Origin of the sequence: Kushneria sinocarnis, from assembly GCF_003633775.1 — a bacterium.
Classification (GTDB): domain Bacteria; phylum Pseudomonadota; class Gammaproteobacteria; order Pseudomonadales; family Halomonadaceae; genus Kushneria; species Kushneria sinocarnis.
The window spans coordinates 342,005-398,624 of sequence record NZ_RBIN01000003.1; the positions used below are offsets into that span (position 1 = coordinate 342,005).

General features: G+C 64.0%; 54 protein-coding genes (2 of these 54 cut by a window edge). 11 read left to right on the forward strand and 43 right to left on the reverse strand.

The window, feature by feature from the left end; all coding sequences use genetic code 11:
• The 14 genes from C7446_RS06390 to C7446_RS06455 all read right to left on the reverse strand — a co-directional run.
• On the reverse strand, positions 1-314 hold the 5' portion of the coding sequence (locus C7446_RS06390) for a DUF1285 domain-containing protein (RefSeq protein WP_121172254.1). 283 nt of this gene lie to the left of the window's left edge; only the first 314 of its 597 coding nucleotides appear in the window; its start codon is at positions 312-314; its stop codon lies beyond the left edge, outside the window.
• 16 nt (positions 315-330) lie between these two features.
• Positions 331-1,191 carry a TatD family hydrolase gene (locus C7446_RS06395; protein WP_121172255.1) on the reverse strand — a complete coding sequence of 287 codons (861 nt, stop codon included), beginning with the start codon at positions 1,189-1,191 and terminating at the stop codon, positions 331-333.
• Between the two features lie 10 nt (positions 1,192-1,201).
• Positions 1,202-1,537 (reverse strand): PilZ domain-containing protein, encoded by a 336-nt coding sequence (locus tag C7446_RS06400; protein ID WP_121172256.1) that lies wholly within the window; start codon positions 1,535-1,537, stop codon positions 1,202-1,204.
• A 41-nt stretch (positions 1,538-1,578) separates the two neighbouring features.
• Positions 1,579-2,598, reverse strand: a complete 1,020-nt coding sequence (locus C7446_RS06405; protein ID WP_121172257.1) for a DNA polymerase III subunit delta' — start codon at positions 2,596-2,598, stop codon at positions 1,579-1,581.
• A complete protein-coding gene (gene tmk / locus C7446_RS06410; RefSeq protein WP_121172258.1) occupies positions 2,589-3,233 on the reverse strand; it encodes a dTMP kinase in 645 nt (214 codons plus the stop codon). The genes C7446_RS06405 and tmk overlap by 10 nt, the downstream gene beginning before the upstream one ends.
• 11 nt (positions 3,234-3,244) lie before the next feature.
• The gene (gene mltG / locus C7446_RS06415; RefSeq protein ID WP_121172259.1) at positions 3,245-4,249 is read right to left on the reverse strand and encodes an endolytic transglycosylase MltG; all 1,005 of its coding nucleotides are present in this window, start codon (positions 4,247-4,249) and stop codon (positions 3,245-3,247) included.
• A gap of 42 nt (positions 4,250-4,291) precedes the next feature.
• Positions 4,292-5,146 carry an aminodeoxychorismate lyase gene (pabC, locus tag C7446_RS06420; RefSeq protein ID WP_121172260.1) on the reverse strand — a complete coding sequence of 285 codons (855 nt, stop codon included), beginning with the start codon at positions 5,144-5,146 and terminating at the stop codon, positions 4,292-4,294.
• Between the two features lie 12 nt (positions 5,147-5,158).
• Positions 5,159-6,397 (reverse strand): beta-ketoacyl-ACP synthase II, encoded by a 1,239-nt coding sequence (fabF, locus tag C7446_RS06425; protein WP_121172261.1) that lies wholly within the window; start codon positions 6,395-6,397, stop codon positions 5,159-5,161.
• A 245-nt stretch (positions 6,398-6,642) separates the two neighbouring features.
• Positions 6,643-6,876 (reverse strand): acyl carrier protein, encoded by a 234-nt coding sequence (gene acpP, locus C7446_RS06430; protein WP_019951639.1) that lies wholly within the window; start codon positions 6,874-6,876, stop codon positions 6,643-6,645.
• Between the two features lie 97 nt (positions 6,877-6,973).
• Positions 6,974-7,717: a 3-oxoacyl-ACP reductase FabG gene (fabG, locus tag C7446_RS06435; RefSeq protein ID WP_121172262.1), complete on the reverse strand. Its 744-nt coding sequence runs from the start codon at positions 7,715-7,717 to the stop codon at positions 6,974-6,976.
• A 53-nt stretch (positions 7,718-7,770) separates the two neighbouring features.
• Positions 7,771-8,733 (reverse strand): ACP S-malonyltransferase, encoded by a 963-nt coding sequence (fabD, locus tag C7446_RS06440; protein ID WP_121172263.1) that lies wholly within the window; start codon positions 8,731-8,733, stop codon positions 7,771-7,773.
• 144 nt (positions 8,734-8,877) lie between these two features.
• Positions 8,878-9,918 (reverse strand): phosphate acyltransferase PlsX, encoded by a 1,041-nt coding sequence (plsX, locus tag C7446_RS06445; RefSeq protein WP_121172264.1) that lies wholly within the window; start codon positions 9,916-9,918, stop codon positions 8,878-8,880.
• A 21-nt stretch (positions 9,919-9,939) separates the two neighbouring features.
• The gene (gene rpmF / locus C7446_RS06450; protein WP_121172265.1) at positions 9,940-10,116 is read right to left on the reverse strand and encodes a 50S ribosomal protein L32; all 177 of its coding nucleotides are present in this window, start codon (positions 10,114-10,116) and stop codon (positions 9,940-9,942) included.
• Positions 10,117-10,149: 33 nt separating this feature from the next.
• Positions 10,150-10,857, reverse strand: coding sequence for a YceD family protein (locus tag C7446_RS06455; protein WP_342768349.1), 708 nt, complete (start codon positions 10,855-10,857; stop codon positions 10,150-10,152).
• Between C7446_RS06455 and C7446_RS06460 the strand changes: the two genes are divergently transcribed.
• A complete protein-coding gene (locus C7446_RS06460) occupies positions 10,836-11,426 on the forward strand; it encodes a Maf family protein (protein WP_121172267.1) in 591 nt (196 codons plus the stop codon). The genes C7446_RS06455 and C7446_RS06460 overlap by 22 nt on opposite strands.
• A 10-nt stretch (positions 11,427-11,436) precedes the next feature.
• Here the strand turns inward: C7446_RS06460 and sppA are convergent, their stop codons facing one another.
• From sppA to C7446_RS06475, 3 genes are read right to left on the reverse strand one after another with little or no spacing between them, the layout of a single operon-like run.
• The gene (gene sppA, locus C7446_RS06465; RefSeq protein ID WP_121172268.1) at positions 11,437-12,468 is read right to left on the reverse strand and encodes a signal peptide peptidase SppA; all 1,032 of its coding nucleotides are present in this window, start codon (positions 12,466-12,468) and stop codon (positions 11,437-11,439) included.
• A complete protein-coding gene (locus C7446_RS06470) occupies positions 12,461-13,147 on the reverse strand; it encodes an HAD family hydrolase (RefSeq protein ID WP_121172269.1) in 687 nt (228 codons plus the stop codon). Before C7446_RS06470 ends, sppA begins: the two co-directional genes overlap by 8 nt.
• 16 nt (positions 13,148-13,163) lie before the next feature.
• Positions 13,164-14,108 carry an RluA family pseudouridine synthase gene (locus tag C7446_RS06475; RefSeq protein ID WP_121172270.1) on the reverse strand — a complete coding sequence of 315 codons (945 nt, stop codon included), beginning with the start codon at positions 14,106-14,108 and terminating at the stop codon, positions 13,164-13,166.
• Between the two features lie 578 nt (positions 14,109-14,686).
• Between C7446_RS06475 and rne the strand changes: the two genes are divergently transcribed.
• Positions 14,687-17,734, forward strand: a complete 3,048-nt coding sequence (rne, locus tag C7446_RS06480; protein WP_121172271.1) for a ribonuclease E — start codon at positions 14,687-14,689, stop codon at positions 17,732-17,734.
• A 124-nt stretch (positions 17,735-17,858) separates the two neighbouring features.
• On the opposite strand, the gene murB is transcribed toward rne, so the two are convergent.
• The 7 genes from murB to C7446_RS06515 form a co-directional block, all read right to left on the reverse strand.
• The gene (murB, locus tag C7446_RS06485) at positions 17,859-18,899 is read right to left on the reverse strand and encodes a UDP-N-acetylmuramate dehydrogenase (protein WP_121172272.1); all 1,041 of its coding nucleotides are present in this window, start codon (positions 18,897-18,899) and stop codon (positions 17,859-17,861) included.
• Positions 18,899-19,372 (reverse strand): low molecular weight protein-tyrosine-phosphatase, encoded by a 474-nt coding sequence (locus tag C7446_RS06490; RefSeq protein WP_211327868.1) that lies wholly within the window; start codon positions 19,370-19,372, stop codon positions 18,899-18,901. The genes murB and C7446_RS06490 overlap by 1 nt, the downstream gene beginning before the upstream one ends.
• Positions 19,369-20,136 (reverse strand): 3-deoxy-manno-octulosonate cytidylyltransferase, encoded by a 768-nt coding sequence (gene kdsB / locus C7446_RS06495; RefSeq protein ID WP_121172273.1) that lies wholly within the window; start codon positions 20,134-20,136, stop codon positions 19,369-19,371. Before kdsB ends, C7446_RS06490 begins: the two co-directional genes overlap by 4 nt.
• Complete coding sequence (locus C7446_RS06500) at positions 20,129-20,332, reverse strand: Trm112 family protein (RefSeq protein ID WP_121172274.1); 204 nt, start codon at positions 20,330-20,332, stop codon at positions 20,129-20,131. Before C7446_RS06500 ends, kdsB begins: the two co-directional genes overlap by 8 nt.
• Before the next feature lie 72 nt (positions 20,333-20,404).
• On the reverse strand, positions 20,405-21,388 hold the full coding sequence (gene lpxK / locus C7446_RS06505; protein ID WP_121172275.1) for a tetraacyldisaccharide 4'-kinase: 984 nt from the start codon (positions 21,386-21,388) through the stop codon (positions 20,405-20,407).
• A 33-nt stretch (positions 21,389-21,421) separates the two neighbouring features.
• A complete protein-coding gene (gene msbA, locus C7446_RS06510) occupies positions 21,422-23,182 on the reverse strand; it encodes a lipid A export permease/ATP-binding protein MsbA (RefSeq protein WP_245977728.1) in 1,761 nt (586 codons plus the stop codon).
• Between the two features lie 46 nt (positions 23,183-23,228).
• Complete coding sequence (locus tag C7446_RS06515) at positions 23,229-25,571, reverse strand: DNA internalization-related competence protein ComEC/Rec2 (RefSeq protein ID WP_121172277.1); 2,343 nt, start codon at positions 25,569-25,571, stop codon at positions 23,229-23,231.
• 138 nt (positions 25,572-25,709) lie between these two features.
• On the opposite strand from C7446_RS06515, the gene C7446_RS06520 reads away from it, so the two are divergent.
• Positions 25,710-26,231 carry a DUF2062 domain-containing protein gene (locus C7446_RS06520; RefSeq protein ID WP_121172278.1) on the forward strand — a complete coding sequence of 174 codons (522 nt, stop codon included), beginning with the start codon at positions 25,710-25,712 and terminating at the stop codon, positions 26,229-26,231.
• 104 nt (positions 26,232-26,335) lie between these two features.
• A complete protein-coding gene (locus C7446_RS06525) occupies positions 26,336-27,133 on the forward strand; it encodes an SDR family NAD(P)-dependent oxidoreductase (protein ID WP_121172279.1) in 798 nt (265 codons plus the stop codon).
• A gap of 48 nt (positions 27,134-27,181) precedes the next feature.
• Here C7446_RS06525 and C7446_RS06530 read toward each other — a convergent pair whose 3' ends face one another.
• Positions 27,182-27,865, reverse strand: coding sequence for an ABC transporter ATP-binding protein (locus C7446_RS06530; RefSeq protein ID WP_245977729.1), 684 nt, complete (start codon positions 27,863-27,865; stop codon positions 27,182-27,184).
• On the reverse strand, positions 27,858-29,099 hold the full coding sequence (locus C7446_RS06535; RefSeq protein ID WP_121172280.1) for a lipoprotein-releasing ABC transporter permease subunit: 1,242 nt from the start codon (positions 29,097-29,099) through the stop codon (positions 27,858-27,860). Before C7446_RS06535 ends, C7446_RS06530 begins: the two co-directional genes overlap by 8 nt.
• Before the next feature lie 229 nt (positions 29,100-29,328).
• Here C7446_RS06535 and C7446_RS06540 point away from each other — a divergent pair, with 229 nt between their 5' ends.
• The 4 genes from C7446_RS06540 (at position 29,329) to C7446_RS06555 (ending at position 33,005) form a co-directional block, all read left to right on the forward strand.
• Positions 29,329-30,342 carry an agmatine deiminase family protein gene (locus tag C7446_RS06540; protein ID WP_245977730.1) on the forward strand — a complete coding sequence of 338 codons (1,014 nt, stop codon included), beginning with the start codon at positions 29,329-29,331 and terminating at the stop codon, positions 30,340-30,342.
• The gene (locus C7446_RS06545) at positions 30,339-31,247 is read left to right on the forward strand and encodes a carbon-nitrogen hydrolase (RefSeq protein WP_121172282.1); all 909 of its coding nucleotides are present in this window, start codon (positions 30,339-30,341) and stop codon (positions 31,245-31,247) included. The genes C7446_RS06540 and C7446_RS06545 overlap by 4 nt, the downstream gene beginning before the upstream one ends.
• Before the next feature lie 80 nt (positions 31,248-31,327).
• Positions 31,328-32,197 carry a DNA replication terminus site-binding protein gene (locus C7446_RS06550; protein WP_121172283.1) on the forward strand — a complete coding sequence of 290 codons (870 nt, stop codon included), beginning with the start codon at positions 31,328-31,330 and terminating at the stop codon, positions 32,195-32,197.
• Between the two features lie 34 nt (positions 32,198-32,231).
• Entirely contained in the window at positions 32,232-33,005 is a 774-nt protein-coding gene (locus tag C7446_RS06555) for a YrhK family protein (protein ID WP_170150015.1), read from the forward strand.
• 30 nt (positions 33,006-33,035) lie between these two features.
• Here the strand turns inward: C7446_RS06555 and sthA are convergent, their stop codons facing one another.
• The 9 genes from sthA to C7446_RS06600 all read right to left on the reverse strand — a co-directional run bounded on the left by sthA (position 33,036) and on the right by C7446_RS06600 (position 42,544).
• Positions 33,036-34,427 carry a Si-specific NAD(P)(+) transhydrogenase gene (gene sthA / locus C7446_RS06560; RefSeq protein WP_121172285.1) on the reverse strand — a complete coding sequence of 464 codons (1,392 nt, stop codon included), beginning with the start codon at positions 34,425-34,427 and terminating at the stop codon, positions 33,036-33,038.
• A gap of 29 nt (positions 34,428-34,456) precedes the next feature.
• Entirely contained in the window at positions 34,457-34,693 is a 237-nt protein-coding gene (nqrM, locus tag C7446_RS06565; RefSeq protein WP_121172286.1) for a (Na+)-NQR maturation NqrM, read from the reverse strand.
• A 163-nt stretch (positions 34,694-34,856) separates the two neighbouring features.
• Positions 34,857-36,089, reverse strand: coding sequence for an NADH:ubiquinone reductase (Na(+)-transporting) subunit F (gene nqrF / locus C7446_RS06570; RefSeq protein WP_121172287.1), 1,233 nt, complete (start codon positions 36,087-36,089; stop codon positions 34,857-34,859).
• A gap of 47 nt (positions 36,090-36,136) precedes the next feature.
• Entirely contained in the window at positions 36,137-36,757 is a 621-nt protein-coding gene (gene nqrE, locus C7446_RS06575; RefSeq protein WP_121172288.1) for an NADH:ubiquinone reductase (Na(+)-transporting) subunit E, read from the reverse strand.
• Positions 36,758-37,429, reverse strand: coding sequence for an NADH:ubiquinone reductase (Na(+)-transporting) subunit D (locus tag C7446_RS06580; RefSeq protein ID WP_121172289.1), 672 nt, complete (start codon positions 37,427-37,429; stop codon positions 36,758-36,760).
• A gap of 2 nt (positions 37,430-37,431) precedes the next feature.
• Positions 37,432-38,217 (reverse strand): Na(+)-translocating NADH-quinone reductase subunit C, encoded by a 786-nt coding sequence (locus C7446_RS06585; protein WP_121172290.1) that lies wholly within the window; start codon positions 38,215-38,217, stop codon positions 37,432-37,434.
• A complete protein-coding gene (locus tag C7446_RS06590) occupies positions 38,218-39,447 on the reverse strand; it encodes an NADH:ubiquinone reductase (Na(+)-transporting) subunit B (protein WP_121172291.1) in 1,230 nt (409 codons plus the stop codon).
• Between the two features lie 3 nt (positions 39,448-39,450).
• Positions 39,451-40,806: a Na(+)-translocating NADH-quinone reductase subunit A gene (locus C7446_RS06595; RefSeq protein WP_121172292.1), complete on the reverse strand. Its 1,356-nt coding sequence runs from the start codon at positions 40,804-40,806 to the stop codon at positions 39,451-39,453.
• A gap of 286 nt (positions 40,807-41,092) precedes the next feature.
• Complete coding sequence (locus tag C7446_RS06600) at positions 41,093-42,544, reverse strand: glyceraldehyde-3-phosphate dehydrogenase (RefSeq protein WP_121172293.1); 1,452 nt, start codon at positions 42,542-42,544, stop codon at positions 41,093-41,095.
• Between the two features lie 339 nt (positions 42,545-42,883).
• Here C7446_RS06600 and mfd point away from each other — a divergent pair, with 339 nt between their 5' ends.
• Positions 42,884-46,357, forward strand: a complete 3,474-nt coding sequence (mfd, locus tag C7446_RS06605; RefSeq protein ID WP_121172294.1) for a transcription-repair coupling factor — start codon at positions 42,884-42,886, stop codon at positions 46,355-46,357.
• A 12-nt stretch (positions 46,358-46,369) separates the two neighbouring features.
• Here mfd and C7446_RS06610 read toward each other — a convergent pair whose 3' ends face one another.
• The 5 genes from C7446_RS06610 to C7446_RS06630 are packed head-to-tail and all read right to left on the reverse strand — an operon-like array spanning position 46,370 to position 50,840.
• Positions 46,370-47,104, reverse strand: a complete 735-nt coding sequence (locus C7446_RS06610; protein ID WP_121172295.1) for an S-methyl-5'-thioinosine phosphorylase — start codon at positions 47,102-47,104, stop codon at positions 46,370-46,372.
• Between the two features lie 54 nt (positions 47,105-47,158).
• Positions 47,159-47,755 (reverse strand): hypoxanthine-guanine phosphoribosyltransferase, encoded by a 597-nt coding sequence (locus tag C7446_RS06615; RefSeq protein WP_121172296.1) that lies wholly within the window; start codon positions 47,753-47,755, stop codon positions 47,159-47,161.
• Complete coding sequence (locus C7446_RS06620; protein ID WP_121172297.1) at positions 47,748-49,004, reverse strand: mechanosensitive ion channel family protein; 1,257 nt, start codon at positions 49,002-49,004, stop codon at positions 47,748-47,750. Before C7446_RS06620 ends, C7446_RS06615 begins: the two co-directional genes overlap by 8 nt.
• A 60-nt stretch (positions 49,005-49,064) precedes the next feature.
• Positions 49,065-50,087 carry a beta-N-acetylhexosaminidase gene (gene nagZ, locus C7446_RS06625; protein ID WP_121172298.1) on the reverse strand — a complete coding sequence of 341 codons (1,023 nt, stop codon included), beginning with the start codon at positions 50,085-50,087 and terminating at the stop codon, positions 49,065-49,067.
• A 57-nt stretch (positions 50,088-50,144) separates the two neighbouring features.
• On the reverse strand, positions 50,145-50,840 hold the full coding sequence (locus C7446_RS06630) for a TetR/AcrR family transcriptional regulator (RefSeq protein ID WP_121172299.1): 696 nt from the start codon (positions 50,838-50,840) through the stop codon (positions 50,145-50,147).
• Between the two features lie 119 nt (positions 50,841-50,959).
• On the opposite strand from C7446_RS06630, the gene lexA reads away from it, so the two are divergent.
• Complete coding sequence (lexA, locus tag C7446_RS06635; RefSeq protein WP_121172300.1) at positions 50,960-51,586, forward strand: transcriptional repressor LexA; 627 nt, start codon at positions 50,960-50,962, stop codon at positions 51,584-51,586.
• Between the two features lie 60 nt (positions 51,587-51,646).
• Here lexA and C7446_RS06640 read toward each other — a convergent pair whose 3' ends face one another.
• The 3 genes from C7446_RS06640 to topA all read right to left on the reverse strand — a co-directional run bounded on the left by C7446_RS06640 (position 51,647) and on the right by topA (position 55,129).
• A complete protein-coding gene (locus C7446_RS06640) occupies positions 51,647-51,889 on the reverse strand; it encodes a hypothetical protein (RefSeq protein WP_121172301.1) in 243 nt (80 codons plus the stop codon).
• 119 nt (positions 51,890-52,008) lie between these two features.
• The gene (locus tag C7446_RS06645; protein WP_121172302.1) at positions 52,009-52,467 is read right to left on the reverse strand and encodes a DUF6586 family protein; all 459 of its coding nucleotides are present in this window, start codon (positions 52,465-52,467) and stop codon (positions 52,009-52,011) included.
• A 22-nt stretch (positions 52,468-52,489) separates the two neighbouring features.
• Entirely contained in the window at positions 52,490-55,129 is a 2,640-nt protein-coding gene (gene topA / locus C7446_RS06650) for a type I DNA topoisomerase (RefSeq protein WP_121172303.1), read from the reverse strand.
• 453 nt (positions 55,130-55,582) lie between these two features.
• Here topA and pyk point away from each other — a divergent pair, with 453 nt between their 5' ends.
• Positions 55,583-56,620, forward strand: partial view of a pyruvate kinase gene (gene pyk, locus C7446_RS06655; protein WP_121172304.1) — the 5' portion only. The gene runs 432 nt beyond the window's last position; 1,038 of the gene's 1,470 nt are visible here — the first part of the coding sequence; the start codon lies at positions 55,583-55,585; its stop codon lies beyond the right edge, outside the window.

Here is a 56,620-nt window from a genome sequence, read left to right on the forward strand (position 1 = left end):
ACGCCATGCTCATTGACCTCTCGCCGGGCATCGACGATCAGCAGGGGATGATCCTCGACCCGGATACGCCACTTCTCCACCGGCGTGAGCAGATAGTAGTCACCGTCCGACTCCCGGCGCAGTAATCTGGAAAGCTGGCGCATCACGCGCGGATGCGACACGTGACGCCCCTCGTGCCACCACTCGCCACGCCGATCGATACGCATGTCGATATCGCCGCAGAAGGGAGGCTGCCACTCCATGAGGGGCGGCAACTGCTCCTCGTCATCGGCCAGCGCTTCGATCCAGGCCCCGAAGGGAAAGGATGTGGACATGCAGCCTCCCGCTTGCTCAACCGTCGACGGACTCCGGCACAGCCTGCCGGAACAGGCGATAGAAATTGGATGTGGTCTGCATGGCGACCTCATCCAGGCTGATACCGCGTACCCGAGCGATGGTGCGCGCCACCTCGATGACATGCCCGGGCTCATTGGACTGCCCCCGATAGGGTACCGGCGCCAGCCATGGACTATCGGTTTCGATCAGCAGCCGATCGAGCGGAATGACGCGAGCCAGCTCACGGACCGACTCGGCACGGGCGAAGGTCACGATACCGGAGAGCGAAATGTAAAAGCCCATTCCGATCGCTTCCCGGGCCATGTCGAGATCCTCGGTAAAGCAGTGCAGTACCCCGCCGATGGCGGGGTCACTGTAGCGCGCGATCATTTCCAGAGTGGCATCGCGTGCACCCCGGGTATGAATGCTGACCGGCAACTCGGCACGCGTGGCAGCCTGCAGGTGGGTGGCAAAGCGGGCGAGCTGACGTTCACGGTCGATACGCGGCTGCGCCGAGCCCTCGGCCGGCAGGAAATCGAGGCCGATCTCGCCGATCGCCACCGGATCAAAGCGTTCGATGGCCGCCTCGACCTCCTCGAGAGTCATCTCCCGTTCGGGATCGGCCAGCGGATGCACCCCGCCGGCATGGACGATCTCGTCATGACGCCGTGCCATGGCCACCAGAGCGGGAACGCCCGACCAGTCGGTAGCCACGGCCAGACAGCAGCGTACGCCATGGGAGCGGGCTCTGGTCAGCGTCTCATCAAGATGACCTGATCCGTCATCGTGCCCGGCCACGCCAAGCCGATCCAGATGACAGTGGGAATCGACCAGGCCGACTCCGTGAGAGAGTGTTTCGGATGTTTCTGCGGGCATGATCGGTCACTCAGAATGTATAACCGGAACGCGAAGGCGTTCCAAGGCCGTCAAGCAGGCGTTCGATCCGCAGCCGCAGCGCATGTTCGGCAGCATCGAAGTGCACCCCAATGCCGGCGGCCCGGCGGCCCGAGACCCCGGGTGGCGATACCCAAGCCACCACCCCCGATACCGGGATGCGCTCGCCTTCATCGGGCAGACGCAGCAGCAGATAGACGCGTTCGCCCAGTGCGTATCGCTCATCGGTCGGCACGAAGATACCGCCCTGCTCGAGCTGCGGCATCCAGGCCGCCTGCAGGGTCTCCAGCTCATCGAAAGCCAGCGATAGTGCCTTGTGGGACGCCATGGTTTCTCCTTGCAGGTCAGTAGGCCGGCTACACGTCACGGTCAGGAGCGCAGCAGCGCCGACCAGCGGATCAGCCAGGCTTCCAGTACCAGACGATCATTGGGGTTGCCGCCCGAGACCAGCAGGCGACGCTGTTCACGCGCATAATCGAGCAGCTTGAACCAATCCCTGACCCGCCCGTTCTTGACAGCCTGACGATAGAGCGGCATCAGATCCTCATTGCGAACATGACCGATTTCACCGGAAAGTCCCAGCCGAATCAGATCCTCCAGCCACTCGATACCGTACCACAGGATGGTTGCCAGCGGCTGGCGCTCCAGGCGGGCCGCCTCGCTGACCGGGTCGCCACCGCGCACCAGCGTCTCGAAGATATCCCGCAGCGTCTGACGCAGCTCGCGAGTCTCGCCTTCGGCCAGCGAGCGGGCCAGCAGCGGCTGCCCCCCTGCCACCTTCAGCCAGAACCCGGCCTCTTCCTGCTCGCCGAGCACCTCCCCGAGCCAGGCCAGGCACTGCGCCTGGTCGGGCAGCGGAAACTGCCACTGCTGACAGCGGCTGCGAATGGTCGGCAGCGCCCGGGAGGGCGTATCACACAGCAGCAGGAAGAGGGTGCGCGCCCCGGGCTCTTCCAGACTCTTGAGCAGCGCATTGGAAGCCGACACCGTCATGTTTTCCGCCGGCGCAATGCGAATGACACGATAACCGCCCTGCTGCGCCGTCTGGGAAACGAAATGATTGATGTCGCGGATACTGTCGATGCGGATCAGCTTGCCACTCTCGGCAGGCGAGATATCAAGCAGATCGGGGTGATGGCCTGCCTGCAGCATGCGACAGGCATGACACTCACCGCAGGCCAGCTCACCCGGCGCATGGCAGAGCTGTCGCGCCAGCAGTGCCTCGGCAAAACGCTCCTTGCCCACGCCGGCAGGGCCCGACAGCATCAGCGCATGCGGCATGCGCTGAGCATCCGCCAGGCGCAGGTAGTGTTGCCAGAGTTCATCCTGCCAGGGCCAGGGCGACAGTGACAGGGCCTGATGTTCCCCGCCCGCTGAAGCTACTGCCATTGTGCGAGCCGCTCCTCCAGCACCTGCCTGATGCCGGACTGCACCTCTGCCAGGGGCCTTGCTGCATCAATCACGGCAAAACGCTCGGGAGCACGGGTGGCCCGCTGTCGATAGCCGTCACGCACCCGTTCGAAAAAGCGGGCGCCCTCCTGCTCGAAACGATCCGGAGCAGCACCACGGGCACGAAGGCGCTCACGCGCCGCTGTCACGGGCATATCCAGCAGCAGGGTCAGATCGGGCTGCAGCCCCTGCTGCACCAGACCTTCCAGCTGCTCGATACGGGCGGAATTGCCTCCCCGCGCCGTCCCCTGATAAGCGAAGGTGGCATCAGTGAAACGATCACATACTACCCAGTCTCCCCGTGCCAGCGCGGGCCGGATCACTTCCGCCAGGTGCTGGGCACGGGCGGCGAAGACCAGCAGCAGCTCACCGAGGTCATCCAGCGGTTCGGTCTCATCCGGATCGAGGAGCAGACCGCGTATCGCCTCGGCGCGTGGCGTTCCTCCCGGCTCCCGGGTGACCACGACCCGGATACCCTGCTCCTGCAGCAGGTCACGCACAAAGGCCACGTTGGTGCTCTTGCCGACGCCTTCACTGCCCTCGAGGGTGATGAAGCGCCCGTTTGCGGTGGTCATGCCGATACCCTCTACTGCCTGTCCAGAATATAGCGCCGCACGGCAGCATTGTGTTCCTTGAGCGTGGCCGAGAAATGATGTTCGCCATTCCCCCTGGCCACGAAATAGAGGCTGTTGCCATCGGCCGGATTCACCGCTGCCCGGAGCGAATCGCGACCCGGCATGGCGATCGGCGTGGGTGGCAGGCCATGGATTACGTAGGTATTGTAAGCCGTCGCCTTCTGCAGATCGGCGCGCGACAGGGAGCCATCGTAGGCTTCCCCCAGTCCGTAGATCACGGTGGGATCCGTCTGCAGTCGCATGCCGCGCTCCAGCCGGCGCACGAAGACACCGGCAATCCGGGCCCGCTCTTCCGGCACCCCGGTTTCACGCTCGATCAGGGAAGCCAGGATCAGGGCCTGATAGGGCGTATCGATTGGCAGATCTTCATGGCGCGTGCTCCAGGCCTGCTGGACTTCCTGCTGCATGCGGGCATAGGCACGCCGATAGATATCAAGATCCGAAGTTCCCTTGTGATAGCGATAGGTGGAAGGAAAGAATCGCCCCTCCCCCTGCTGATCGCCATGGCCCAGCGCTTCCATCAGGGCCTGATCACTCATGCCGCGGGTGTCATGCGCAAGCCTGGACGTCTGATCAATGCGCTGTCGCATGCGATCCAGGGTCCAGCCCTCCGGAATGGTCAGCTCGTAGGTCACGATATCGTTGCTGGAGAGCTTTGCCAGCAGCTGGTGGGCATTCATCCCCGGCTGCAACCGAAACTCGCCGGCACGCAGATGACGCAGCTGTTGCGGCTCCAGCACCCCGACTACCCGGTAGGGCCAACGATGATCGATGATTCCCTGCTCGGCAAGCCGATCGATGACCTGGCGAGCGCCGCTGCCCGGCATCACTTCAAAGACCCGGGACTGCTCCAGCGCGATCGGCGCCTGCATGCGATAACGCCAGTAGCCGTAACTGCCCGCGACGATCAGCGCCATGAGCAGCACGGCCATCAGTGCAACCTTCCACCAGCGCATTCAGCAGCTTCCTCGACAGTGTTCGGGGGTGTCTTCATGACATTACATTCGGGGATAGCCCAGCCGGGCGTGTGCCGCTGCCTGCAGGTCCCGCAGTGGCTTCTGGACTGCGGGATCCCGAAGCCGCCAGTGGCAACGCAGCACAGCCGTATCAGACCGGACCCCCTCCAGCCAGCGCTCGAGCGGCCAGACCCCCTGCACACTATTGAACACACAGGCGGCTTCGGCCTGCTCGAGTGCTGCCGGGCCGGCTTCGACTTCGGTCAGCTGTCCTTCTTCCAGCAGTACCTCGCGCAGCGTGCCTGCCACGCCACACTGCTCCAGCCGGGGCGTCAGCCAGCGTCGGGCATCACGATCGAACCAGGCCAGATTCATGGCGGTGGCTTCGATCAGTACCCCCTCGCCATCACGGAGCAGCCCTTCGGCAATGGCCGGATCCGTCCACTCCCGGCGCGCCAGCACATTATCGAGCCGGTTGAGATGCTTGAGTCCTGCCAGGGCAGGCTGCCGGGCCAGGCGCCAGGCGCAGCTGCGTACGGCAATGCCGTCCTGCCAGCGTTCGGAACGAGGAGCAAAGGGCATGATGCGCCACCGCAGGCGCGGCTGTACATCCTCGGGCACCTGATAACCGCGCCCCCCGCTCCCGCGGGTGATCATCAGCTTGAGGATCGCCAGACCGTGACCGGCCTGCGCCGGCAGAACCGTCAGCGCATCAGGTTCGGGAGCCGGAATGCCCAGACGCTGCAGGCCGGCATGCAGACGCGCCAGATGTGACTCCCACAGGAGAGGCTGGCCGTCACGCACCAGAATGGTTTCGAACACGCCGTCGCCAAAGGCCAGGCCACGATCATCAACCGGGACCGGTGCGTCACCGCTTGAATGCACCTCGGCATTCATGGCAGCACTCCGCTACAGCTTCGAGAAGACCAGCGAACCATTGGTACCGCCGAAACCGAAGGAGTTCGACAGCACATAGTCGATCTTCATGTCGCGGGCCGTATGCGGGACATAGTCAAGCTGACAGCGTTCATCGGGGTTGTCGAGATTGATGGTGGGCGGTGCCACCTGATCCCGCAGCGCCAGAATGGAGAAGATCGCCTCCACCGAACCGGCAGCTCCCAGCAGATGCCCGATCATCGACTTGGTCGAGCTGACCGCAACACTTCTGGCGGCTTCTCCCATGATCTGCTCAACGGCACGGCTTTCGGCAACATCGCCGGCCGAGGTCGAAGTGCCATGGGCATTGATGTAGTCGATCCTGTCGGGATCGATGCCGGCATCACGGATGGCATTGCGCATTGCCAGTGCCGCTCCGGTACCGCTTTCCGGCGGCGCCGTCATGTGGTGGGCATCATCACTCATGCCGAAACCACAGAATTCGGCATGGATGGTCGCCCCCCGGGCCCTGGCATGCTCATACTCCTCGAGCACGAGAATCCCGGCCCCATCGGAGAGCACGAAACCGTCACGGTCGCGGTCCCACGGCCGACTGGCCGCTGCCGGATCATCATTGCGTGTGGAGAGCGCCCGTGCGGCGGAGAAGCCGCCGACACCCAGCGGTGTGGTCGCCATTTCGGCACCGCCGCAGATCATGACATCGGCATCACCGTAGGCGATGGTACGCGCGCTGTAGCCGATGTTATGGGTACCCGAGGTGCAGGCCGTGGTAATGGCAATATTGGGGCCACGAAACCCGTACTGAATCGCCAGATTGCCCGAGATCATGTTGATGATCGAGCCGGGTACAAAGAAAGGAGAGACGCGTCGCGGCCCGCCCTTGAGCAGGGCATTGTGATTGGTTTCGATCATCGGCAGGCCACCGATGCCGGAACCGATCGCCAGGCCGATGCGTTCGGCGTTCTCCTCGGTGCATTCGATCCCGGCTTCACTGATCGCCTGAGCCGCTGCGGCCATCCCGTACTGAATGAAGAGGTCCATCTTGCGGGCCTCCTTGGGATTGAAGTACAGCCCCGGATCGAAATCCTTGATGGATCCGCTGAAGCGGGTATTGAAGGCACTGGCATCGAAATTCTCGATCGGCCCGATACCGCTGCGACCTGCGGTAATGGCACTCCAGCTATCCTCGACGGTATTACCCACCGGGGTAATCAGGCCCATGCCGGTTACCACAACCCTTCTGCGAGGCATTGGTCTTCCTCCAAACAGCCAAATGGATGCCACAGCGCCCTCTGATGGGGCACGCTGCAGGCATCACTCCATTATACCGATTGTCGAACCTTCCGGGACGGTCTGATGCCGTAAAAACGGTAGCCGACAACAGCGCATTATCCGGCCATGAACACCGAATGAACGCTTCAAAACGACAGGGCCGCCTTGCCTGACGACAAGGCGGCCCTGCAATGCACGAGTGGTGCGGGAACCGTCAACCAGGATTACTGGTGAGCAACAATATAATCGATCGCTTCCTGCACGGTCGTGATCTTTTCGGCTTCCTCATCGGGAATTTCGGTATCGAATTCCTCTTCAAGTGCCATCACCAGTTCAACGGTGTCGAGCGAGTCGGCGCCGAGATCTTCAGTGAAGGAAGAGCTGTTCTGAATCTCTTCTTCCTTGACGTTCAACCGCTCGGCTACAACCTTCTTCACACGCTCTTCGATGGTACTCATTGGCTTACTACTCCTGGTTGTGCAAATCCGCCAGCTCGAAACTGCCGGGTAGTTTATAGACCGCTATAGATCGACGCAACCGCGCGTCAGGCGGACCTCAGCGCATGTTCATGCCACCGTTGACATGCAGGGTTTCACCGGTGACATATGAGGCAGCGTCACTGGTCAGAAAGCCGACCGCTGCCGCAATCTCCTCGGGTTCACCGAGACGGGCCAGCGGGATCTGTCCCAGCAGGGCGTCACGATGTTCCTCGGGCAACTCCCGGGTCATGTCCGTTGCAATGAAGCCGGGCGCCACGGAATTGACGGTGATGTTACGCGAGGCCAGCTCTCGAGCCAACGAGCGCGTAAAGCCTTCCATGCCAGCCTTGGCTGCAGCGTAGTTGGTCTGACCGAGATTGCCGAGGGTGGCCACCACCGAACTGACATTGACGATGCGGCCGAAACGGGCCCGGGTCATGCCGCGCAGGCACGCCCTGGAAACCCGATAGACGGATTTGAGATTGGTGTCGAGCACCTCGTCCCACTCGCTGTCCTTCATCCGCATCAGCAGATTATCGCGGGTAATGCCGGCATTGTTGACCAGAATGGTCGGTGCCGCAAAACGCTCCCCCACCCGGGCAAGCAGTTCGGCCACGGCATCGCCATCGGTCACGTCAAGCATCATGCCCGCGCCTTCAATACCGTGCGCTGCCAGGTCGGCATCGATGCGTTCGGCACCACTCTCACTGGTGGCAGTGCCCACCACGATCCGGCCCTGACGCCCCAGCTCGCGTGCAATCGCCTGACCTATCCCGCGGGTGGCACCGGTGACCAGTGCCACACGTGCTTCATCTGTCATACCTGCACTCTCTTGTTGCCAACAACACTCTCCCTCGGAAGGTGGCATGCACCTTACCGCGAGGACTCCGAGGTCCCACGGGCCAGTTCCAGCGCTGCCGCCAGACTTTCGGGATCATTGGCAGCCAGCCCGCGACTGCCACTGACAATGCGCTTGCCAAGCCCGGTCAGCACCTTGCCGGGACCGCACTCGATGAAAATCCGGGCACCGCGATCCGCCAGGGTCTGCATGCAGGAGGTCCAGCGCACCGGCTGATGCAGCTGGGCGACCAGCCGTTCGGTAATCTCACTCGTCTCGGCATGCGCCCGGCCATCGACATTCTGTACCACCTCGTAGCGAGGCACGCGCAGCTCGATGCGACTCAGCGCTTCCTGCAGACGCTCTGCCGCCGGCTCCATCAGGGCGCAGTGGGAAGGCACCGATACCGGCAGCGGCATGGCCCGGCGGGCCCCGGCCTGCTGGCACAGCTCAATGGCCCGCTCCACGCCACTACGATGGCCGGCAATGACCACCTGCCCGGGGGCATTGTAATTGACTGCAGCCACCACCTCACCACCTTCGGCGGCGTCCCGGCAGGCCTGCTCCACGATACTGTCTTCCAGCCCCAGAATGGCGGCCATGGCGCCCTGCCCTTCCGGCACGGCTGCCTGCATCGCCTCACCGCGCAGTCGAACCAGTCGGATGCCCTCGGCAAAGCTCATCGCTCCGGCACAGACCAGCGCACTGTATTCGCCCAGACTGTGGCCGGCCATCGCCTGCGGACGCGGCCCTTCCAGCTCCTGCCAGATTCGCCATATCGCAACGCTGGCCGCCAGTAGCGCCGGCTGGGTACAGCTTGTCGCATTGAGCACCTCGGCCGGGCCTTCCTGGGTCACATGCCAGAGATCGTACCCCAGCGCTTCGGAAGCCTCTTCAAAGGTGGTACCCACCACACTGTAACGCTCGGCCAGCTCTCGCAACATGCCTACCTGCTGTGAGCCCTGACCGGGAAATACCAGGGCCGGGGAATCGGTCATCGGTTCACCTATGCGTTCATTGGTCGAAGGACTCGGACCCGATCCGCACATGATCGGAAGCTCGTCACAAGGCCTTTCGCCGCGTGCGTTTTCGTCTGTACCGTCGATCACGATACAGGCGGAAACGATCGCCCGGGGCCCACCTCAGCCCGCGGCCCCGGTAGCCAGTGCCGCTGCCAGTCCGGCACTCAGCTGACCGGCGATCTCATGGTGCGCCCGCCGTATGGCCCAGCCGAACCCGTGGGCATCGGCGCTGCCGTGACTCTTGACCACCGTTCGCTGCAGTCCCAGCAGACTGGCGCCATTGTAGCGAACCGGATCGAACTCCCGACGAAAACGGGACAGCGCAGGCCGCGCCAGCAGGCTGGCCAGCCTTGAGCGCCAGCTGTGCTGAAAACACGCGCTCAGACGCTCTACCAGCAGTTCGATCAGTGCCTCACCGCTCTTGAGCGCGATGTTACCTACCATGCCATCGCAGACAGCCACATCGATAGCGCCACCGAAAAGGCCATCGCCTTCCACGAACCCACGATAATCGAAGGCAGCATGGTGCTGACGACGCAGCAGCTCATCCGCTTCACGAATTCTTCTCTCGCCCCGCCCCGGCTCGACTGCCACGTTGAGCAGCGCCACACGCGGGCAGGCGACCCCGTCGACGGCGCGCGCCATTTCGGCACCGATGCGGGCAAATTGCAAGAGATGCGTTGGTCGAGTGTCCACGTTCGCCCCCAGATCCAGCAGATAGCAGCGACCCGGACCGCGCGCCGGAATGGCCGTACTGATGGCAGGACGTGACAGACCGGCAATCATGCCGAGCTGCTGGCGGGCCAGTGCCATCAGCACCCCGGTGGCACCGGCACTGACACAGCCGTCCGCCCGCCCGTCAACTACCGCCTGCAGGGCTGCATGCAGGCTGCTGCCGGAGGATAGCGAGGGAAGACGAAGTGCACGGGAAGGCGAGAGAGTATCCGGCAGGCGCAGTGGCGCATCCACGATCGTCACGCGCTCCGGGATATCGGCATTTCTGCAGGAACGGGGGAGCGAGCCGAGCTGCGCCTCGAGCTGATCCCTGGCGCCGTAGAGCAGCACCTCAAGCTCAGGCAGGGCTGCAAGCGCTTCAATGCTCCCCCTGACAGTAGCGCGGGGACCGAAGTCCCCGCCCATGGCGTCAACGGCAAGACGCACGAGTGCCGCGTCGCGGCTCGATCAGTCGTCGACTTCGACGATCTGGCGGCCACGATAGTAGCCGTCCGGAGCGACATGATGGCGACGGTGGGTCGTACCGGTTTCCCGATCCTGCGCCAGGGTCGGCTTGCGCAGGGCATCATGGGCGCGACGCATGCTACGCTTGGCACGAGACTTACGATTCTGTTGGACAGCCATGAGGTGTCTCCAGTCAGGGCATCAAATGGGTGATCACTGATTCTTCAGCGAGCGCAGCACACTGAAGGGATTGTCATCAGCAACCGTTTCTTCGGAATCTTCACCGCTTTGCAGTGCATCACGCGAGACGGGACATTCCGACTCGTCGTGATAAACCACCTGCGGCAGCATGAGGAGCACTTCATCCTCGACCACCGGCAGGAGTTCCAGCTGATCGTCTTCCACGATCACCGGCTCGTAGCGGGACGGCAGCGCTGAAGCCAGAGCATCGCTGGTAATCATGCCCAGCAGAAAGGAATTCTCCAGTGCCACCGGCATCGGCTGCAGGCAGCGCTGACACGGCATCGCCAGATCCAGCGCCAGCCACCCTTCGATATGGCGCTGGCCCTGCTGATCGATGTCGAATGCAAGCGTAACCTGGCAGCTGCCTGCCTGGCTGCCGACAGCCTCGACAAGCCGAGGCATGTCCTCAAGCGGCACACTGCCCTCAAGCCGCTCGGCATTGGCTGCCAGCCGCCAGGGCTCGACACTTTTCGGCAATCGCGTGGTTGACATAGGCGCGCAATAATAGGGATTGTCGGGAGTAGTGTCAAAACTGCAGCGTGATCGCGCGGTGCTGCACCAATGACCAGATTTCCACACCGTGGTCGAAAACGCTACTGTCGCCCGCTCGATGACGGCATCAGTGGCTTCGATATCGTCTTCATCAGGAAACCTCCATGCCCTCTCTTGTTCTGGCATCCGGCTCGCGCTGGCGCCATCAGCTGCTGACCGATCTCGGTCTGCCCTTCGAGCATGCCAGCCCCGACATTGATGAAACGCCCCATGCCGGCGAACTGCCCCAAGGGCTTGCCGAGCGCCTGGCGCGGCGCAAGGCGGAGGCGCTCGGCACCCGCTTTGCCGAGCATCTCATCATCGGTTCCGATCAGGTCGCCTGGTTCGATGGCGAGCTGCTGGGCAAGCCGCACACCGAAGCCCGGGCCCGCGAGCGGCTGGCCCGTTTCTCCGGCCGGCGTGTGCAGTTCTTCACGGGGCTTGCGCTGCTGGATAGCCGTACCGGCCGCTGCCGCACTCACGTCGAGCCCTTCGATGTGGTCTTTCGCTCTCTGAGCGAACAGGAGATCAACCACTACGTGCGTCGCGATCAGCCGCTCGACAGCGCCGGCGGCTTTCGCATGGAAGGGCTGGGCATTGCCCTGTTCGAGCGACTGGACGGTCGCGATCCCAACGCCCTGATCGGCCTGCCGATGATTGCCCTGTGCGACATGCTGCGCGACGCCGGTCTCGACCCGCTGACCGGCGCCGGCTGAAACGGCCATTTCAGGGTGTCTGATAACGTACCGGCGAACCGCCCAGCTCGCCCAGCCCCAGCCAGTGAGCAGCCACCTGCCCGAACCGGCGCGAGAGCTGCTCGAACGGAGCGACGCTGGGGGTAAAATCGACGGTGCATCGACTGCCGGTCAGGCGCTCGGCTACATCGTCGACACTGGCCAGACCGTCGATCAGACCGAGCTCCCGGGCGCGCTCACCGGTCCAGACCAGCCCGGAAAAGAGCTCCGGGGTGTCCGTCTTCAGACGGTCGCCCCGCCCGGCCCTGACGGCCTCGATGAACTGCTGGTGCGTACGGTCCAGCACCGACTGCCAGAACTGCCGCTGATGTTCACTGATCGGCTGGAACGGATCGAGAAAGTCCTTGTTGTTGCCGGCGGTGAATATCCGCCGCTCCACACCCAGCCGCTCGATCGCATCCTGCAGTCCGAAACCGGAGTAGATCACACCGATCGAGCCGACCAGGCTGGCGGGCGCCGCATAGATCTCATCGGCAGCCGAAGCCGCATAATAGGCCCCACTGGCACCGATATCCTCGATCACCGCCACGATCGGCTTGTCACCCTGCTGCTGGAGACGCCTGATTTCACTGTAGATGCGCTGGGACTGTACCGGGGAACCGCCCGGACTGTTGATGCGCACGATGACCGCACCGGCCGGGCTCTGCCACGCCTTGCGAATGCCTTCGATCATGCGATCCGCACTGGCCCGGGAGTCACTGTCGATCACCCCCTTGAGCTCTACCACGGCAGCCTGTCCGGCACGGCCACCGGCGCTTTCCGTTTCGAGCACACCCCGTACGCCCCCTCCGATGATCGCCAGCAACAGCATCAGCCAGATCAGCCGGAAAAAGATCTTCCAGCGGCGGCTGCGGCGCTGCTCCTTCAGGGTTTCTCCCAGCCAGCGATCCATCATCTCGATCTGGGCCAGGCGCTGACGCTCCCGAAGCGCTTCGCTGCCTTCACCCGCGGTCTCGGAAGACGATGCCGGAGCCGACTCATCCCATTGCAACCTGTCACTCATGACTCACTCCTGTCATTTCACCGGCTGCGACCAGCCAATCGAACATCGCCGCCGGTTCATCGGCCAGCCACAGCGGCTCATGCGCCTGCAGCCGGGCCCGGTCGTGAACGCCCCAGCCGACTCCGAGCTGGTCCATACCCAGCTGCCGCGCCATGCCGAGATCATATTCGCTGTCACCGATCATGATGGCCTCCTCCACCGGCACCTGCAGCTGCGCAAGCAGCTCCGTGAGCATCAGCGGGTCGGGCTTGGAACGGGTCAGATCCGCCGTACGTGTCGCATCGAACCAGTGGCCGCTGCCGGAGCTCGCCAGGATGCGATCCAGCCCGCGGCGACTCTTGCCGGTTGCGACCGCCAGACGCTGATCGCGATTTTGTCGCAGTCGGGCGATACCCGCTTCGACCCCGTCGAAGAATGGCATCGGCGCCTCCCGGGTTTCGGCCGCCACGAAGTGTTCGGAGTAACACTGGCGCAGCCGCTCGGCCTGCTCGGTGGTCATGCCCGGACAGAGCCGGGCGATGGCCTCCGGCAGTCCCAGTCCGATGATGTCACGCACTGCCTCTGCGGAAAGCGGCGCCCAGCCGACATCGCGGGCCGCCCGCTGCATGCACTCAACGATGCGTGGCGCCGAGTCCATCAGGGTGCCATCCCAGTCGAAAATGATCAGTCGGTAACGCATCTCTCGGGTATCCAGGTTATTGTCGTCGCAGGTGTTCAAGCACGGTGCTCAGCTCTTCATCCAGCGGGGCCTTGAGCGTCACTGCCCGCCCACTGCGCGGATCGGGAAAGGTCAGCGCCTGGGCGTGCAGGAAAAGCCGCTGCAGCCCGAGCGACCGTGCCAGATGCTCCCCCCGACGGCTGCCATACTTGGCATCGCCCAGCAGCGCGTGCCCCAGGTGGGCCGCATGCACCCGAATCTGATGGGTGCGACCGGTGATCGGCTCGGCCTCCATCAGGGCGGTCTCGGCGAACTGCTCCTGCAGGGCAAAGCGGGTGCGGGAGCGCTTGCCATCGCTGGCGACCCTGACCCGCCGCTCGCCGTTACCGGCCTCGAAACGCTCCAGTGGCGCACTGACGAAATCCCGGCGCGGCGGCCACTTGCCCTGTACCAGGGCGAGATAACGCTTATCCATGCGCTTGCCTTTCATCGCCTCGTTCAGTGACAAGAGCGCCTCGCGCGACTTGGCCAGCAGCAGCACGCCGGAAGTATCGCGATCCAGTCGGTGGACCAGTTCGAGAAAATCGAGATCCTCGCGCACCTGACGCAGCGCCTCGATCAGACCGATCTTGACACCGCTGCCGCCGTGCACGGCCAGCCCCGAAGGCTTGTTGATTACCAGCCAGTCCCGGGATTCGGAGAGCACGCTGCCGGCCAGCAGGTTCTTGAGGTTGTCACTGACCTCCTGAACGGCCTCCGCCGGCGACAGACGCAGGGGCGGTACCCGCACCCGGTCACCGCTGACGAGTCGCTGATCGGCGCGGGCCCGACCGCCATTGACCCGCACCTCCCCACGCCGCACGATCCGGTAGATCAGCGAGCGCGGCGCCCCCTTGAGCCGGGCCAGCAGAAAATTGTCCAGACGCTGTCCGGCCTGGTGCTCACCAATATCGAGCCACTGTACTTCACGACCTTCGGCCATTTGCGCTTCCCACCGTCTCGCTGGCTTGCACTTGTAAATAACGCTGCATTCTATCCGATATGAACGCCCACGCCCTCAATTGCCGGCTCAATGCTTTATTGTTATATTCCGGTAGCGTTCGAAGGGAGCATGGATCACCCTGCAACGCCTGCCCGATCGACACGCAGGCCCTTGCGTTCATTACGAATTCGAACGACGAATTACAGTTTTTCAGCGCCCGGATGCCCGAACGCGGGACGGGATAAGCCAATACCGTACCGGAAGCCGGCGGCGCCGAATCGATAAATGCCAGGTGTCTGGTGGCTGGCTACAGGACCGGTGAGCGTCGATTGCTGCCGCGACATGTCCTGCCGCCGCCTTGTACTCAACATGATCAAGACAGTATGGATCCCCGCAACTCATGACAGGGGTTGCCATGCAGACGCATTCCCGACATGCGCTGAGCACAACACGAAGCAGTAGCGGTTCGCCCGTCGCCGACGCTCGTGTCACCGTTTCACTCCGTCGACGCTGCAACCGTGCGCGCCGGAGCCCGGACACGACGGCCACCTTTCGGTGCGCACAGTCAGCGAGAGAACATGAAACGCATGCTCATCAATGCGACCCAGCCCGAAGAGCTCAGGGTCGCTCTGGTCGACGGACAACGCCTGTATGACCTGGACATCGAATCCGGTGCCAGGGAACAGAAAAAGGCCAATATCTATCGCGGGCGCATTACCCGGGTAGAGCCCAGCCTGGAAGCCGCCTTCGTCGACTTCGGTGCCGAACGACACGGCTTTCTGCCCCTCAAGGAAATTTCCCGCGAATACTTCGTCCGTGACTCCAGCCAGGGGGGACGCCCCAACATCCGCGAAGTCATTCGCGATGGTCAGGAAGTCATTGTCCAGGTCGACAAGGAAGAACGCGGCAACAAGGGTGCGGCACTGACCACCTTCATCAGTCTGGCCGGTCGCTTTCTGGTACTGATGCCCAACAATCCGCGTGCCGGCGGGATTTCACGGCGGATCGAGGGCGAGGAACGGGCCGAACTCAAGGAAGCCATGAGTGGGCTGGAAATGCCGGAAGGCATGGGCGTCATCGTGCGCACCGCCGGTATCGGCCGTTCCAGCGAAGAGCTGCAGTGGGATCTGAACTACCTGGTACAGATCTGGGAGACGATCACCGAGGAATCCGGCAAGCGCTCGGCGCCCTTCCTGATCTATCGCGAGTCCAATGTCATCATCCGCGCCATGCGGGATTACCTGCGCCAGGATATCGGCGAGGTCCTGATCGACGACCCCACCGTCTATAACGAGGCACTGGGCTTCGTCCAGCAGGTGATGCCCACCTATCAGCAGAAGATCAAGCCCTACCGGGATGATGTCCCGCTGTTCTCGCGCTTCCAGATCGAGTCCCAGATCGAAACCGCCTACGAGCGTGAGGTCAAGCTGCCCTCCGGCGGCTCCGTGGTGATCGATCATACCGAGGCACTGGTCTCGATCGACATCAACTCCTCACGCGCCACCAAGGGCGGCGATATCGAGGAGACCGCGCTGCAGACCAACCTGGAAGCCGCCGACGAGATTGCACGCCAGCTGCGCCTGCGCGACATCGGTGGCCTGGTGGTCATCGACTTCATCGACATGGGCCCCTCGCGCAATCAGCGGGAAGTGGAAAACCGGGTACGCGATGCCCTGAAGATCGACCGCGCCCGGGTCCAGATCGGCCGCATTTCGCGCTTCGGCCTGATGGAAATGTCCCGCCAGCGGCTGCGCCCCTCGCTGGGAGAAACCAGTGGCGTGGTCTGCCCGCGCTGCAACGGTCAGGGCACCATCCGCGACGTGCGCTCGCTGTCGCTGTCGGTGATGCGGCTGATCGAGGAAGAGGCGATGAAGGACCGCAGCGCCCAGATTCGCGCCATCCTGCCGGTGCCCGTGGCCACCTATCTGCTCAACGAAAAGCGCAGCGTGCTCAGCGATATCGAGCGTCGTCAGGGCGTACGCGTGATGCTGCTGCCGCAGCCCGACCTGGAAACTCCGCACTACGAGGTCCATCGGCTGCGCGATGACCAGGTCGACCCCGAGGATGCCGGCAAATCGAGCTATGAACTCTCGGTGGAGTTCGATACCCACGAAGCCGATGAGTCCACCTTCAGCAAGCCCACCCCTCGCGCCGAAGCCGCCGTCAGCTCGGTCGCCTACACCGCACCTGCCCCCGACAGCAGCCGCCAGACGCAGGCGGCCGAAACGCCCGATCCCGGTGAAGGCGGCTTCATCGGCCGGCTGTTGCGGGGCGTTGGTCGACTGCTGGGCAACGAGGAGCAGAGCACCCGTCGTGGCGAGGCCCGACAGGGAAGCGACAAACGCTCGGGCGATGGCAATGGCAGTGGTCAGCATGCGCAGGGCGGCGCTCGCCATCAGCATGAGACCCGCGAAACCGGCAGCCAGTCTCAACGCAGCGAGCGAGAGCAGGACCAGAACCGCTCCAGCGAACGCGGTGACAACCGCTCGCGGCGCAGCGGTGAGCGTCAGCAGCGCAGTAGCAACGGTCAGGGTGAGCAGCGCCAGGACAATCGTGGCAAGCGTGACAATCGTCAGAAGGAACATAACGGCCGCCAGAAGGACGAACGCCAGAAGGATCAGGACAGCCGGCAAAAGGACGACAACCGCCAGAAGGATCAGGACAGCCGACAGCAGGACGACAATCGGCAGAAATCCGGCGAGCGTCGCCACGACGAGAACGGCAAGGGCAAGGGTCGATCCGACAATCGCAGCGGTAACGGTAACAAGCGCGGCAAACGGGACAATCACTCCGGTCATCCGCAGCGCGATCAGGTCGCAGGGAGCGGCAGCGGCGAAGAGCAGCCCTCGTCCGGGTCATCCGGTGACGGGAAAGGCAGTGACAAGGGTACCGGGAAGCAGGATGCCGCAACCCCCGAGAGTACTCCGACCAATGACCGCACTCGCAACAACCCGCGTCAGCGCTCACGGCAGTATGCGCTGAAACCGGCTGCCGTGGCCGAACAGGAACGCCTGCAGGCCGAAACCGACGAGAGTGAGGGTACCGTCACGTCGAGCGCCACCGGAACGCCGGCAACGGCTGAAACGACCGGGAGTGCCAGAGGATCTGCCTCGGCGACCTCCGACACGGCGCCCCGGCAACAGAGCACCTCGGCCGAGACCGGCAGCCAGCAGCGCAGCACGTCGTCATCACGACGCAGGGACACACAGGGCAAGGCCACCGGCTCTTCCGATGATCGGACCACCGATGACAGTACACCGGCCTCCACCCCGTCCCGGGACCATAATGGCAAGGCCCACGCCAGCGCCTCCGAGCCCGAAGGCAAGCCGGCTTCCAATGCGGCTACCGACCACACGGTCACCGAGTCGGCCGAGCAAGCCAAGCCGCGTGCTCATCCGCACTCAACCGACGGCGGTCACAAGAGCGCCGACGACTCACAGGCGGCCGCCACGCGTGACACAGCCGATCCGGCCGACAGCGATGCGACAGCCGGTTCCGGTTCGCGGAAGCCGACAGCGGCCGAAGACGAAGCGGCAGCACAGCCTGCACAGCGCCGCGGCCGGGCCCACAATGACCCGCGCGAGAAGCGCAGGCGCGAGCAGTCCTCCAGCGACTCCTCGAACTGATCGGGGCGGCAGGTAAAGGGCGCCGCCCTTGCCTGCCGGGCGACAACAGACAACAGGGCCCGACCGATAGACCGGTCGGGCCCTGTTTGTCAGGAGCACCCCGCTGCCGAGCGTGCCATGACCACTACCCTGTCACGCCATACAGCCGGGGTTCGGGGTCGAGATTGACTTCGAACGTCTGGCGAACGGCATCGCGAATGCGCTCAGCCAGCGTCATCAGCTCAAGGGCGCTGCCACCGCCATGATGTACCAGCACCAGCGCCTGGCGGTCGTGCACCCCGACATGGCCGCTGCGATGGCCACGAAAGCCGCACTGTTCGATCAGCCAGCCGGCCGCCAGCTTGACCCTGCCTTCGCCGGCAGGATAGTGCGGCATCTCGGGATGGCACGCCTGCAGTCTTTCAAAGTGAGCGCGGCTGATGACCGGATTCTTGAAGAAGCTGCCGGCATTGCCCAGTTGTTCCGGATCGGGCAGGCGTTCGCGCCGCAGCGCACTCACGGCTTCAGCGACCCGGGCGGGTGTCGGCTGCTGCACACCGCACAGCGCTTCCACCCTGCCGCGCAGCTGGCCGTAACCCAGCCGGGGGGCGGCATGACGGGAAAGCCTCAGCTCCAGCCGGACGATCAGCATTCTGCCCGCCAGTTCCCCCTTGAAGACGCTGTCACGATACCCGAAGGCACATTCGGCCCGGCTCAGGATCCGGTAGCGGCCACTGTCGATTTCAAGACAGTGCACCCGCTCGACAAGATCGGCCAGTTCCACACCATAGGCCCCGATATTCTGGATCGGCGCGGCACCGGCACTGCCCGGGATCAGCGCCAGATTCTCCAGTCCCCACCAGCCATCAGCCGTGATCTCGCGTACCAGCGCCGGCCAGTCTACGCCGGCCTCAACATGCAGCAGGGCCTCATCACTGCCCGATGCCCCGGGCTCCAGCCAGTAGTGCCGGGCACTGGAGCGCAGCACGGCGCCCTCCAGCCACTGCCCGAGCACGACATTGCTGCCGCCACCCAGCACGGTCAGGGGCCAGCCACGGCGTCGAATCAGGGCCAGCGCCTGGCGATGATCCTCCAGGGTGCAGGCCTCGAACAGGCAATCGGTACCGCTCGGCAGCCGCAGGCTGTTGGCCCGTGCCAGCGATGCCCGGTGATGAATGCGCAGCATTACAGCCCGTGCCGGCGACGCAACTGTGCAATCAGGCCGGTACAGGCCTGGTCGATCAGCTCATAGACCCGACTGAAGCCCTCTTCGCTGTCGAAATAGGGATCCGGAATTTCCCGCTGATCGCTGTCGGCAAAGTCCATCAGCAAGGCAACATGCCCCCGGCTGCCGGCGGGCCGACGCTCCTCGAGGACGGCCAGATTGGATTCGTCCATTGCCAGCAGGTAATCGAACTTCTCGAAGTCTCTTGCCTGCAGCTGTCGCGCGACCAGCGTGTCGATATCGATATCACGGCTACGGGCTTCGCGAATGGCTCGCGCATCGGGGCTCTCACCGATGTGATAATCCCCTACCCCACAGGAATCCACCGTAACGCGACCCGCCAGCCCCTCTCGAGCAAGACGCGCACGCAGCACGCCTTCCGCGGTCGGCGAGCGGCAGATATTGCCCAGACAGACAAAGAGCACCTGGATCATCGAGCGGCCTCCATGATGGCACGGATACGCACCACATCCTCGGGTGTATCAACGCCCGGCGCCCAGTGTTCGCTGCTATCGGCGACGCTGATGGCGTAGCCATGATAGAGCGCCCGCAACTGCTCGAGCTGCTCAAGGCGTTCCATGGGCGCTTCGGACAGGGCGGCGTAGCGTCCGAGGAAACCGGCACGGTAGGCATAGAGCCCGACATGGCGCCGCCAGGGCCCGGCCGCCAGACTCACCGCCGCCCCCCCGTCGAAGCGATCGCGATCCCAGGGAATGGGCGCCCTCGAGAAATAGAGCGCCCGCCCGCGCGCGTCGCAGACCACCTTGACGACGCCCGGCCGCATCAGGGCGTCATGATCCTCGAGCGGTTCGGCCAGGGTCGCCATCGCAGCCCCTTCATCCTCGAGCAGGCGCGAGCGAACCCGTTCGATCATGGTGGGAGGCAGCAGCGGTTCGTCACCCTGCACATTGACCACACAGGTATCGTCGGCCAGCCCCAGCTGCCCGGCCACCTCGGCCAGCCTGGCAGTGCCGTTGACATGATCGCCCCGGGTCATGCTGACTTCACCGCCGAAGGCGCGCACCGCCTCGGCAATCCGCTCATCATCGGTGGCCACCAGCACCCGGTCGAGCCCGGCCTCGTGCGCCCGCCGCCAGACATGTTCGATCATGGGTCGTCCGGCCAGCTCGATCAGCGGCTTGCCGGGTAGCCGACTGGAAGCGTAGCGAGCCGGAATGACGGCCAGTGATTCACTCATCCCCGGCCGGCGCCTTGCCCAGCTTTTCCTCGACGCCGAGGACACGGGCCTGCTCTTCGAGCATGACCGGAATGCCATCGCGGATCGGATAGGCCAGCCCGCTTTCGCGACAGACCAGTTCACCGGCCTGACGATCGTAGATCAGTTTGCCCTGGCTGCGTGGGCAGACCAGCAGGGCGAGCAATTCCTTGTCCATGGCACTCTCCGCCGGGATCACGCGGATCCCGCAATGATTGAACGGTACGCGGCCTTGCGCGCTTCTGTCATGTTACAGCGTCTCGAGGCGCTGACGCAGCCACTCGATCAGCTCCGCCTCGGGACGGGCCTCGATATCCAGTGCCCAGCAGCGCTCATTGGCAAAGCGGCGGCATTTGACCGCATCCTTGGCGGTCATGACCACCGGCCGGTTGTCGGCAAAACGCAGATCCTGGGCCGTGAAGCGGTAGTGATCGGGAAAGGGATGACGCTGAAAATCCACCCCGAGCCGCTCCAGCGTACCGAAAAAGCGTGCCGGGTTGCCGATCCCGGCCAGGGCATGCACCCGCCCCGAGAAGGGACGATCGGCAATGCTGTAGCAGACATTGTCATTGAGATGGCGCCAGGCATGCGGTACCAGCGTCATGGAGTACTGACTGGCCGGCACGCGCACGCCCAGATCACCATTGGTAATCACGGCATCCACATCGGCCAGCCGATCAAGCGGCTCGCGCAGCGGCCCGACCGGCAGGCAGCGATGATTGCCGAACCCCTTCTGGCCGTCCACCACCACCAGCTCGATGTCGCGCCCCAGCGGGAAGTGCTGCAGGCCGTCATCGGAGAGCAGGATATCGCAGCCCGCTGCAATCAGCTTGCGTGCTGCCCGGGGGCGATCGGGGTCCACCGCTACCGGCAGCTGGGTCTGCTGCGCCAGCATCACCGGCTCGTCACCGGCATAGGCCGTGTCGGTGGTTTCATCGACGTACAGCGGATAGCGTGACGCGTGTCCGCCGTAGCCGCGCGCAATGATCCCCGGGTGCCACCCCTGATCGCGCAGCCAGCGCCCCAGCCAGGCCACCAGCGGCGACTTGCCGGTGCCGCCGAGGGTGATGTTGCCCACCACGATCACCGGTACCGAGGCATGCCATACCTCGCGATCGCCGTTCTGGAAGGCCTGACGCCGCCGGCGCACCACCGTACGATAGAGCCGCTCCAGCGGGGTCAGCAGCTTTACCCAGCGGGCATCACTGTACCAGGCCTGTTCAAGTCGACGCATGCACTCTCCGGTGTATTTGCTGACGTACCGACCTCAGGTCAGCTCATCGGTACGTGAAGGTTCTTCCTGGAACTGCACCCGGTAGAGCGCGGCATAGGCCCCGTCCTGATCCAGCAGCTGCTGATGGGACCCCTGCTCGATGATTCGCCCCTGATCCATGACCAGAATGCGGTCGGCCCGCTCGATGGTGGACAGCCGATGTGCGATGACAAAGGTCGTGCGCCCCTGACAGACCCGCTCGAGTGCCTGCTGGATATAACGCTCGGACTCCGTATCCAGCGCCGAGGTCGCCTCATCCAGAATCAGCAGCGGCGCATCACGGAAGATGGCGCGCGCGATGGCGATACGCTGACGCTGCCCGCCCGAAAGCATGACCCCGTTATCTCCGACCACGGTGTCATAGCCGTGCGGCAGTCGCTCGATGAACTCCTCGGCATAGGCTGCCTCGGCAGCGGCCCGAACCGCTTCCGGATCGGGACTGTCGATACCATAGGCGATATTCTCGGCCACGGTGGCATTGAACAGCGTCACCTGCTGGTTGACCAGCGCAATCTGACGACGCAGCGCCTTGAGATCGAAGGACTCCAGCGGGATCTCATCCAGCGTGATGGCCCCCTGCGTGATGTCATAGAAACGCGGCAGCAAATTGACCAGCGTCGTCTTGCCGCTGCCCGAGCGCCCGACCAGCGCCACCATCTCGCCGGGCTCGACCTCGAGGTTGATGTCCTGCAACACTTCCGGCAGCTCGGCCCCGTAACGAAAGCCGACGCCGCTCATGCGTACCCGCCCTTCCACTCGGCCGGGATCGGTATCGCCATGATCAGGCTCGGGTTCGCGATCGAGCAGGCCGAACAGCTCCTGTGAAGCCGCCAGCCCCTTCTGGATCAGGCCGTTGATGTCGGTCAGCGACTTGATCGGCTTGATCATCATCGAGGCGGCGGTCAGAAAGCCGACGAACTCACCGGCATTCATGTCGCCCAGCAGATCCGGTGCCAGCGCCAGCCATACCAGCACTGCCAGCGAAACGGCCACCAGGGTCTGGATGACCGGCGCACTGATCGCCTTGGTCAGTGCTTCCTTGAGACTCTGCCTGCGGTTGTAGTCACTCGCCCGGTGAAAGCGCTGATACTCGTACGCCTGGGCACCGTGCATGCGCACCACCCGATAGCCCGAGATGGCCTCGGAAGCCACATGCGTCACATCGCCCACCGAGCGCTGAATGCGTCTCGACAGACGCCGAAACCGGCGACTGGCGTAACTGACCACGCCCCCGATCAGGGGCGTAACGGCCATGAAGACCAGCATCAGCTTCCAGTTGGTCCAGAACAGGTAGATCGTCAGGCCGACCACCAGCATGCCCTCCTGCAGGATCACATTGAGGGCCTTGGTAGCAGCGCCGGTAACCTGCTCGACATGATAGGTCACACGCGAGATCAGATGACCGCTGGAGTGCTGATCGAAGAATCTCCCCGGCAGGTGCAGCAGGCGGTCGAACACCTCGACCCTGAGCCGATGCACCACATTGCGCGCCACGTACTCCATGCCATAGGACCCCAGAAAGGTACCAATTCCGCGGGCAATGAAGATCCCGATCAGCAGCAGGGGCATCACCATCCGGAAATCGGCATCGGGATTCTGGATGCCATTGGTCAGATATTCCATGATACGCGCCATCAGCGTACTGGAACCGGCATAAATGGCGTTGCCGATCAGGGCTACCACGAATGCCTTCCAGAACGGACGCACATACTTGAGCAGGCGCTTGTAGAGCGCCCAGCTGGTATTGTCTTTCACGTACGCTCCCCGCGGTATTCGTCGCTGCGCCATTGGCGGCGAGCTGTTACGACGTCTCGGATGTTCGCCGCTGGCCGACATGCAAGGCACCGGACAGCGGCGCTGATTCTACCCCAGCACAGCCACCTTCGACACCGCCGACAGCCATCCGATCACTGGCATGATGGCGTACCCCCCGAATGCTGCCGCCGCCTCCGCGAACGAGATCGAGCGTGACAGCCCCATCCACGGCCGTGCTCCACAGACAGCTGCGGGCATGATGAAAGCGCCGGACCACGGCATCAGCGGGGTGGTGGTAGCGATTGAGATAACCGGCACTGAAAATGACATGGCGTGGCTTCAGATGATTGATCAGGGCGCTGCCCGAACTACTGCTGCTGCCGTGATGGCCCGCCACCAGCAGCGTGATCGGCCCCGCCGCCAGATGTGCCAGAAGCTGTCGTTCGACAGCGGTATCGGCATCCCCGGTCAGCAGCACCCGGTGCCGACCATCGGTAATGGCCAGTATACAGGAGCGTTCATTGTCCTCGGCCGGCAGGGTGACATCCGCCATCGGCCAGAGAAACCGAAAGGTGATGCCATCGACCCGCCACGCCGCTCCGGCACGGCAGGGGGTGATACCGGAAACCGCCATGGTGTGCCGGGTCGGCGCCCACCAGTGGCCGACATCATGCCGTTCGGCCAGCACCCGAACGCCGCCGGCGTGATCGAGATCGCCATGACTGACGATCACACCGTCGAAGTGCCCGGGGGTCTGCCAGAGGGTCATGATCGGCGCAAAGCCGCTCGGAAAACGGGGCCCGGTGTCATACAGCCAGCGCGAATGCGCGGTCCGAATCTCGACCAGCTCCCCCTGACCGATATCGTGTACCACCACCGACCAGTGCCGGCTGTCCGACGCCAGTGGCGCCAGCCCGGGCAGTACCAGCAGCAGGCTCAGCGAGGCCGGAATGCGCCAGCGCAGATCAAGTCCGGGCAGCAGCCAGCAGAGAGCCAGCAGGCCCAACACCATCATCAGCGGCAGCTTCAGCCAGTGCGCCGGCTGCCAGGCTGGAAAATGGCTCGCCAGCGCCGTAATGGCCTGCGCAAAGCCGTCGGCGCACAGACCGAACAGCTGCCAGAGCCAATCGGTCAGCATTGGCAAGGGGGTCAGCAGCCAGCCGAGCAGGCCCAGCGGCACCATGATCATCGTTACCCAGGGGATGGCGAGCAGATTGACCGGCAGTGCGATCAGCGACAGCCGATCGAATGCCCAGAGCGAGGCCACCGCAGTTACCAGCGCCATCAGGCACTGTGTGCGCAGCAGCACCATGCCCCCACGCCCGCGTGGCCGACGGCACCAGGCCATGATCAGGGTGGCCACGGCACCGAACGACAGCCACAGACCGGGCGACATGATCTCCAGCGGCTGACAGAGCACCACCACCACCAGCGCCAGCCACCACCCCTGCCATACGCCCGGCGCATGACGACCACTGGCCACCCACAGCCCGATGATTGTCATGATGGCCGCCCGCAGTACCGGGGCGCCAAAACCGGCCAGTGCGGCATAACCGAAGGTTGTCAGCGCCGCCATCAGCCAGGGCCAGTCCAGCATCCGCCAGCGCGTCGGCTGCAGCAGACGGCTCAGGCCACGACACAGCAACAGCGCCCAGACCGCCACCAGCGACACATGCAGTCCGGAAACGACCATCAGATGCGAGGTCCCGGTATCCGCCAGCGCCTGCCACTGCGCCCCTGACAGGGCTTCGCTGCGCCCCAGGGTCAGCGCTGCCAGCCACGCCCGGGCAGCCCCCGAAGGAGCATGCGCCTTCAGCTGTTGATCCAGCCAGGCCCCCACCGGCCGATGCGCCGCCTGCTGCAATACTGCCCGGGGAGCATCCCGGACATAGCCTGTGGCACCAAATCCCTGTCGGATCAGCCAGTAGCGATAATCGAAGCTATCGGGATTGGCATAACCGTGCGGGGGTTTCAGCCGGGCAGTCAACTGCCAGTGCTGACCAATGGCGAGCGGCTCGGGCCGATACCAGTTCAGCCGTACCCGACCCAACCCCTCACACTTCGGCAGCCCGTGGTGCAGGGGATGACAGCTCGTCACCACCAGTGCCAGCCGGTCCCGGCCCTGCAGCGTCTCGAGCTCGACAATCCTGCCGGTCAGGCGCACCTCCTGACCGGCCAGACCGTCCGCCAGCAGGCGGGGCTTCGCCATGATGGCATGCCCCCCGGCCAGCAGTGCCACCAGTAGACACCCCACGAGCAGCCACCGGCGCAGGGCCAGCGCCAGCATCAGCAACAGCATCCAGAGCGGCGCCACGGCCGGATACCCCTTGAGCGCCAGCCAGCCGCCGGCCACGGCACTCATCGCCAGCAGCGGCAGGTGCCATTTCATGGTGCCATCTCACCGGATCGGCGAAGGGTCGACGGGCTTCCCTCAGGCGGATTCAGACTGCAAAAACCCAATTCGAAGGTTCCCATGTCATGGTGGTCACATGGATAATGCCGTTTCCTCCTGTCAGTGTCGGACTTCATGCGTCGCCAACTGCTTCAACGCTACCTGCCCGATCCGGAACGCCTGCGTCGTTACAGGTCGCTGCGCTTCGTGCATCCGTTGATCGACAAGCGCGCCCTGTGGCAGGTGTCCCGACATACCATTGCCAATGCCGTCTCGGTGGGACTTTTCTGTGCCCTGCTGCCGATTCCCTGCCAGATGCTGGTGGCTGCCCTCGGCGCCTGGATCATGCGGGCCAATCTGCCGCTGTCGATCGCGCTGGTCTGGCTGACCAATCCGCTGACCATGCCGGTGGTGTTCTATACCACCTATCGGGTAGGCGCCTGGGTGCTGCAGCGGCCGATCATGCAGCTGCCCGATCAGCTCAGCGTGCAGTGGTTTGCCACCCAGCTGACGGATGCCATGCCCTCCCTGATTCTGGGCTCGCTGATCTGCGCCATGGTTATCGGCGCGCTGGCCAATATCTTGACCCGGCTGATCTGGCGCTGGCAGATCACCCGCCTCTGGCGCCGTCGCCGCCACCGCTCCTCCCGCCACTGAACTCCCGCTTTGACCGGCGTACCGCTACCAACCAGGTTAAGGGGGGATTCGGCGTCCGCCCCGGGCGGCGTCGCAAGGTTCAACAGTCAGGAGGACGACCCATCATGGATCTGGGAATCAGCAACCGCGTCGCGATCATAACCGGCGCAGCCGGCGGGCTGGGCTTTGAAACGGCGCGTGTACTGGCCGAGGAAGGGGTGCGGGTCGTACTCAGCGACACTGATGATTCCGCCGTGAAACAGCGGGCCGAAGAGCTCGGCGCCGACTGCTGTACTCACGTCGGTGATCTCACCCGTCAGGCAGACGCCGATGAACTGGCCCGCTGCGCCCTGGAACGCTTCGGTACCATCGATATCGTGGTACACACGGCCGGTATCACCGGCGCCAAGGGCGAGCCGCTGGAGATGAGTGACAGCGACTTCGAAGCGACCTGGCAGGCCAACCTGATGTCATCGGTCCGCATTGCCCGCGCCACCTTCCCTGCCATGCGCGAACGGGGCTGGGGTCGGTTCGTCTGCGTCAGTTCGGAAAATGCCGTGCAGCCCTACTGGGACGAGGTCGTCTACAACGTCTCGAAGGCGGGCCTTTCCGCATTCGTCAAGAACCTTTCCTACGGCGAGGCGAAACACGGCATCCTCTGCAATACGGTCGCCCCGGCCTTCATCGAATCCCCCATGACCGATGGCATGATGCATCAGCGCAGTGACAACCTGGGGGTCTCGTTCCAGCAGGCCGTGGAGTCGTTTCTGGACGAGGAACGGCCCGGCATTGCCCTCGAACGCCGCGGTCAGGCCCATGAGGTGGCCGGTCTGATCGCCCTGCTGGTGTCCGAACGGGGCTCGTTCATCAACGGTGCCAACCTGCGCGTCGATGGCGGCGCCGTGATGTCCGTCCAGAACTGAAGGGCTGCGCCGCTCCGGCGGATGCGGAGCGGCGCATGGCGTGGCCGGTCACGCCTCCTGAGTCAGGCGCCCGTGATCGAGCGTCAGGATTCGATCCTGATGTGCGGCAATCCGGCGATCATGGGTCACTACCACAAAGGCACTGCGCGAGCGCGCCGCCACGTCATCCATCAGCTCCAGAATATTGCCGGCCGTGGTCTGATCGAGATTACCGGTCGGTTCATCCATCAGCACCAGACTGGGATCGGTCACCAGCGCCCGGGCGATGGCCACCCGCTGCCGCTCTCCACCGGAAAGCTCACCCGGCTTGTGGTGGCCCCTGGCCCCCACGCCGACGCGCTCCAGCAGCGCCGTCGCCTTTTCCGCCGCCTCATGGCGGCGATGCCCGCGTATGATCAGCGGCATCGAGACGTTCTCGATGGCGGTAAACTCCGCCAGCAGATGGTGAAACTGGTAGACGAACCCGATATGGCGGTTGCGAAAGCGGCCGATGGCGCTTTCCGACAGCCCCTGCAGGGTCTGCCCGGCAATCCGGATCTCGCCACCGGAGGGCTGATCCAGCCCGCCCAGCAGATTGAGCAGGGTCGTCTTGCCGGACCCCGAACTGCCGACAACGGCCACCCGCTCACCGGCATGCACCGTCATCTCGAGCTGATCGAGCACGGTCACTTCCTGGGGCCCCTCGCGATAGACGCGCACCAGCTGACGACACTCCAGCATGACATCACTCATAGCGCAGCACCTCCGCCGGCTGAACGCGCGCGGCCCGCCAGGCCGGATAGAGCGTGGAAAGGAAACTCAGGGCGAAGGCCACACCGACAATCACGCCGATATCACTCCACTGCAGCCGCGAGGGCAGATAGCTGATGAAATAGACGTTGGGATTGAGGAACTGCACATTGAAGACGGCCTCGATCCACTCGAAGATGTCCGAAATCGACAGCGCCAGGGCGATGCCGATGCCCAGGCCCAGCAGGATGCCGATGATGCCGATGGTCAGCCCCTGGACGATGAAGATGCCCATGATGGTCCGCGGCGTGGCGCCCAGGGTCCGCAGGATGGCGATGTCGGCATGCTTGTCGGTCACGACCATGACCAGGGTCGAGACGATGTTGAACGCCGCCACGGCCACGATCACCATCAGCAGCAGTCCGATCAGATGCTTCTCCATCTGGATGGCCTGAAAGAGATTGCCCTGGGTATAGGTCCAGTCGACGCCGCGATAACCCGGTGGCAGGCTGTTGATGATATCCCTCGTGATGGCATGCGCCTTGAACAGGTCATCGAACTCGAGCCGGATGCCCTGCGCCTCGCCGGACTGACGCGCCAGGGCCTTCATGTCGCCGAGACTGGTATAGGCCAGATTGCCATCGACCTGGGCGCCGACACTGAAGATCCCCGAGACGGTGAAACGCTTGAGCCGGGGAAATACACCACCCGGGGTAACCGAGGCCTCCGGTACCAGCAGCGTTATCTGATCCCCGACCCCGACGCCCAGATTGCGGGCCAGCAGGCTGCCCATGACCACATTCCAGCTGCCGGATTCGAGTGAATCGAGACTCCCGGCGGTCATGTGGTCTTCCACGATCGACACCCGTTTTTCCGCCTCGGGCTCAATGCCCTCGACCATGGCGCCGGATGTGTTGCCGCTGGCCGAGAACATGCCCTGCTGCTGAATGTAGGGCGCCGCCCCCGTCACATGCTGATGCTGCTTCAGTCGATCAGCCAGGGCATGCCAGTCCCGGACGCCCTCGCTGGCCTCGATGCGACTGTGCGGCACCATCCCCAGCACGCGTGAACGCAGCTCATGATCGAAGCCGTTCATGACCGAGAGCACCAGAATCAGCACGGCCACGCCGAGCGTCAGCCCCAACATCGAGGTCAGCGAAATGAAGGAAATGAAATGATTGCGTCGCTTCGCTCGGGTATAGCGAAGACCGATCAGAAATGGGAGGCGATCCAGCATCGATATTCCAGCCGCAGACAGAAGCGGCCATGTTACGGATTTTGCCACGGCTGTGCACCATACCTGTCACGTGACCTTTGCCGTCGGGCTGCTAGAATGCAGCCCGGAAGTCATGGGCCGTGGCACGGCTCGTCATCCGCTTCTTCACCCACGCCCCCCTTTCCGCTGCTGCTCCGGGACAATCAAGATGCTGCGCATGCTGCCCGAATGGTCTCCCCAGGATGCCATCATGCTGACCTGGCCCCACGCCAATGGTGACTGGGCCGACCTCCTGTCGATCATCGAAGCCACACTGGAGACGATCGCCACGGTCATCAGCCGCTATCAGCCGGTGTTGATCGTGGTGCCCGATCAGACCGCCCGGGAACAGCTACAGCAGCGCCTGGTCCGCCTGGGGGCCGAGCCCGCGCAGCTCCGGTTTCTTGTTGCCCCCAGCAATGACACCTGGGCACGCGATCATGGTCCGATCGGCATCATGCGCCATGACGCGCCTGAACTGCTGGATTATCGCTTCACCGGCTGGGGCGGCAGGTTTCCGGCCGAGGACGACGATGCGCTGAACCGCCGGCTCGGCACGGCCGGCGCCTGGCAGGCCCCGCTGCACTCGCATGACGATCTGGTACTGGAAGGGGGCGCGCTGGAAACCGATGGTCAGGGTACCCTGCTGACCACCGAGGCCTGCCTGCTCAACCCCAACCGCAACCCGCAGCTGGATCGGGCCGGGCTTGAACAGCGGCTGGCCCGGGATCTCGGCATCGACCGGGTGCTCTGGCTGCGCAGCGGTTACCTGGCAGGCGATGATACCGACAGCCACATTGATACCCTGGCCCGCTTCTGCGATGCCGGCACCCTGGCCTACGTGCGCTGCGACGATCCGGAGGACCCCCACTTCGAAGCACTGGCGGCCATGGAGCGGGAGCTGCAGCAGCTCCGCCAGCGTGACGGCTCACCCTATCGACTGATCGCCCTGCCATGGCCGAAGCCCTGCTTCGATCCGGAAGACGGCCATCGCCTGCCGGCCACCTATGCCAACTTCCTGATCATCAACGGTGCGGTACTGGTCCCCGTCTACGCCGATGCCGCGGATACCCGGGCCCTGCAGGCCATGGCCACGGCCTTCCCGGAGCGGGATATCATTCCCATCGACTGTCGCAGCGTCATCCGCCAGCATGGCAGCCTGCACTGTCTGACCATGCAGCTGCCGCAGGGCACGCTGAATCACTCTGCAGCGGAGGTATCATGAGCCCGGATCTCAACGTCGGCATCGTCCAGCAGCGCGCCTGGAACGACAAGCATCGCAGCCTCGACGAGAGCGAACGCGGCCTGCGCGCACTGGCTGCGCGGGGCGCCCGGCTGGTGCTGCTGCAGGAGCTGCACGCCACCACCTACTTCTGTCAGACCGAGGACACCAGCGTCTTCGACATGGCCGAGTCCCTTGAGGGCCCGACCGTCACCCGGCTGGCCGGACTGGCGCGTGAGCTCGATCTGGTCATTGTCGGCTCGATCTTCGAGCGTCGCGCTGCCGGTCTCTATCACAACACGGCCGTGGTGCTCGATCGGGATCGCGGGCTGGTGGGCACCTACCGCAAGATGCACATTCCCGATGATCCCGGCTTCTACGAGAAGTTCTATTTCACTCCTGGTGACAGCGGGCATGGCCGGGGCCGGGGCTTCACACCGATCGATACCTCGCTCGGTCGACTGGGGGTGCTGGTGTGCTGGGATCAGTGGTATCCCGAAGCGGCCCGGCTGATGGCGCTGGCCGGCGCCGATCTGCTGCTCTACCCGACCGCAATCGGCTGGGATCCCAATGATGATGCTGCCGAACAGCAGCGTCAGCTGGAGGCCTGGCAGCTGATCCAGCGTTCCCACGCCGTGGCCAACGGGTTGCCGGTGGTGGTGGCCAACCGTATCGGCCACGAGGCCGACCCTTCCGGTCACGGTGACGGCATCGATTTCTGGGGCAACAGCTTCATCGCCGGTCCCCAGGGGGAACTGCTGGTACAGGCCGACAGGGAAACGGAGCACCCGATGGCCACCCTCCCGCTCGGTCGCAGTGAAACGGTACGCCGGATCTGGCCCTACCTGCGGGACCGCCGGATCGACGCCTATCAGGATCTCACCGAGCGCTATCTCGATCATCGCTGAGCCCCGGGCGACACCGCTCTCTGTACCCGCTCGACGGAAGCCGTTATGCTTCGCAAGATAACGGTATAAGGAGGTCCGCCATGACCCTGCAGTACCAACTGCTTGCCGAACTGGAGCACGCCTTCGATGCACTCGTCGACAGTACCGAGGCCCTGCTGGCGCACTGTGATCGCCAGTGGCCGGCGGCCTGGGCCCTTGGCACGCAGCCGGCGGACAGCCAGTGGCTGCGTCGGGCCCTGACGGATTTCTGGTATCAGGATGGTCAGGATGGCCGCACCACCCGCAACTACATCGGGCTGGTGGTCGCCGATGCGGTCATGCTGGAAGAGGTGGCCAGGATCAATCGGTGCAAGGATCACTTCGCCGCCCTGCTGGAACAGATCCGTCGCGATCATCCCGCCATGGTGCCCGAGATCAAGGCGACCCTGCCCTTTCGTCATCCGGTGCTGCACGATCACCTGCGGGGCGAAGGCCTGGCCCGGCTGCATCTCAAGCAGTGCTGGCGCCACATTCCCGTGGCGGAAGCGCCGGTAGCCCGGGTCCGCATGGCCTGGTACTCGAGCGGTCGTTCGATCAAGCGCCTGACCGTCAGCGAGGTGGAAGAGAAGCTGTCGCGGCTCAACAATGAAGCGGCCCATGTGCGCATTCAGTGGCAGAAGCTGGCGGGACTGCCCAGCGGCGAGATACTGGCGCAGGTACAGCAGCAGGCGCCGCTGATGCGCGCCAATCTCTTCTACCGGGAGCCGCTCGAGGATGGGCGTACGCGACGCGCGCTCAACGTGCCGCTGCCGGTCTTCCTGCCCGCCGAGGACAACCGGCTGCCGCAGGTCAATCAGCCGCCCGAACACCCCCCCGAGAAGCGCACCCGGGCCCTGCGGGGTGATGCCAAGCTGGAAAGCGAGCCTTTCATCCCCAGTCTCAGGGTCTATCGTTACCGTCAGCGCAACTGAACCGCGCGATGCATGCATCCACGAGGAGTGCCCGATGCCGCACCTGGTGACCAGCCGACAGCGTCTTTTCAGTCCATCGCACCGGGACACCGGGCACAGCTCCCATCTGCGCTGGGAGAACGTCAACGCCTTTACCTACAAGCTGGGCGGCCTGCTGTTCGTGCTGGGCAGTATCCTGTTCTTTCCCATGCTGGCCGACTATCAGCGTATCGGTGCCTGGCTGTTCTTTCTGGGCTCGCTCTGCTATCTGCTGGTTACCGCCCATGACCTGTTCGAGGCGCTGCGCTACTGGCACAGGCACCGGACAGCCACGAGTGCCGATCACATAGAGCTGACAGCGGCCCTCAACTATGTCAGCGGCAGCCTCCTGTTTGCCATTGGCAGCCTGCTGTTCCTGCCCGGGCTGGCGCTGGAGCATGCCGGCGCCTGGAGCTTCATCGTGGGGTCGGTCTTCTTCGTGGTGGGGGCCTGCGCCAATCTGCTGCAGCTGGTCGATGCCCCCTCGAAGCTCTACATGCAGCTTTTCAACTTCACCCTTGCGACCTTCATCGTGGGTTCGGTGCTGTTCGTGGTGGCTTCCGTCCCCTATCTGATCCATTTCGACAGCTCGGGCGATGAAACCGCCATCCATCGGCTGGCCGCCGGCCAGTTCACCTTCGCCAGTCTCCTGTTTCTGCTGGGCGGCCTGTTCATCTACTGGCGAATGTTTGCCCAGCGCATGCTGGAACACGAGCACGGTGCCGACCGCTTCGGCAAGAACTTCATCATGGCGATACGTCGTGAAAACCGACGGGAGCGCAGCGGCTGATACGCCCCCGCGGGCAGGCATCAACCGGCTTCAGCAGAGCCGGTTGAGCCCGTTGTAGGCCGCGATCCGGTAGGCTTCCGCCATGGTCGGGTAGTTGAAGGTGGTATTGACGAAATAGTTCAGCGTATTGGCATCACCCGGCTGATTCATGATCGCCTGACCGATATGCACGATCTCGGAGGCCTGATCGCCGAAGCAGTGGATGCCGAATATTTCCAGCGTATCCGGGTGGAACAGGATCTTCAGCATGCCCACGGTATCGCCGGTAATCTGCGCGCGGGCGGTATCCTTGAAGAAGGCCTGGCCCACTTCATAGGGAATCCGGGCCTCGGTCAGCTCCCGCTCGTTGCGGCCCAGCGAGCTGATCTCGGGGATGGTGTAGATACCGGTGGGGATGTCATTGACATAGCGGAAGGCGCCGTTCAGTGCATCGCCGGAGGCCGAGCGCCCCTGGTCATAGGCGGCACTGGCCAGGCTCGGCCAGCCGATCACGTCGCCGGCGGCATGGACATGCGCCAGCGTTGTCCGGTAATGCTCATCGACCTGCAGCTGACCGCGCGAATTGGCTTCCAGTCCCAGCTTGTCCAGGCCCAGCTGATCGGTGTTGCCGGTCCGCCCGTTGGCCCACATGAAGGTATCGGCGCGCAGTCGCTTGCCCGATCGGAGATGAAGGGTGACCCCGGTATCGTCACCTTCGACCCGCTCGTACTCCTCGTTGTGGCGGATCTGCACCCCGTTGTTGCGCAGATGGTAGGAGAGCGCATCGCTGATCTCGTCATCCAGGAACGACAGCAGCCGATCCCGGGTATCGATCAGGTCCACCTTGACGCCCAGCCCCGAGAAGATCGAGGCGTACTCCGAACCGATCACCCCGGCCCCATAGATGATCATCCGGCGCGGCGTGTGCGACAGCCCCAGAATGGTATCGGAACAGAAGATGCGGGGGTGTCGAAAGTTGATGTCCTTCGGCCGGTAGGGCCGCGACCCGGTAGCGATCACGAAATTGTCGGCACGGACTTCCACATGGCCTTCGTGCGCATCACGCACCACCAGGCTGTGCGGATCGCTGAAGCTGGCCATGCCGTGGTGAACATCGATGCGATTGCGGCTGTAGAAGGCCGTGCGCATTTCCACCTGCTGCTCGATCACCCGGCGTGACCGCTCCAGCATGCGGGGAAACGAGACCCCGCGCGGTTCGGCGATCTCGCGAAACAGCGGATTGTCACGAAACTGCATCAGCTGTTTGACGGCATGCCGCAGGGCCTTGGAAGGAATGGTACCGCGATGGGTACAGTTGCCGCCGACCGTGGTCTGCGCGTCCACGATGGCCACGCGCCTGTCATGCTTGGCGGCATTGATGGCGGCACTTTCACCGGCCGGTCCCGAACCGATGACAACAACATCATAATGATAAACGGTCATATCCCGGCATCTGCTCCTCTGCCAGCTGCTCAGCGTTGCCGGGTAGCATCAACGGCAAGATCCGTGCGCAACTGTTGACCGGCCTCGCGCGAACGTTTCTCGCACACTTCATCATTTCCGCCGCAGATGTCACACCCCTCCTTCAGACCCAGCTGATTGAGTCCGCCGCAGGAGCCGGCGATCGGCTTGCGGCCGAGCAGCACGCCAACCGACATGGCGGTTACCAGCATCAGCATGGCAACCAGCACCAGAAGCCAGGTGGTCATCATCGGATCCTCACCCTGTTATCCGCTTCGATGCGGCCAATCCGGCCGCATCGCACTGTATCAATGGTACACATCAAGGGTAGACCGCCGCCCTGCACGGGTCATGGCCGTAACACGGCAGCGGGCGCCGAAGGCTTTCGGCCTTCGGCGCCCGCACGCGCGATCAGCCGCCGAAATCGTCCAGCAGGATGTTTTCCGGTTCGACCCCCATGTCGGTCAGCATCCTGATCACGGAGGCGTTCATCATCGGTGGACCACACATGTAGTATTCGCAGTCCTCGGGTGCCGGATGATCCTTCAGATAGCGCTCGTAGAGCACGTTGTGGATGAAGCCGGTCGGACCTTCCCAGTTGTCCTCGGGCTGCGGATCGGAAAGCGCCAGATGCCATTCGAAATTGGCGTTTTCCTGCGCCAGTCGGTCATATTCGTCATTGTAGAAGGACTCGCGCATCGAGCGCGCGCCATACCAGAACGAGATCTTGCGCTCCGAACCCAGCCGCTTGAGCTGATCGAAGATGTGACTGCGCATCGGCGCCATTCCGGCGCCCCCACCGATAAAGATCATCTCGGCATCGGTATTGCGTGCGAAGAATTCGCCGAAGGGTCCGTATACGGTGACCTTGTCGCCTTCCTTGAGATTGAACACCCAGGTCGACATCAGCCCCGGAGGGTGATCGCTGTTCGGTGGTGGCGTGGCGATGCGGATATTGAACTTGAGAATACCGCGCTCTTCGGGATAGTTGGCCATCGAATAGGCACGGATCACCGGCTCGGTGGTCCTGCCGCGCACATTGAACAAACCGAACCTTTCCCAGTCGCCACGATACTCCTCGGGGATCTCGAAATTGCTGAAGGCGATGTCATAGGGGGGCGCTTCGAGCTGCATGTAGCCCCCGGCCCGAAAGGCCACATCCTCGCCCTCCGGCAGCTTCAGGGTCAGTTCCTTGATGAAGGTGGCCACGTTGTCGTTGGAAACGACGGTGCACTCCCACTTCTTGACCCCGAACACCTCTTCGGGCACCTGGATCTTCATGTTCTGCTTGACCGGTACCTGACAGGAGAGCCGCCAGCCCTCCTTCTTTTCACCCATGGTGAAATGACTCTCCTCGGTCGGCAGGATCGAGCCGCCCCCATCCAGCACCCGGCACTTGCACTGGGCGCAGGAGCCGCCGCCACCGCAGGCGGATGAGAGAAAGATGCCGTTGCCGGCCAGCGTCTGCAGCAGCTTGCCGCCCGCCTGAGTCGTCAGGGTATTGTTCGGGTCATCGTTGATCTCGATGGTGACGTCGCCGCTGCTCACCAGCCGGCTGCGTGCTGCCAGAATCACGACCACCAGCCCGAGGACGATCACCGTGAACATGACGACACCGAGCAGGATTACGGATGTATCGACCATGCCTGTTTCCTGTTATTCATCATTGCGTTGGGGGACACGGCCGCGGCTTACAGCTGCACGCCGGAAAAGGACATGAAGCCCAGCGACATCAGGCCCACCGTCAGGAAGGTAATGCCCAGGCCCTGCAGCCCGGCAGGTACATCACTGTACTTGAGCTTCTCGCGGATACCGGCCAGTGCCGTGATCGCCAGTGCCCAGCCCACGCCGGCACCGAGACCATAAACCACCGATTCGCCGAAGGCGTAGTCGCGCTGCACCATGAACAGCGAAGCCCCGAGAATGGCGCAGTTCACCGTGATCAGCGGCAGATAGACCCCGAGTGTGTTGTAAAGCGAGGGCACGAACTTGTCGAGGAACATCTCCAGAATCTGTACCAGCGCCGCGATGACCCCGATATAGCTGAGCAGCCCGAGAAAGGTCAGATCGATGCTGTCCGCGCCCGCCAGCCCGGTCCAGCCGAGCGCACCCGGGCCCAGCAGGTAATTGAGGATCAGATTGTTGACCGGCACCGTGATCGTCAGTACCACGATCACGGCCACGCCCAGGCCGATCGCCGAGGAAACCTTCTTGGACACCGCCAGGAAGGTACACATGCCGAGAAAGAAGGCCAGCGCCATGTTTTCGACGAACACGGCCTTGATGAACAGGCTCAGATAGTGCTCGAACATTCAGGTGGCCTCCAGGGGGCTGGTGTTGGGACGAATCCGGTACTCCGTGGTCTCGACCTGCTCGGGACTGAGACTGCGCAGCCCCCAGATCAGCAGGCCGATCACGAAGAAGGCCGAAGGCGGCAGCAGCATCAGGCCATTGGGGATGTACCAGCCGCCGTTGCTGACCGTGGGCAGTACGGTTATCCCGAAGATCGACCCCGACCCCAGCAGTTCCCGGAAGAAACCGACGATGAGCAGGATCACGGTGTAACCCAGTCCGTTGCCGATGCCATCCAGAAAGCTCATGACCGGCCCGTTCTGCATCGCGTAGGCCTCGGCACGCCCCATGACGATACAGTTGGTAATGATCAGTCCCACGAATACCGACAGCTGCTTGGAGATGTCATAGGCGTAGGCGCGCAATACCTGATCGACCACGATGACCAGCGAGGCAATGATGGTCATCTGTACGATGATCCGGATCGAGGACGGCATCTGATGGCGGATCAGCGAGACAAAGAAGCTCGAAAAGGCCGTCACCAGACAGACGGCAATCCCCATGACCAGAGCGGTCTGCATGGCGTTGGTGACTGCCAGCGCCGAACAGATGCCGAGAATCTGCAGGGTAATCGGATTGTTGCGAAAGATCGGCGTCGTCAGGACACCCGTGGGCGTATCGGTATTCGCCATGGTCAGACTCCTTGGGACACGTCACGAAAGCGCGCGAGATATTTGGCAAAGCCCTCGTCGCCCAGCCAGAACTGCATGAGCTCGGTGACGCCGCGACTGGTCAGGGTGGCCCCGGACAGGGCATCCACCTTGTGCTCGGCGTCCGGGGTATTGCCGTCCACGCCCCCCTTCACCAGCCGGATGGCGGGCTCCGTGCTGCCGGCGGGATAGATCTCCTTGCCCGGCCACAGTGCTTTCCACTGGGCACTGTCGACCTTGCCTCCCAGCCCGGGCGTCTCACCCTGCTGATAGAAGGAGAGCCCCGTCACGGTATTGCCATCTCCCTTGAGGGCGAGATAGCCCAGCATCAGTGACCACAGCCCCTGCCCCCGAACCGGCAGAATGATCTCATCGGGATTGTCGGGATCACCGACCAGATAGACCGTGGCGTAGTCTTCCCGCCGGCCGATCCCGGCGCGATCTTCCGGGCCGCTCAGTGTCCGCGACTGCGATGGATCTGCTGCCGCGGCCAGCTGATCGTACTGCTGCGGATCGATGCTGTCGGCGTATTCGCCGGTATTCAGATCGACCACCCGGGGGGTGATCTGCGCAAACTGTGCCTGGATGCTGCGCCCTGCGTCATACAGCCCGGCCACCCGAAGGATGTTGCTCTTGCGATCGAGTTCCTCGTTCTGCTGCTGTTTCGGCCGCAGGGCCACGGCCGCGGTCGAGACCACGACCGAGCAGACCACACAGAGCACCAGGGCCACGATCAGGGTGCGGGCAACGGAATTCCTGCTGGCAGCCATTTATGCCACCTCCCGGCCGGTGTCGATCAGTGTCAGCCGTTTCTGACGGCGCTTGATGTTGGCCTGGATCACGAAGTGATCGATCAGCGGCGCAAACAGGTTGGCGAACAGGATCGCCAGCATGACCCCTTCCGGAAAGGCCGGGTTGGCCACCCGGATCAGCACCGTCATCACCCCAATCAGCGCACCGAAGCAGAGCTTGCCGGGATTGGTCATTGAGGCGGACACCGGATCGGTGGCCATGAACACCATGCCGAAGGCGAAGCTGCCGATCACCAGGTGCCAGTACCAGGGCACGGCGAACATCGGATTGGTGGTCGAACCGATCCAGTTGAACAGCGAGGCGGTCGCGATCATGCCGAGCAGCGTACCGAGCATGATTCGCCACGACGCGATCCGGGTCCACAGCAGTACCGCGGCGCCCAGCAGGATCATCAGCGTCGAGGTCTCCCCGAGCGAGCCCTGCATGAAACCGAAGAAGGCATCACTCCAGCCGGTCTGCGCCATCAGTTGCTGCAGGCCGTCCTGGGCGGCGGTCGAAAGCGCGGTCGCACCGCTGTAGCCATCGGCCGGTACCCAGACCGAATCCCCCGACATCTGGGCGGGATAGGCGAAATAGAGGAAGGCCCGACCGGTCAGGGCCGGATTGAGGAAGTTCTTGCCCGTCCCCCCGAAGACTTCCTTGCCGATGACCACCCCGAAGGTGATCCCCAGCGCCACCTGCCACAGCGGGGTGGTGGCCGGCAGGGTCAGGGCGAACAGCACCGACGTCACGAAGAAGCCCTCGTTGACCTCATGGCCGCGCCTGATCGCGAACAGCACTTCCCAGAACCCGCCGACAATGAAGGTCACGGCATAGATGGGCACGAACCAGGTCGCACCCAGGACGAAATTGGCCCAGAGGCTGCCGGGATCATGGCTGCCTGCCAGCAGCATGGTGATCGCTTCGCGCCAGCCGGCAAGCGATCCGGCACCATCGGCCATGGCCAGATTGGCCTGCAGCCCGGTGTTGTACATGCCGAAGAACATGGCCGGGAAGGTACACAGCCATACCGTGATCATGATCCGCTTGAGATCGATGCCATCACGGACATGAGCCGTGCTGCCGGTCACCGTCGGCGGCGAATAGAAGATGGTATCGACCGCCTCATAGAGGGCGTAATAGCGTTCGAGCCGGCCACCCTTGTGAAAGTGCGGCGCAATGTTATCCAGATAGCGACGAATCCCCATGCGTCACACCTCTTTTTCTATCGTTGTCAGGTTGTCGCGCAGGATCGGTCCGTACTCGTACTTGCCCGGACAGACATAGGTACACAGCGCCAGATCCTCTTCATCAAGCTCCAGGCAGCCCAGCGCCATGGCCGACTCGATGTCACCGACAATCAGCGAGCGCAGAAGCTGGGTAGGCAGGATATCCAGCGGCATCACCGTTTCGTAGCTGCCCACCGGCACCATGGCCCGTTCCGACCCGTTGGTATTGGTGTTCGGCTGGTACTCGGCCGGCTTGATGAAACGCGACAGATAGATGCCCAGCACGGAGTGGCGCTTGCGACCGGGTGACAGCCAGCCCATGAAGGTGTGGCGATCCCCCTCCTCGATCAGGCTGACCTGATTGTGAAAGCGTCCCAGGAATGCCTGGGCGCCCCGGGCGGTGGTGCCGCCGAACACGGAACCGGAAATGACCCGGGTATCCGCAGGCTGCTCGATTTCATCACGCAGCAGCTCATCAAGGCTGGCACCGAGCCGGGTCCGCAGCAGCCGGGGATGACGCGCCCGCGGGCCGCCCACGGCAATCACCCGTTCGCTGTCGAGCCGCCCCTCGGCGAACAGCACGCCCATGGCGATGACATCCTGATAGCCCAGATGCCAGATCTGTCGCGCCAGCCCGACCGGCGAAAGATGATGCACATGAGTGCCGGGCAAACCGGCGGGATGCGGGCCACTGAAGGTTTCGTGCCGGATGCGCTCGAGTTCGCCACCCGGAATATCGGCACCCGGCGCCTGGCAGACGAAAACACTTCCCCGGGTCAGCCGCCGCAGTACCGCCAGACCATTGACGAACGCCTCGCGTCGCTCCCCGATCACCAGCGCGGGATCACCTGCCAGCGGATGCGTATCCATGGCAGTCACGAAGATATCCGCCGGCTCGGCATCCAGCGCCGGCACACGCGAAAACGGCCGGGAGCGCAGGGCCACCCACAGCCCGGCCCGGTTGAGTCGTTCGACAATCCGCTCGCGCGCCATCTCATCGAGCTCATGACGCTCGATCGGCTCGAACTCCGCCGCCTGCGAGGACGCCGTTTCATCGATGCGAATGACGACCGACAGCAGGCGACGCCGCTCCCCCCGGTTGATGGCCACCACTTCCCCGGCGGCCGGGGCACAGTAGCGCACGCCTTCGGTCTTCTTGTCGGTGAACAGTGTCTGACCGAGTGCTACCCGATCGCCTTCGCTGACCGCCATGGTCGGCTTCATGCCGATATGGTCGATACCCAGTACGGCTACATGCTCGACGCGCTGTCCCGGGTCAATCTGCCGGGCCGGTGCTCCCGCGATGGGAAGGTCCAGGCCTCGTTTGACTTCTATCATGGACTTGCCCAGTTGCCGGTTTCAGAACCTGTTTGCTGGTCAGGGGGAGCGCCCGAGCACGAATCAGGAAGGTCGATGGTGTTCGAGCCGGTACCTCGCGGGCGGGATGCGTCCGATCGGCGACGATCGGGAACAGTCGCAACAGGAAGTTCCCACTGAAAATCGGCCGCATTATATGGTCAGGAGTTCATAAAAACCACTGTTCGAACGGCGCAAATGAGCCCTGCAAACAGCGTTGATCGGGCTTTTGGATCCGCCCGGAAGGGTGACTTCCGGGCGGCAGGCATCACTGTCCGGGCAGGGAGGGCAGTCGCACACCGGCCATCTGCTGCACCAGCCGGATGACCTGGCAGCTGTAGCCGAACTCGTTGTCATACCAGACGTAGAGCACTATTCGGTTGCCATCTGCGATGGTCGCCCTGCCATCGACGATGCCGGCATGCCGATTGCCGATGAAGTCCGACGACACCACCTCGGGAGAGTCGACATAGTCGATCTGACGACGCAGCCCCGAAGAGAGCGACAGCTCGCGCAGATGGGCGTTGAGCGCATCGCGCTCGACCTCGTCTGCCAGGTTCAGATGCAGGATGGCCATCGAGACATCGGGGATCGGAACACGAATGGCACTGGCGGTCAGCCGGCCCTCGAGCTCCGGCAGCGCCCGGGCCGCCGCCCGGGCCGCACCGGTTTCGGTCAGCACCATGTTGAGCGCAGCACTGCGCCCGCGCCGCTCGCCCTTGTGGTAATTGTCGATCAGGTTCTGATCATTGGTATAGGCGTGCACCGTCTCCACATGACCATGCAGGATGCCGTAGCGCTCGTGGATCGCCCCCAGAATCGGCACGATGGCATTGGTGGTACACGAGGCTGCCGAAACGATGCGTTCATCGCTCGGCAGCGAGGCGTGGTTGATACCGAAGACCACGTTGCGAATATCGCCCTTGCCCGGCGCCGTCAGCAGCACCCTGGCCACTCCGCGGGCCTCCAGATGCTTCGACAGCCCCTCGCGATCACGCCAGCGCCCGGTATTGTCGATGACCAGCGCGTCCTCGATGCCGTAGGCGGTATAGTCGATCGCTTCCGGTGACTCGGCATGCAGAAAGCGGATGTAATTGCCATTGGCGATGATCGCGCCATTTTCCTCGTCGAGCGTCAGGGTACCGGCGAAGGCACCATGCACCGAATCCCGCCGCAGCAGGCTGGCGCGCTTCTCCAGATCCTCGGCGCCACCCCGCACGACGACCGCCCGCAGGCGCAGCGCCGAGCCGCTGCCGGTCCGCTCGATCAGCAGCCGTGCCAGCAGTCGCCCGATCCGCCCGAAGCCGTAAAGCACCACATCCCGCGGGCGTTCGGCCGCCCGTTCATCCTCTCCGTGCCGACCCACGATGGAGGCGAGTGTCTCGCGCAGATAACGCATCGGATCCTCGCGCAGCGGGCTTTCCGACAACCCCTGGGCCAGCTGCCCGAGATCGATGTGGGCCGCCCCCGGCGAGAGCTCCAGCAGCCGCTTGAGCAGTGGAAAGGTCTCCCGTACCGTCAGCTCGACCCCCGTCACGCGCCGGGCATAGCGGTGATGCTTGAGAATGCCGATGACCGACTGGTTGACCAGCGACCGGCCGTACAGCAGCGGCACCACGTTGTACTGACGATAGAGCTGTCCCAGTAGCGGAATCATCTCCTCGGCCAGCGCCTCCTGGGCCTGCCACTGCTCCAGACATGCCTCACGCCGATCCCCCATTGCCTGCTCTCCTCGTTGCCACGCTGCGACTGGACATGGGCCACCGACGGGCCCGCTCGGGCCGGAATTATCCGAGGGCGCATCCGGGCAGGCAACGCAGGCGTGGTCGCAGCCACTTCAGCCCCGCTACATGATGGCCGCGGCAATCCGGGGGCAGCCCCTGCGGCCGGGCGGCGGCGCTCATCCACCCGGGGCATCCCCGCCGGCCCGAAACGCACACTCGGGCACAATCGGAAGCTTCCCCCCTGTCCGGTGCCACGCGATGCTTTAAACGACCTCGCCGGGGCCCCATCAAACGGCTACTTTCTGTTATTGTTCCGTCACACCGACAACCGATCGATGCCCGTGTCCAGTACCGTACTCAGCCCGCTGGCGCCACAGGCGCCCACCTCGAATCGCGAACTCCGCTACTGGCAGGCGCCACACGGTAGTGCCGATGCCCTGGCCCTCGCCCGTCTGGCCGATGAGAGCAGCGTGCCGCTGCTGATCATGACGCCGGATACCGCCAGTGCCCAGCGCCTGGAGGGTGCCCTGCGCTTCTATGGCAGCGACCCCGACGGCATCCTGGTCTTTCCCGACTGGGAGACCCTGCCGTACGACAGCTTCTCGCCCCATCAGGACATCGTTTCCTCGCGCCTGCGCACCCTGCGCCAGCTGCAGCAGGGGAAGGCCCGCATCATCCTGGTGCCGGTCAACACCCTGATGCAGCGGCTGCCACCGAGCGATTTCGTGGCCATTCAGGCCCTTCGCCTCGAAGTGGGCATGCGCATTGACCGGGAGCACTTTCGTCATCAGCTCCACCGCAGCGGCTATCGCGCCGTGGAAACGGTCCAGGAGCCGGGCGAGTACACCTTTCGCGGCGCCCTGATCGATCTCTACCCGGTCGGCAGCGAAGCACCCCTGCGCATCGATCTGTTCGATGACGAGATCGATACGCTGCGCACCTTCGATCCCGAGACCCAGCGCTCCCGCGATCGCATCGAGCAGATCGAATTGCTGCCGGCACACGAGTATCCACTGACGCCGGAAGCCATTGCCCGGTTCAGGGAAGGCTTCGAAACGCTCTTTGATGTCGATCCGCGCCACTGCCCGCTCTATCTCGATGCGCTGCAGGGGATTCCGGCACCGGGTCTGGAGCAGTATCTGCCGCTGTTCTTCGAACAGACGGCCACCCTGTTCGATCACATCGGGGATCGGCTGCAGATCGCCATGCTGCCGGGCACCTTCGAAGCCGCGGAGAGCCACTGGGATTCGATCCAGACCCGCTTTGACAATCTCGGGGTCGATCCGACCCGGCCACTGCTGGCCCCCCACCGGGTCTTCACGCCGGTCAGCGAACTGTTCGAGCGCATCAAGCGCTACCCGCGCCTTCAGATCACCCGCGAGGATCATCGCCACGCCGTGGCGCTGGCCACGGCCGCACTGCCCGAGGTAGCCGTCGACGGCCGCTCGACCACACCCCTGCGCTCGCTCGAGCAGTTTCTGGCCGAGCATGACGAGCAGCGTGTGCTGTTCGTGGCCGAATCGCGGGGTCGTCGGGAGGCGCTGGAAGAGACCCTGACGCCGCTCGGACTGACCCTGTCCGAGGTCACCGACTGGTCGAGCTTCGTGACCTCCGACAGCTACCGCTACGCCCTGGCCGAAGGTGAGCTCGACGAGGGCGTCTGGCTGCATGACGAGGGACTGATCGTACTGACCGAAACCGAACTGTTCGGCGAGGTCGTGCGCCAGAGCCGCCGCCAGCAGAAGGCGACCGATGACAGCGAACTGGCCGTGCGTCACCTGTCCGAACTGCGCCCCGGCTCACCGGTCGTCCACCAGCACCACGGCGTGGGCCGCTATCTGGGGATGGAAACCATCGAGGCCGGCGGGACCCCGGCGGAATTCCTCTCGCTCGAATATGCCGAGGGTGCCCGGCTCTACGTCCCGGTGGACAGCCTGCACCTGATCTCGCGCTACAATGGCGCCAGCGACGAATCCGCGCCGCTGCATCGCCTCGGCAGCGACCAGTGGGACAAGGCGCGGCGCAAGGCCGCCGAAAAGGTACGCGACACGGCAGCCGAACTGCTGGATGTCTATGCCCGCCGCGAGGCACGCGAGGGCTTTGCCTGTGATGCCCCCGACGATGCCTACGCCCGCTTTGCCGCGTCCTTCCCGTTCGAGGAGACGCCCGATCAGCGGATCGCGATTGATGCCGTGATCCACGACATGACCGCTACCCGGCCGATGGATCGGGTGATCTGCGGTGACGTCGGCTTCGGCAAGACCGAAGTCGCGATGCGGGCCGCCTTCCTGGCGGTCCAGTCGGGGCGACAGGTGGCGTTGCTGGTGCCCACCACCCTGCTGGCCCAGCAGCACTATGACAACTTCCGCGATCGCTTCGCCGATACCGCGGTCAACATCGAGATCCTCTCCCGCTTTCAGGGCGGCAAGCTGCAGTCCCGCGCCTTCGAGCGCATCGGCGACGGTCGCGCCGACATTGTCATCGGCACTCACAAGCTGCTCGGCCGCGAACTCGAATTTGCCAACCTCGGACTGATCGTCGTCGATGAGGAGCACCGCTTCGGGGTGTCGCAGAAGGAGCGGCTCAAACAGCTGCGTGCCGAGGTCGATATCCTGACCCTGACCGCCACCCCCATTCCGCGAACCCTGTCGATGGCGATGAGCGGGATGCGGGATCTGTCGATCATCGCCACGCCGCCGGCACGCCGGCTGTCGGTCAAGACCTTTGTCCAGCAGCGCAACGAGGCCACCCTCAAGGAGGCCATCCTGCGAGAACTGCTGCGCGGCGGTCAGGTCTACTACCTGCACAACGAGGTGCGCACCATCGAAACCACCGCCGAAAAGGTGCGGGAGCTGGTGCCGGATGCCCGGGTGGGCATTGCCCATGGCCAGATGCCGGAACGGGCGCTGGAACGGGCCATGTCCGACTTCTATCACAAGCGTTTCAACGTGCTGGTCTGCTCGACCATCATCGAGACCGGGATCGATGTGCCCAGCGCCAACACCATTGTCATCGAGCGGGCCGACAAGTTCGGTCTAGCCCAGCTGCACCAGCTGCGCGGACGCGTGGGACGCTCCCACCACCAGGCGTATGCCTATCTGCTGACACCGCCGCCGAAGCAGATGACCGCCGATGCCGGCAAGCGCCTGGAGGCCATCGCCCAGGCCGAGGATCTTGGCGCCGGGTTTACCCTGGCCAGCCACGACCTGGAGATCCGTGGTGCCGGTGAGCTGCTGGGTCAGGAACAGAGCGGCCAGATCGAAACCATCGGCTATACGCTGTACATGGAAATGCTCGATCGGGCGGTGAAGGCGATTCGCAACGGTCAGACGCCCAATATCGAGGCGCCGCTCGAGGCCGGTATCGAAATCAGTCTCAACATGGCGGCCCTGATTCCGGAAGAGTATCTGCGGGATGTGCAGCAGCGGCTGATCATGTACAAGCGCATCAGCAACGCCGCCGACGAGGAAGCGCTACGAGAGCTTCAGGTGGAGATGGTGGATCGCTTCGGCCTGCTGCCTGATGCCGTGCGCAATCTCTTCCGCCAGACCCGCCTGCGACTGCAGGCCGCCCGGCTCGGCGTGACCCGGCTGGAAGCCGGCGAACAGCGCGGCCGCATCCAGTTCACCGACAAGCCGGCCATCGATCCCATGACCCTGATCGAACTGATCCAGAAGGAGCCGAAGCGCTACAGGCTGGATGGCAGCGATACGCTGCGCTTTGAAGCCGACATGGCGGAGCCGGAGCAGCGCTTTGAAGCGGTGGAAGCACTGCTTGACCGGCTGGAGCAGCAGGCCGAGGCCGCCTGAGCGACCGGGCGGTCAGCCGGCGCCGAGCAGCGCCGTTACGACCCGACGCGCCCGGCCGATGCCCTGTTCGAGCGCGGCGTGAATCTCGTCGAGACTGATCTCGCGCTCGACCACGCCCGCCGCCGGATTGACCACCAGGGCCAGGCAGGCGTACTCCAGCCCCAGTTCCCGGGCCAGTACCGCTTCCGGCATCCCGGTCATGCCCACCAGCGTACAGCCATCACGGGCCATGCGGGCCACTTCGGCAGCCGTCTCCAGCTGTGGCCCCTGGGTAGCGCCGTAGACCCCAGCTGCCCTCACCGTCTCGCCACACTCGGCTGCGGCGCCGAGCAGCTGCTGGCGCAGCGCTTCGGTATAGGGCCAGGAGAAGTCGATGTGCTGCAGCGGGCGGAATCGGCCGTCGAAGAAGGTCGAGTCGCGACCATGGGTGTAATCGATCAGCTGATCCGGCACGGCCATGGTCCCCGTCGGCAGTGACGGGTCGATCCCACCGACCGCGTTGACGCCCACGATCCGGGTCGCCCCGGCCTGCTTCAGTGCCCACAGGTTGGCGCGGTAATTGACCCGGTGCGGCGGCAGCCTGTGCGGATGACCGTGACGCGCCAGAAACAGCAGTTCACGGCCCGCGAGGCGCGCGTGCAGTACACCGGCAGAGGCCGCCCCGAGCGGTGTCTCGCTGCCATGCCGCCGCAGCAGCTCGAGCCCTGTCAGCTCACTCATGCCGGTCCCACCGATCACCGCCAGCATTGGGGTCGCCTCCCTGTCATTCGAGCCGTACCACTGCCGGTCGGCGTGGCACGGTCAGAGTCCACGCGGGGCAAAGATGCCCGGCGCGTTACGCCAGTAGCCCTTGTAATCCATGCCGAAACCGAACACATAGCGATCCTCGACTTCAAGCCCGCAGTAATCGGCTCGCCAGCCGGGGATCGCCTTGCGATCGTGCTGCTTGTCGACCAGGACGGCGCTGGCAATGCTGGCAGCCCCGCTGGCCCGGCAGTGCTCGATGATCGCCGCCAGGGTGGTGCCTTCATCCAGAATGTCGTCCACGATCACTACATGGCGACCACGCATGTCGACTTCGGGCGCCACCCGCCAGTGCAGTTCGCTACCGTGAAGCTCACCGCGATAACGGGTGGCGTGCAGGTAGTCCACCTCGAGCGGGAACCCCAGCCGGGGCAGCAGATGCCCGGTGGTAATCAGGCCACCGTTCATGACGCAGTAGAATACCGGCAGATAATCGGCCAGGTCACGGGTCATCTGTTCGGCCATGCGATCCAGCGCCGCCTCCACGGCCGGCCGTTCGACCAGACAGTCCGACTGGGCCATCAGCGCACGCATGTCGGCGTGCTGGCGCTGCCATTCGCTGGCGAAACGCTCGTGATGCGATGTGTCAGGCATCGCTCTCTCCCTGCTCCTGTTCTTCGGGGCCGCTCTCCCCCCGACGTGGGGGGCGCCTGTCCCGGGACGGGTTATCGGTTTGCGCTGCGTCACTGTCCTCGCCGTTGCCGGTCTCGCCGGCACTGCCGCCATGGACCGTCACGCCCTCCGGCATATACAGCTGGGACATCGGCAACGCCAGTTCGGCACCATGCTCATGAATGATGTCGCGCACCTTCAGCAGGATGGCCTGCTTGATCTCGTGAAAGCGCTGCCAGTCCGTAACGCCGGTAAAGGCATAAAGCATGATCTCCAGCGAGTAGTCACCGTAATGGACGAAATTGATGGTGATCAGCTCTTCCTGGTCGATCTCGTCATGCTCGCTCAACATCTTCCGGATGCTACCGGTGATGCCCTCGATGGCATCGGCATCCCGATAACGGATACCGACCTTCTCCCAGAGTCGACGGCTGTGCATGCGGGTCGGGGTTTCCACCGAGATCTGGCTGAACCAGGAGTTGGGGACATACAGCGGCGGCCCGGCAAAGGTGCGGATGGTTGTCAGACGCCAGCCGATATCCTCGACAATGCCCTCGATCTGACGCTCGGGCGAACGGATCCAGTCGCCGACCACGAAGGGCTTGTCGAGATGCACCACCATGCCGCCGAAGAAGTTGGCCATCACGTCGCGCGCGGCAAAACCGATGACCAGTCCGCCGAAACCGCCCATTGCCAGAATGCTCGACATGGATACGCCGAGCAGCTGCAGGCCGATCAGGGCCACGGTCACGATCAGCGCCGCCCCGCCGATCTTGGTCACCGCCGAGGCCGAGGTGGCATCCACCGGCTTCGCATGACAGCTGGCCGGTGGAAAGACCAGCCGCTGTTCGAGCCGCCGCAGCAGCCGGATACCGCCCCAGGCCACCAGCAGCAGCGTCACCAGTGCCCCGATCAGCGACAGGTAGCGGGCCATTGCCGTGACCCCGAAATGACTGCCGGCAACGCCGATACTGACGATCAGGGCGGTCAGCCAGATCCAGATTCGCAGCGGAACGCGAAGGCCGTGGATGAGGGGATCATCCCAGCGCCGCGGCGACTCCTGCAGCCGATGCTCCAGCCGTCGCATCAGGTAGAGGATGACCAGGTCGATGATGACCGCGCCGAGCAGCAGCAGCCCCGGCAGCAGGATCCAGCCCGGAATGTGCAACCACTGCGCAAGCTGCTGCTGCAGTGACCATGCCAGCGAGGCACCCGAATCGATGATATTCATGATGGCTTTGATCGAATTGAAAACAGGGCATTGAAACGCACACCGATACCGCGCCCCACCCTACTCCAGCTGCAGCAGGCGAGACCGGATCTCGCTCAGGCGGGCATCATCGGTCAGCTCGCTCAGGGCCGGACGCGGCCCCGCCAGCTGCAGCCGCGCCAGACGATGGCGCTGCGCCTGCGAGGCCCCCTGCGCAGCGACCGTACGGCGTGCTGCCGCAGCGGCCGCGGGATCATTGCACATCAGTACGAGATCGCAGCCCGCCTCCAGCGCGGCGCGGGTACGCGCACCGGCATCCCCCGCCACATGAGCGCCCTGCATCGACAGGTCATCGGAAATGATCGCCCCTTCGAACCCGGGCAGGGCCCGCAGCATGTCGAGCCACCGGCGGGAGAAACCGGCCGGCCGTTGATCCACCGCCGTGAACCGGACATGCGCCGGCATGATGCCGGCAAGGCGCGCCGCCAGCTGCTCGAACGGAATCAGGTCACGGCCGCGCAGCTCTGCCAGCGACCGGTCATCCTCCGGCAGGGTCAGGTGGGAGTCCAGAGAGACCCCGCCGTGACCGGGGAAATGCTTGCCCACCGCTGCCATGCCGGTCTCTGCCAGGCCACCGATGAAGGCGCCGGCCAGCGCCACGACCGCTTCCGGCTCGCTGCCGAAGGCCCGGTTGCCGATCGCCGGACAGCGCGCATCGTCCAGATCCAGCACCGGTGCAAAGCTGAAGTCCACCCCGCAGCTCGCCATTTCGGTCGCCAGCAGCCAGCCGGTATCGCGTGCCAGCGCCACTGCCGCTTGCGGTTCGCTCTGCCAATAGCGGCCCAGCGCCGCCATGGGCGGCAGGCGGGTCACGCCCTCGCGCAACCGCTGCACGCGCCCCCCTTCCTGATCGATGGCAATCAGCAGCCGCGCATTGAGCGCACGGATTTCATCGCACAGGGACCGCATCTGCGCGGGCGACTCGACATTGCGGGCAAACAGGATGATGCCCCCCAGCGCCGGGTCCTGCAGCCAGTCGCGCTCTTCATCGCTCAGTGACGTACCGGCGATATCGCACATTACCGCTCCGGACACCCCGTTCATGTGCGCGATCTCCCGCGGTTGCCTTGCGACAGGCGCAACAGGCGTCGGGCGCGCACCTCAGATACGGATGGGCATGGCATGGTCGGCATCAAGCTCCTCACTCGTGGTGGCATTCGTGGCCGGCAGGGGCGCCCGCATGGCGCTGATGGCTACCGGTCTGAGGCGCCGGATCAGGGTACGTACCCGGAGCTGCTGGTGATAGGCATTCTCGGCCAGATCGCGCAGGGTGGCCGGATCCGACAGGGTGAAGATGACCGAACCGAGCAGAAAGTGCAGTCGCCAGAAACGCTCGTCGGTCGGCAGTTCCGGCGTGGCCTGGCGCAGGATCTCGAGAACACGCGCCATGCTGTCGCCGTAATGGCGCCACAGATGGGTACGCAGGTGCGCCTGTCCCTGACTGTAGGCGACACCGAGCAGTTTCATGAAGGTTCGCAGGTCACCACTGCGCGAGGGCGTTTCCAGCATGCTGTCGAACAGCACATCCAGCAGCTGCTCAAGGGTGGGCGGCTCGCCACCGGCCCGCGCTGCCAGACGATCGAGCGCGTCATGCAGATGGGCGCAGAAGGGGGTCAGATAACGGGAAAAGACCGCCTCGATCAGCGCCTGCTTGGAGCCGAAATGATAGTTGACCGCCGCCAGATTGACACCGGCACTGCTGGTGATACGGCGCAGCGAGGTTTCGGTGAAGCCGTGCTCGGCAAACAGCGCCTCGGCCGTATCGAGAAGACGTGTCACGGTATCAGGGATGGTCATGACAGTATCGCTTGTCCGTTCGTTGCAATCTCGGAACTTCGGCAGGTCCCGGCGGTTGGCATCCACCTGACAGCTGGATACAATTACAGGCTGTATACATTAACATCGTGAGCCTGCCCATGACACGTTCGCTCACCCAGCGCCAGCAGCTGGTCTACGATTTCATCCGTCAGACCATTCAGGATTTCGGCTACCCACCGACCCGCGCCGAAATTGCCTCTGCCCTGGGATTCCGCTCGCCCAATGCCGCCGAGGAACATCTGCGCGCCCTGCGCCGCAAGGGCGTGATCGACATGGTGCCGGGGACCTCGCGCGGCATCCGGTTACCGCCGAGCGAGGATGCCGATGAAGGCTTGCCGGTCATCGGTGAAGTGGCCGCGGGCAGCCCCATCCTGGCGGCCGAGCACATCGATCGCCACTGCCCGCTGCCGCCCGATTTCTTTAATCCGCGGGCCGACTACCTGCTGCGGGTTCGCGGGCTGTCGATGCGCGATGCCGGCATCCTTGAAGGCGATCTGCTCGCGGTGCATCGCACGGCGGATATCCGCAACGGCCAGATCGTGGTGGCCCGCCTCGATGACGAGGTCACGGTCAAGCGTTTCGAGCGTCACAGCAACCGCGTGCGTCTGCTGGCCGAAAACCCTGACTTCCAGCCCATCGAAATCGATACCGCTACCCAGACCCTGGAAATCGAAGGGGTAGGCGTCGGAATCATCCGCGGTGGCAACGGCCAGGGGCTCGACTGAGACACTGACCCGAAGCAGAGCTGCGCCCGACGCTCATGTCGGGCATGGCCCTGCCGATCGTCAATGGACGACCGACGGCCGCTCGCTCTCCTCTTCGGTGTCCTCTCCTTCCCACAGGGTCGTGCGCGAAATGACATGATCCAGCATTTCGCGTGCCACCTCGAAACGGCTGCAGCGCAGCATATCCAGCACTTCACTGGAAAACCGGATGGCCACCAGCGGCTCCTCGTTGCTCTGCGAAGGCCGTAGCACCACCTCGCCATCGGCAAGTTCAACGATTTCCAGAATCGCGGCGTCGGACATTCGTTACCTCTCTGGCCATGAGCGGACAGCCCTGCCTGTCCGACAACGAAAAGCGACCACGACATTCGGGTGTCGTGGTCGCTATGAAACATGCAGCCTAACACGGCCGGCATGCGGCGTCACCACTCCATACCGGTCTCGCGCAGCGCCGGCAGCAGCTCGCGAAAGCCCTCGAGTGCCGCCTGCAGATCATCCGCCAGACTGCCCCGGCTGGTACTGGCGATGGTGGCCATCGATCGCGTTCGCGTGGCAGCGCCCTCTTCGCCGTGCAGCCTGTCGATGTGCCCAAGCAGCCGAGCCAGCCAGCTGTCGGCCTCTTCACGCAGGGCCCGCAGGCGCTCGATCTCCGCCACCCTGCGGGGCGGATCGATCAGCGCCTGACGCCAGTCCACATCCGGCCAGTGACAGGTATGAGCAATCTCCTCGATGGTCGAGGCCAGCGCCAGCTCGAGCTGCGCCAGCGCCCCTTCCTCGAGCGCCATGCGACGCGCTTCGGCATGCTCATCCTCGCCCACCGGCATCGCCAGCAGCAGGCGTGTCTGATACAGCAGCTGATTGGTGCGTGATCGTGCGCTCATGAACGACAACCCCCTTCGCTGATCACGAAGCCTTGCGACCCTTGCGGTTATCCTCGACCCGCCACTGGCCGTCATCGAAGACCGCGCGCCAGCCGCTGGCCTTGCCATCGACTTCGGTCATCACATACTGGCTTTTCGTCTTGCGCGAGAAACGGATCTGGGCTGGATGGCCATCCGGGTCCTCCTCCGGCGCCTTCAGCAGAAAGTGATACTTCTCCGGCAGCTCTTCGCCATGCGGCTTGAGCTCACGGACCAGCGGCGGCCGGGTCTCGCGGTTCTTCGGAAACTGACTGGCCGCCAGAAAGAGCCCGCTGGCACCATCGCGCAGCACATAATGGTCGTCCACCTTGCGACAGGCCAGCTCCGGCATCGGGATGGGGTCCATCTTGGGCGGTGCCGGCTCGCCGCTTTTCAGCAGCTTGCGAGTGTTGCGGCAATCATCGTTGGTGCAGGCGAAATACTTGCCGAACCGCCCCGAGCGCAGCTGCATCTCGGCACCACACTTGTCGCACTCGATGGTGGGCCCTTCATAGCCCTTGATCCGGAAATGGCCGTACTCGATCTCGTAGTAGCCATCATCGTCGTTGCTCAGATGCAGCTTGCGGGTCTCGTCGACCAGATAGCTGTCCATGGCGGTACCGGTATTCGGATTGCGCCGCTTGGCGCGCAACGCCTCGGTTTCCGCTGCTTCATCGGCATCCGACGGAATGGCCTCGTCGCCGGGCAGCAGATCGATGGTGGTCTTGCAGCGCTCCTTCGGCGGCAGGTTGTAGCCCGAGCAGCCCAGGAAGACGCCCGTCGAGGCGGTACGAATCTGCATCTTGCGCCCGCAGGTAGGGCAGTCGATGTCGGTCTCCACCGGCTGGTTGGGCCGCATGCCGTTCTCGCCTTCGGCATGATCGAGCTTGCGCCGGAAGTCCTCGTAGAAGGCATCCAGCAGCCCCCGCCAGTCACGCTGACCTTCGGCGACGTCATCGAGCTCGTCCTCCATGCGCGCCGTGAAACCATAATCGAGCAGATCGTGGAAGGACTCCACCAGCCGATCGGTCACGATCTCGCCCAGCTTTTCGGCATAGAAGCGCCGGCTTTCGAGCTGGACGTAACCACGCTCCTGAATGGTCGAAATGATCGAGGCATAGGTCGAGGGACGACCGATTCCGCGCTTTTCCAGCTCCTTGACCAGACTGGCCTCGGTATAACGTGCCGGCGGCTTGGTGAAGTGCTGTTGCGGATCGAGCGCCTCCAGCGTCATTGCAGCACCCTGCTGCAGATCAGGCAGCGACTGATCCTCCTCACGCCTGCCGCTCGGCTTCATCACCCGGGTATAACCATCAAAGCGCAATACCCGGCCGCGGGCGCGCAGCTCGAAACCTTCGGTCTCGATGGTCAGCGTGGTGGACAGGTACTGTGCCGGCGTCATCTGACAGGCCACGAACTGGCGCCAGATCAGCTCGTACAGCCGCTCGGCATCCCGCTCCATGCCACTGAGATCCCCCGCGGTACGATCCACGTCACTGGGACGAATGGCCTCGTGAGCCTCCTGGGCCCCTTCGCGGCTGCTGTAGCGATTGGGGGAGTCGGGCAGATAGCGCTTGCCGAACTGTTCGTCGATGTAGGCACGCGCCATGCTGACGGCGTCACTCGACAGGTTGGTCGAGTCGGTCCGCATATAGGTGATATAGCCCGCCTCATAGAGACGCTGTGCCAGGGTCATGGTCTTCTTGACCGAAAAGCCCAGCCGCCCGCTGGCGGCCTGCTGCAGGGTCGAGGTAATGAAGGGCGCATTCGGCTTGCTGGTGGTCGGCCGATCCTCGCGCCCAATAATGGCGTAATCCGCCTCGTGCAGCGGCGCAATCTTCTCGAGTGTTTCCCTTTCGGAAGCGGGCTGGAACTGCTCGCCCCGGTGACGCGCCACCTCGAAGCGTACCGGACTGCCATCCGGCGCCTTGAGGTCGGCATGCACATCCCAGTACTCACGCGGCACGAAGGCGCGAATCTCGCGCTCGCGCTCGACGATCAGGCGTACCGCCACCGACTGCACCCGCCCCGCCGAGAGCCCGCGCGCCACCTTGTTCCAAAGCAGCGGGGAGAGCATGAAGCCCACCACGCGATCGAGAAAGCGCCGGGCCTGTTGGGCATGGACCCGGTCGAGCTGGAGCTCGCCGGGCTGCTCGAAGGCCTGCTGGATCGCGTTTTTGGTGATCTCGTTGAACACCACCCGCCGATAGCGGGTATCATCCCCTCCGATGGTTTCGCGCAGGTGCCAGGCAATCGCCTCCCCCTCACGGTCCAGGTCGGTGGCGAGATAGACAGCATCGGCCCGTTCGGCCAGCCGACGCAGCTCATCGACGACCTTCTCCTTGCCGGGCAGGATTTCGTAGTGCGCCTGCCAGCCGTTCTCGGGGTCCACACCCATGCGCCGGATCAGCTGATCATGCTGTTTCTGCTGTTTCCAGGCAGCCTTTTCCTCGGGCGACATCCGGCGCGTGGCAGCAGCCTGTCGAGCCCGCTCGTTCGGATCGCTGGCCGACTTGCCCTGTCCACTGGTCGGCAGGTCACGAATATGACCCACACTCGACTTCACGATGAAGTCGTTGCCCAGATACTTGTTGATGGTCTTGGCCTTGGCCGGCGACTCGACGATCACCAGTGACTTACCCATAGGTCTCCATCTCTGCCTGTCCGATGCTGCTACCGATCCGACCAACGCCGCCGGCGACATCCTTGTGGTGTCCGATGCTCGTCCGGACCCCGTGTCTGTATCCACCCATTACATTCGCCGCCCGTTGCCGTACCACGGTCCTGACCGGCTTCGGGAGCAGGCGACAATGGCACGATAACGTCATGAGTGCCAAAATCGCGCCTACCCTACCCCGACTTGATTGACGGTGCCAGCACCGGTTTTCATGCCATCCGGTCGCGGCGGGGTACGACACCCTGTCCCGGGCATCGCACACCGCCCGGGTGCCCATGGTGCTCGACAGAACGGGCAACAGAGCTCACGTGATGTCTGATCGACCGGATTGCAAGAGGGACCCGATACGATTCAGTGCCGGACGAACCCCGGGGGAATGTAGTAAGCTCAATACGCTATTCCGCGCAAGGAGAGAGTCTCATGTCGCAATCGTATACCGGCCGCATTCGACGCACCAAGATCGTCTCGACACTCGGTCCGGCCAGTGACCGCGAGGGTGTGCTTGATGCCATGGTGCATGCCGGTGTCGACGTGGTTCGCCTGAACTTTTCACATGGCGATGCCGATGATCATCGACGTCGCGTCCAGGCCGTACGTCAGGCCGCCGAGCGCCAGGGCCGCAACGTGGCGATCCTGGGTGACCTGCAGGGGCCCAAGATCCGCATTGCGCGCTTCAGGGAAGGTCCCGTCGAGCTCGAGGAGGAGCAGTCCTTCATCATCGATATGGCGCTGGGCCGTGACGAGGGCGATGCCACCCGGGTGGGTTGCGACTACAAGGCCCTCGCCGATGATGTCTCCCCCGGGGACGTGCTGCTGCTTGATGATGGCCGACTGGAACTGGTGGTCGAGAAGGTCGAGGCACCACAGATTCACTGCCGGGTTCGCGTGGGCGGTGAACTCTCCAACAACAAGGGCATCAACAAACAGGGTGGCGGCCTCTCCGCCTCGGCACTCACCGACAAGGATCGCGAGGACCTGAAAACCGCCATCGATCTGGATGTCGACTATCTGGCGGTCTCCTTCCCGCGTTCCGGCGAGGACATGGACCTGGCGCGCGAACTGCTGGGTGAAACCGGCCGTCACATCGCGCTGGTGGCCAAGGTCGAGCGTGCCGAGGCCGTGGCGGATGAAGCCACCATGGACAGCATTATTCTGGCCTCCGATGCCGTCATGGTCGCTCGCGGCGATCTCGGCGTGGAGATCGGCGATGCCCAGCTGATCGGCGTACAGAAGCGCCTGATCGCCCGCGCCCGGACCCTCAACCGGGTGGTGATCACCGCAACCCAGATGATGGAGTCGATGATCGAATCGCCGCTGCCCACCCGGGCCGAGGTCTTCGATGTCGCCAATGCGGTGCTCGATGGCACCGATGCCGTCATGCTGTCCGCGGAAACCGCCGCCGGCCAGTATCCGGTAGAGACCATCGAGGCAATGAACCGGCTCTGTCTGGGAGCCGAG

What these genes read in the sequence shown, in the direction of transcription:
- C7446_RS06530 (WP_245977729.1), bottom strand. Translation starts at nt 27,865, where the DNA reads ATGAGTGATGTCATGCTGGAGTGTCGTCAGCTGGTGCGCGTCTATCGC.
- C7446_RS06630 (WP_121172299.1), bottom strand. Translation starts at nt 50,840, where the DNA reads ATGACCATCCCTGATACCGTGACACGTCTTCTCGATACGGCCGAGGCG.
- C7446_RS06475 (WP_121172270.1), bottom strand. Translation starts at nt 14,108, where the DNA reads ATGGCCGAAGGTCGTGAAGTACAGTGGCTCGATATTGGTGAGCACCAG.
- C7446_RS06640 (WP_121172301.1), bottom strand. Translation starts at nt 51,889, where the DNA reads ATGTCCGACGCCGCGATTCTGGAAATCGTTGAACTTGCCGATGGCGAG.
- C7446_RS06580 (WP_121172289.1), bottom strand. Translation starts at nt 37,429, where the DNA reads ATGGCGAATACCGATACGCCCACGGGTGTCCTGACGACGCCGATCTTT.
- C7446_RS06610 (WP_121172295.1), bottom strand. Translation starts at nt 47,104, where the DNA reads ATGCTGGCGGTGATCGGTGGGACCGGCATGAGTGAGCTGACAGGGCTC.
- C7446_RS06460 (WP_121172267.1), top strand. Translation starts at nt 10,836, where the DNA reads ATGCCCTCTCTTGTTCTGGCATCCGGCTCGCGCTGGCGCCATCAGCTG.
- pabC (WP_121172260.1), bottom strand. Translation starts at nt 5,146, where the DNA reads ATGAATGCCGAGGTGCATTCAAGCGGTGACGCACCGGTCCCGGTTGAT.
- C7446_RS06615 (WP_121172296.1), bottom strand. Translation starts at nt 47,755, where the DNA reads ATGCCTGACACATCGCATCACGAGCGTTTCGCCAGCGAATGGCAGCGC.
- C7446_RS06595 (WP_121172292.1), bottom strand. Translation starts at nt 40,806, where the DNA reads ATGATAGAAGTCAAACGAGGCCTGGACCTTCCCATCGCGGGAGCACCG.
- C7446_RS06490 (WP_211327868.1), bottom strand. Translation starts at nt 19,372, where the DNA reads ATGATCCAGGTGCTCTTTGTCTGTCTGGGCAATATCTGCCGCTCGCCG.
- sthA (WP_121172285.1), bottom strand. Translation starts at nt 34,427, where the DNA reads ATGACCGTTTATCATTATGATGTTGTTGTCATCGGTTCGGGACCGGCC.
- fabD (WP_121172263.1), bottom strand. Translation starts at nt 8,733, where the DNA reads ATGACCGATTCCCCGGCCCTGGTATTTCCCGGTCAGGGCTCACAGCAG.
- C7446_RS06545 (WP_121172282.1), top strand. Translation starts at nt 30,339, where the DNA reads ATGAGCCCGGATCTCAACGTCGGCATCGTCCAGCAGCGCGCCTGGAAC.
- mfd (WP_121172294.1), top strand. Translation starts at nt 42,884, where the DNA reads ATGCCCGTGTCCAGTACCGTACTCAGCCCGCTGGCGCCACAGGCGCCC.
- C7446_RS06550 (WP_121172283.1), top strand. Translation starts at nt 31,328, where the DNA reads ATGACCCTGCAGTACCAACTGCTTGCCGAACTGGAGCACGCCTTCGAT.
- sppA (WP_121172268.1), bottom strand. Translation starts at nt 12,468, where the DNA reads ATGAGTGACAGGTTGCAATGGGATGAGTCGGCTCCGGCATCGTCTTCC.
- C7446_RS06585 (WP_121172290.1), bottom strand. Translation starts at nt 38,217, where the DNA reads ATGGCTGCCAGCAGGAATTCCGTTGCCCGCACCCTGATCGTGGCCCTG.
- C7446_RS06520 (WP_121172278.1), top strand. Translation starts at nt 25,710, where the DNA reads ATGCGTCGCCAACTGCTTCAACGCTACCTGCCCGATCCGGAACGCCTG.
- C7446_RS06400 (WP_121172256.1), bottom strand. Translation starts at nt 1,537, where the DNA reads ATGGCGTCCCACAAGGCACTATCGCTGGCTTTCGATGAGCTGGAGACC.
- nqrM (WP_121172286.1), bottom strand. Translation starts at nt 34,693, where the DNA reads ATGACCACCTGGCTTCTGGTGCTGGTTGCCATGCTGATGCTGGTAACC.
- kdsB (WP_121172273.1), bottom strand. Translation starts at nt 20,136, where the DNA reads ATGAGTGAATCACTGGCCGTCATTCCGGCTCGCTACGCTTCCAGTCGG.
- nqrF (WP_121172287.1), bottom strand. Translation starts at nt 36,089, where the DNA reads ATGGTCGATACATCCGTAATCCTGCTCGGTGTCGTCATGTTCACGGTG.
- C7446_RS06620 (WP_121172297.1), bottom strand. Translation starts at nt 49,004, where the DNA reads ATGAATATCATCGATTCGGGTGCCTCGCTGGCATGGTCACTGCAGCAG.
- C7446_RS06525 (WP_121172279.1), top strand. Translation starts at nt 26,336, where the DNA reads ATGGATCTGGGAATCAGCAACCGCGTCGCGATCATAACCGGCGCAGCC.
- C7446_RS06590 (WP_121172291.1), bottom strand. Translation starts at nt 39,447, where the DNA reads ATGGGGATTCGTCGCTATCTGGATAACATTGCGCCGCACTTTCACAAG.
- C7446_RS06535 (WP_121172280.1), bottom strand. Translation starts at nt 29,099, where the DNA reads ATGCTGGATCGCCTCCCATTTCTGATCGGTCTTCGCTATACCCGAGCG.
- lexA (WP_121172300.1), top strand. Translation starts at nt 50,960, where the DNA reads ATGACACGTTCGCTCACCCAGCGCCAGCAGCTGGTCTACGATTTCATC.
- C7446_RS06500 (WP_121172274.1), bottom strand. Translation starts at nt 20,332, where the DNA reads ATGGACAAGGAATTGCTCGCCCTGCTGGTCTGCCCACGCAGCCAGGGC.
- C7446_RS06405 (WP_121172257.1), bottom strand. Translation starts at nt 2,598, where the DNA reads ATGGCAGTAGCTTCAGCGGGCGGGGAACATCAGGCCCTGTCACTGTCG.
- murB (WP_121172272.1), bottom strand. Translation starts at nt 18,899, where the DNA reads ATGCTGCGCATTCATCACCGGGCATCGCTGGCACGGGCCAACAGCCTG.
- topA (WP_121172303.1), bottom strand. Translation starts at nt 55,129, where the DNA reads ATGGGTAAGTCACTGGTGATCGTCGAGTCGCCGGCCAAGGCCAAGACC.
- C7446_RS06600 (WP_121172293.1), bottom strand. Translation starts at nt 42,544, where the DNA reads ATGGGGGATCGGCGTGAGGCATGTCTGGAGCAGTGGCAGGCCCAGGAG.
- C7446_RS06455 (WP_342768349.1), bottom strand. Translation starts at nt 10,857, where the DNA reads ATGCCAGAACAAGAGAGGGCATGGAGGTTTCCTGATGAAGACGATATC.
- C7446_RS06540 (WP_245977730.1), top strand. Translation starts at nt 29,329, where the DNA reads ATGCTGACCTGGCCCCACGCCAATGGTGACTGGGCCGACCTCCTGTCG.
- nqrE (WP_121172288.1), bottom strand. Translation starts at nt 36,757, where the DNA reads ATGTTCGAGCACTATCTGAGCCTGTTCATCAAGGCCGTGTTCGTCGAA.
- C7446_RS06645 (WP_121172302.1), bottom strand. Translation starts at nt 52,467, where the DNA reads ATGAGCGCACGATCACGCACCAATCAGCTGCTGTATCAGACACGCCTG.
- rpmF (WP_121172265.1), bottom strand. Translation starts at nt 10,116, where the DNA reads ATGGCTGTCCAACAGAATCGTAAGTCTCGTGCCAAGCGTAGCATGCGT.
- mltG (WP_121172259.1), bottom strand. Translation starts at nt 4,249, where the DNA reads ATGCGCTGGTGGAAGGTTGCACTGATGGCCGTGCTGCTCATGGCGCTG.
- C7446_RS06395 (WP_121172255.1), bottom strand. Translation starts at nt 1,191, where the DNA reads ATGCCCGCAGAAACATCCGAAACACTCTCTCACGGAGTCGGCCTGGTC.
- fabF (WP_121172261.1), bottom strand. Translation starts at nt 6,397, where the DNA reads ATGCCTCGCAGAAGGGTTGTGGTAACCGGCATGGGCCTGATTACCCCG.
- C7446_RS06470 (WP_121172269.1), bottom strand. Translation starts at nt 13,147, where the DNA reads ATGCGTTACCGACTGATCATTTTCGACTGGGATGGCACCCTGATGGAC.
- rne (WP_121172271.1), top strand. Translation starts at nt 14,687, where the DNA reads ATGAAACGCATGCTCATCAATGCGACCCAGCCCGAAGAGCTCAGGGTC.
- C7446_RS06555 (WP_170150015.1), top strand. Translation starts at nt 32,232, where the DNA reads ATGCCGCACCTGGTGACCAGCCGACAGCGTCTTTTCAGTCCATCGCAC.
- fabG (WP_121172262.1), bottom strand. Translation starts at nt 7,717, where the DNA reads ATGACAGATGAAGCACGTGTGGCACTGGTCACCGGTGCCACCCGCGGG.
- nagZ (WP_121172298.1), bottom strand. Translation starts at nt 50,087, where the DNA reads ATGAACGGGGTGTCCGGAGCGGTAATGTGCGATATCGCCGGTACGTCA.
- tmk (WP_121172258.1), bottom strand. Translation starts at nt 3,233, where the DNA reads ATGACCACCGCAAACGGGCGCTTCATCACCCTCGAGGGCAGTGAAGGC.
- C7446_RS06515 (WP_121172277.1), bottom strand. Translation starts at nt 25,571, where the DNA reads ATGAAATGGCACCTGCCGCTGCTGGCGATGAGTGCCGTGGCCGGCGGC.
- lpxK (WP_121172275.1), bottom strand. Translation starts at nt 21,388, where the DNA reads ATGCGTCGACTTGAACAGGCCTGGTACAGTGATGCCCGCTGGGTAAAG.
- acpP (WP_019951639.1), bottom strand. Translation starts at nt 6,876, where the DNA reads ATGAGTACCATCGAAGAGCGTGTGAAGAAGGTTGTAGCCGAGCGGTTG.